43 protein-coding genes, 2 rRNA genes and 1 other RNA gene (1 of these 46 running past the window's edge) are annotated in these 57671 nt (G+C 70.9%); 13 read left to right on the top strand and 33 right to left on the bottom strand.

The annotated features are described in order from the left end of the window. From NYF13_RS00005 to NYF13_RS00025, 5 genes are all read right to left on the bottom strand, one after another. A 23S ribosomal RNA gene (locus NYF13_RS00005) occupies positions 1-786 on the bottom strand; the annotation flags it as partial. Positions 787-1090: 304 nt separating this feature from the next. Continuing rightward, positions 1091-2609: ribosomal RNA gene (locus NYF13_RS00010) — 16S ribosomal RNA — on the bottom strand. A gap of 385 nt (positions 2610-2994) precedes the next feature. Continuing rightward, positions 2995-4587 (bottom strand): amidase, encoded by a 1593-nt coding sequence (locus tag NYF13_RS00015; RefSeq protein WP_315653395.1) that lies wholly within the window; start codon positions 4585-4587, stop codon positions 2995-2997. Continuing rightward, entirely contained in the window at positions 4587-5930 is a 1344-nt protein-coding gene (gene glnA / locus NYF13_RS00020) for a type I glutamate--ammonia ligase (RefSeq protein WP_315653396.1), read from the bottom strand. The genes NYF13_RS00015 and glnA overlap by 1 nt, the downstream gene beginning before the upstream one ends. A 76-nt stretch (positions 5931-6006) precedes the next feature. Then, entirely contained in the window at positions 6007-7299 is a 1293-nt protein-coding gene (locus tag NYF13_RS00025) for an MFS transporter (protein ID WP_315653397.1), read from the bottom strand. Positions 7300-7391: 92 nt separating this feature from the next. Between NYF13_RS00025 and NYF13_RS00030 the strand changes: the two genes are divergently transcribed. Continuing rightward, positions 7392-8087: an LppX_LprAFG lipoprotein gene (locus NYF13_RS00030; protein WP_315653398.1), complete on the top strand. Its 696-nt coding sequence runs from the start codon at positions 7392-7394 to the stop codon at positions 8085-8087. 8 nt (positions 8088-8095) lie between these two features. On the opposite strand, the gene NYF13_RS00035 is transcribed toward NYF13_RS00030, so the two are convergent. Further along, complete coding sequence (locus tag NYF13_RS00035) at positions 8096-9664, bottom strand: alpha/beta hydrolase (protein WP_315657102.1); 1569 nt, start codon at positions 9662-9664, stop codon at positions 8096-8098. A 172-nt stretch (positions 9665-9836) separates the two neighbouring features. Here NYF13_RS00035 and secA2 point away from each other — a divergent pair, with 172 nt between their 5' ends. Beyond that, entirely contained in the window at positions 9837-12176 is a 2340-nt protein-coding gene (gene secA2 / locus NYF13_RS00040) for an accessory Sec system translocase SecA2 (RefSeq protein ID WP_315653399.1), read from the top strand. 111 nt (positions 12177-12287) lie between these two features. Then, positions 12288-14009, top strand: coding sequence for an NAD+ synthase (locus NYF13_RS00045; RefSeq protein WP_315653400.1), 1722 nt, complete (start codon positions 12288-12290; stop codon positions 14007-14009). A gap of 56 nt (positions 14010-14065) precedes the next feature. Here NYF13_RS00045 and NYF13_RS00050 read toward each other — a convergent pair whose 3' ends face one another. Further along, the gene (locus tag NYF13_RS00050; protein WP_315653401.1) at positions 14066-14479 is read right to left on the bottom strand and encodes a MarR family transcriptional regulator; all 414 of its coding nucleotides are present in this window, start codon (positions 14477-14479) and stop codon (positions 14066-14068) included. A gap of 83 nt (positions 14480-14562) precedes the next feature. After that, entirely contained in the window at positions 14563-15210 is a 648-nt protein-coding gene (locus NYF13_RS00055; protein WP_315653402.1) for an MBL fold metallo-hydrolase, read from the bottom strand. A 323-nt stretch (positions 15211-15533) separates the two neighbouring features. Here NYF13_RS00055 and NYF13_RS00060 point away from each other — a divergent pair, with 323 nt between their 5' ends. Then, positions 15534-16085 carry a methylated-DNA--[protein]-cysteine S-methyltransferase gene (locus tag NYF13_RS00060; RefSeq protein ID WP_396287200.1) on the top strand — a complete coding sequence of 184 codons (552 nt, stop codon included), beginning with the start codon at positions 15534-15536 and terminating at the stop codon, positions 16083-16085. A 420-nt stretch (positions 16086-16505) separates the two neighbouring features. Here NYF13_RS00060 and NYF13_RS00065 read toward each other — a convergent pair whose 3' ends face one another. Both NYF13_RS00065 and lysX read right to left on the bottom strand, forming a co-directional pair. Continuing rightward, positions 16506-17069, bottom strand: coding sequence for a hypothetical protein (locus NYF13_RS00065; protein WP_315653403.1), 564 nt, complete (start codon positions 17067-17069; stop codon positions 16506-16508). Between the two features lie 101 nt (positions 17070-17170). Next, positions 17171-20494 carry a bifunctional lysylphosphatidylglycerol synthetase/lysine--tRNA ligase LysX gene (lysX, locus tag NYF13_RS00070; RefSeq protein WP_315653404.1) on the bottom strand — a complete coding sequence of 1108 codons (3324 nt, stop codon included), beginning with the start codon at positions 20492-20494 and terminating at the stop codon, positions 17171-17173. A gap of 247 nt (positions 20495-20741) precedes the next feature. Here lysX and panB point away from each other — a divergent pair, with 247 nt between their 5' ends. After that, entirely contained in the window at positions 20742-21629 is an 888-nt protein-coding gene (gene panB, locus NYF13_RS00075) for a 3-methyl-2-oxobutanoate hydroxymethyltransferase (protein WP_315653405.1), read from the top strand. An 80-nt stretch (positions 21630-21709) separates the two neighbouring features. Here panB and NYF13_RS00080 read toward each other — a convergent pair whose 3' ends face one another. After that, positions 21710-22618, bottom strand: a complete 909-nt coding sequence (locus NYF13_RS00080) for a cytochrome c oxidase assembly protein (RefSeq protein ID WP_396286037.1) — start codon at positions 22616-22618, stop codon at positions 21710-21712. Positions 22619-22679: 61 nt separating this feature from the next. After that, on the bottom strand, positions 22680-23624 hold the full coding sequence (locus NYF13_RS00085; protein ID WP_315653406.1) for an undecaprenyl-diphosphate phosphatase: 945 nt from the start codon (positions 23622-23624) through the stop codon (positions 22680-22682). A 316-nt stretch (positions 23625-23940) separates the two neighbouring features. On the opposite strand from NYF13_RS00085, the gene pip reads away from it, so the two are divergent. After that, on the top strand, positions 23941-24897 hold the full coding sequence (gene pip, locus NYF13_RS00090; RefSeq protein ID WP_315653407.1) for a prolyl aminopeptidase: 957 nt from the start codon (positions 23941-23943) through the stop codon (positions 24895-24897). Positions 24898-24930: 33 nt separating this feature from the next. On the opposite strand, the gene NYF13_RS00095 is transcribed toward pip, so the two are convergent. The 5 genes from NYF13_RS00095 to NYF13_RS00115 form a co-directional block, all read right to left on the bottom strand. Beyond that, positions 24931-25734, bottom strand: coding sequence for an ABC transporter permease (locus NYF13_RS00095; RefSeq protein ID WP_396287202.1), 804 nt, complete (start codon positions 25732-25734; stop codon positions 24931-24933). A 16-nt stretch (positions 25735-25750) separates the two neighbouring features. Beyond that, positions 25751-26632, bottom strand: a complete 882-nt coding sequence (locus NYF13_RS00100; RefSeq protein ID WP_315653409.1) for an ABC transporter permease — start codon at positions 26630-26632, stop codon at positions 25751-25753. A 102-nt stretch (positions 26633-26734) separates the two neighbouring features. After that, positions 26735-27943, bottom strand: a complete 1209-nt coding sequence (locus NYF13_RS00105; protein WP_315653410.1) for an ABC transporter substrate-binding protein — start codon at positions 27941-27943, stop codon at positions 26735-26737. A 25-nt stretch (positions 27944-27968) separates the two neighbouring features. Then, entirely contained in the window at positions 27969-29048 is a 1080-nt protein-coding gene (locus tag NYF13_RS00110) for an ABC transporter ATP-binding protein (RefSeq protein ID WP_315653411.1), read from the bottom strand. Between the two features lie 37 nt (positions 29049-29085). Then, entirely contained in the window at positions 29086-30507 is a 1422-nt protein-coding gene (locus NYF13_RS00115) for a gamma-aminobutyraldehyde dehydrogenase (RefSeq protein WP_315653412.1), read from the bottom strand. A gap of 111 nt (positions 30508-30618) precedes the next feature. Here NYF13_RS00115 and NYF13_RS00120 point away from each other — a divergent pair, with 111 nt between their 5' ends. Then, complete coding sequence (locus NYF13_RS00120; RefSeq protein ID WP_315653413.1) at positions 30619-31362, top strand: FCD domain-containing protein; 744 nt, start codon at positions 30619-30621, stop codon at positions 31360-31362. Between the two features lie 32 nt (positions 31363-31394). After that, positions 31395-32132 carry a cache domain-containing protein gene (locus NYF13_RS00125; RefSeq protein WP_315653414.1) on the top strand — a complete coding sequence of 246 codons (738 nt, stop codon included), beginning with the start codon at positions 31395-31397 and terminating at the stop codon, positions 32130-32132. Here the strand turns inward: NYF13_RS00125 and NYF13_RS00130 are convergent. Further along, positions 32122-33561: a PucR family transcriptional regulator gene (locus NYF13_RS00130; RefSeq protein ID WP_315653415.1), complete on the bottom strand. Its 1440-nt coding sequence runs from the start codon at positions 33559-33561 to the stop codon at positions 32122-32124. The genes NYF13_RS00125 and NYF13_RS00130 overlap by 11 nt on opposite strands. A 138-nt stretch (positions 33562-33699) precedes the next feature. On the opposite strand from NYF13_RS00130, the gene gabT reads away from it, so the two are divergent. Both gabT and NYF13_RS00140 read left to right on the top strand, forming a co-directional pair. Then, positions 33700-35052, top strand: a complete 1353-nt coding sequence (gabT, locus tag NYF13_RS00135; protein ID WP_315653416.1) for a 4-aminobutyrate--2-oxoglutarate transaminase — start codon at positions 33700-33702, stop codon at positions 35050-35052. After that, positions 35049-36476, top strand: a complete 1428-nt coding sequence (locus NYF13_RS00140) for an aldehyde dehydrogenase family protein (RefSeq protein WP_315653417.1) — start codon at positions 35049-35051, stop codon at positions 36474-36476. Before gabT ends, NYF13_RS00140 begins: the two co-directional genes overlap by 4 nt. A gap of 36 nt (positions 36477-36512) precedes the next feature. On the opposite strand, the gene NYF13_RS00145 is transcribed toward NYF13_RS00140, so the two are convergent. Both NYF13_RS00145 and NYF13_RS00150 read right to left on the bottom strand, forming a co-directional pair. Continuing rightward, positions 36513-37271: a helical backbone metal receptor gene (locus tag NYF13_RS00145; RefSeq protein ID WP_315653418.1), complete on the bottom strand. Its 759-nt coding sequence runs from the start codon at positions 37269-37271 to the stop codon at positions 36513-36515. After that, the gene (locus tag NYF13_RS00150) at positions 37268-38674 is read right to left on the bottom strand and encodes an RNB domain-containing ribonuclease (protein WP_315657107.1); all 1407 of its coding nucleotides are present in this window, start codon (positions 38672-38674) and stop codon (positions 37268-37270) included. The genes NYF13_RS00145 and NYF13_RS00150 overlap by 4 nt, the downstream gene beginning before the upstream one ends. 131 nt (positions 38675-38805) lie before the next feature. Here NYF13_RS00150 and NYF13_RS00155 point away from each other — a divergent pair, with 131 nt between their 5' ends. Next, complete coding sequence (locus NYF13_RS00155) at positions 38806-39768, top strand: ATP-binding protein (RefSeq protein WP_315653419.1); 963 nt, start codon at positions 38806-38808, stop codon at positions 39766-39768. Between the two features lie 212 nt (positions 39769-39980). Here NYF13_RS00155 and NYF13_RS00160 read toward each other — a convergent pair whose 3' ends face one another. From NYF13_RS00160 to NYF13_RS00215, 11 genes are all read right to left on the bottom strand, one after another. Beyond that, the gene (locus NYF13_RS00160) at positions 39981-40178 is read right to left on the bottom strand and encodes a hypothetical protein (protein WP_315653420.1); all 198 of its coding nucleotides are present in this window, start codon (positions 40176-40178) and stop codon (positions 39981-39983) included. A gap of 64 nt (positions 40179-40242) precedes the next feature. Continuing rightward, a complete protein-coding gene (locus NYF13_RS00165) occupies positions 40243-40473 on the bottom strand; it encodes a hypothetical protein (RefSeq protein ID WP_315657351.1) in 231 nt (76 codons plus the stop codon). A 3078-nt stretch (positions 40474-43551) separates the two neighbouring features. Further along, a complete protein-coding gene (locus tag NYF13_RS00175) occupies positions 43552-44550 on the bottom strand; it encodes a C40 family peptidase (protein ID WP_315653421.1) in 999 nt (332 codons plus the stop codon). Positions 44551-44555: 5 nt separating this feature from the next. Beyond that, positions 44556-45155 carry a hypothetical protein gene (locus tag NYF13_RS00180; RefSeq protein WP_315653422.1) on the bottom strand — a complete coding sequence of 200 codons (600 nt, stop codon included), beginning with the start codon at positions 45153-45155 and terminating at the stop codon, positions 44556-44558. Between the two features lie 3 nt (positions 45156-45158). Then, positions 45159-47234: a magnesium transporter gene (locus NYF13_RS00185; RefSeq protein ID WP_315653423.1), complete on the bottom strand. Its 2076-nt coding sequence runs from the start codon at positions 47232-47234 to the stop codon at positions 45159-45161. Further along, positions 47231-50209 (bottom strand): ATP-binding protein, encoded by a 2979-nt coding sequence (locus tag NYF13_RS00190; protein ID WP_315653424.1) that lies wholly within the window; start codon positions 50207-50209, stop codon positions 47231-47233. Before NYF13_RS00190 ends, NYF13_RS00185 begins: the two co-directional genes overlap by 4 nt. Before the next feature lie 3 nt (positions 50210-50212). After that, positions 50213-50701, bottom strand: coding sequence for a hypothetical protein (locus NYF13_RS00195; RefSeq protein ID WP_315653425.1), 489 nt, complete (start codon positions 50699-50701; stop codon positions 50213-50215). Between the two features lie 12 nt (positions 50702-50713). Further along, a complete protein-coding gene (locus tag NYF13_RS00200) occupies positions 50714-50980 on the bottom strand; it encodes a hypothetical protein (RefSeq protein ID WP_091625991.1) in 267 nt (88 codons plus the stop codon). A 624-nt stretch (positions 50981-51604) separates the two neighbouring features. Beyond that, on the bottom strand, positions 51605-52465 hold the full coding sequence (locus NYF13_RS00205; protein WP_315653426.1) for an SCO6745 family protein: 861 nt from the start codon (positions 52463-52465) through the stop codon (positions 51605-51607). A gap of 60 nt (positions 52466-52525) precedes the next feature. After that, positions 52526-52929: RNase P RNA component class A (rnpB, locus tag NYF13_RS00210), an RNA gene on the bottom strand. Between the two features lie 740 nt (positions 52930-53669). After that, positions 53670-53816 carry a hypothetical protein gene (locus NYF13_RS00215; protein ID WP_315653427.1) on the bottom strand — a complete coding sequence of 49 codons (147 nt, stop codon included), beginning with the start codon at positions 53814-53816 and terminating at the stop codon, positions 53670-53672. A gap of 164 nt (positions 53817-53980) precedes the next feature. Here NYF13_RS00215 and NYF13_RS00220 point away from each other — a divergent pair, with 164 nt between their 5' ends. Both NYF13_RS00220 and NYF13_RS00225 read left to right on the top strand, forming a co-directional pair. Beyond that, the gene (locus NYF13_RS00220) at positions 53981-54295 is read left to right on the top strand and encodes a helix-turn-helix domain-containing protein (RefSeq protein ID WP_315653428.1); all 315 of its coding nucleotides are present in this window, start codon (positions 53981-53983) and stop codon (positions 54293-54295) included. 225 nt (positions 54296-54520) lie between these two features. Continuing rightward, entirely contained in the window at positions 54521-55702 is a 1182-nt protein-coding gene (locus NYF13_RS00225; RefSeq protein ID WP_315657108.1) for an SLC13 family permease, read from the top strand. Positions 55703-55706: 4 nt separating this feature from the next. On the opposite strand, the gene NYF13_RS00230 is transcribed toward NYF13_RS00225, so the two are convergent. Beyond that, positions 55707-57449 (bottom strand): hypothetical protein, encoded by a 1743-nt coding sequence (locus tag NYF13_RS00230; RefSeq protein WP_315653429.1) that lies wholly within the window; start codon positions 57447-57449, stop codon positions 55707-55709. 181 nt (positions 57450-57630) lie between these two features. Then, positions 57631-57671, bottom strand: the final stretch of a protein-coding gene (locus NYF13_RS00235; protein WP_315653430.1) for a bifunctional RNase H/acid phosphatase. It continues 1084 nt past the right edge of the window; the window shows 41 of its 1125 coding nt (coding positions 1085-1125); the start codon falls outside the window, past its right edge; its stop codon occupies positions 57631-57633.

Below are 57671 nucleotides of genomic sequence, written 5' to 3' on the forward strand. Positions count from 1 at the left end.
TAGATCACTCCGCTTCGGGTCTAGACCACGCGACTATGTTCGCCCTGTTCAGACTCGCTTTCGCTACGGCTACCCACACGGGTTAACCTCGCCACGCAGCACTAACTCGCAGGCTCATTCTTCAAAAGGCACGCCATCACCGTAACGTCTCACAACGTGCTCGGGCTCTGACGGCTTGTAGGCACACGGTTTCAGGTACTCTTTCACTCCCCTCCCGGGGTACTTTTCATCTTTCCCTCACGGTACTAGTCCGCTATCGGTCTTCAGGAAGTATTTAGGCTTACCGGGTGGTCCCGGCAGATTCACAGCAAATTCCACGAGCTCGCTGCTACTCGGGAACACCACACAAACAACCACCACATGTTTTCGCGTACGGGGCTCTCACCCACTCCGGCCCGCCATCCCAAACGGTTCCACTAACATGCATGATCATTCCGAGGACTGTCAGATCCTCGACGCTGGGTCCCACAACACCGCACACACAACGCCTGACAGCTTGACATGTACACGGTTTAGCCTCTTCCGCTTTCGCTCGCCACTACTCACGGAATCACGGTTGTTTTCTCTTCCTACGGGTACTGAGATGTTTCACTTCCCCGCGTTCCCTCCACACCGGCTATATATTCACCGGCGGGTAACACCACATCACTGGTGCTGGGTTTCCCCATTCGGAAATCCTCGGATCACAGCTCGGTTGACAGCTCCCCGAGGCTTATCGCAGCCTCCTACGTCCTTCATCGGCTCCTGAAGCCAAGACATCCACCATGTGCCCTTAACAACTTGACCACAAAGATGCTCGCATCCACTCTACAGTTCTCAAACACCACACCAGAAACAACAGTGTGTTGCCTCAGGACCCAACAGCATGCCAGCAAACAATCCACCACCCAGGACGACACACCCGGCTTTCCACGCGGAAACACGCCCCGCAGTACTCGCCGGCGGTCACCCCACCGCGATGAACCATCACCAGTAGTTCCACAATTCCTTGAGCAACCAGGACAAGTACACACACGGCACTTGAGCCCCGGCCACCCCACACCCCGAACCCGGGTATCCCGGGGAGGCATGGATGTGTTGTGCTCCTTAGAAAGGAGGTGATCCAGCCGCACCTTCCGGTACGGCTACCTTGTTACGACTTCGTCCCAATCGCCAGTCCCACCTTCGACCACTCCCTCCCTTACGGGTTGGGCCATGGGCTTCGGGTGTTACCGACTTTCATGACGTGACGGGCGGTGTGTACAAGGCCCGGGAACGTATTCACCGCAGCGTTGCTGATCTGCGATTACTAGCGACTCCGACTTCACGCAGTCGAGTTGCAGACTGCGATCCGAACTGAGACCGGCTTTAAGGGATTCGCTCCACCTCGCGGTATCGCAGCCCTCTGTACCAGCCATTGTAGCATGTGTGAAGCCCTGGACATAAGGGGCATGATGACTTGACGTCATCCCCACCTTCCTCCGAGTTGACCCCGGCAGTCTCCCACGAGTCCCCGCCATGACGCGCTGGCAACGTAGGATAAGGGTTGCGCTCGTTGCGGGACTTAACCCAACATCTCACGACACGAGCTGACGACAGCCATGCACCACCTGTACACCAACCACAAGGGAAGCCCCATCTCTGGAGATGTCTGGCGCATGTCAAGCCCAGGTAAGGTTCTTCGCGTTGCATCGAATTAATCCACATGCTCCGCCGCTTGTGCGGGCCCCCGTCAATTCCTTTGAGTTTTAGCCTTGCGGCCGTACTCCCCAGGCGGGGCGCTTAATGCGTTAGCTACGGCACGGACAACGTGGATGTCGCCCACACCTAGCGCCCAACGTTTACAGCGTGGACTACCAGGGTATCTAATCCTGTTCGCTCCCCACGCTTTCGCTCCTCAGCGTCAGTATCGGCCCAGAGACCCGCCTTCGCCACCGGTGTTCCTCCTGATATCTGCGCATTTCACCGCTACACCAGGAATTCCAGTCTCCCCTACCGAACTCAAGTCTGCCCGTATCGACTGCACGCTGAAGGTTAAGCCTCCAGATTTCACAGCCGACGCGACAAACCGCCTACGAGCTCTTTACGCCCAATAATTCCGGACAACGCTCGCACCCTACGTATTACCGCGGCTGCTGGCACGTAGTTAGCCGGTGCTTCTTATCCAGGTACCGTCACTTGCGCTTCGTCCCTGGCGAAAGAGGTTTACAACCCGAAGGCCGTCATCCCTCACGCGGCGTCGCTGCATCAGGCTTGCGCCCATTGTGCAATATTCCCCACTGCTGCCTCCCGTAGGAGTCTGGGCCGTGTCTCAGTCCCAGTGTGGCCGGTCACCCTCTCAGGCCGGCTACCCGTCGTCGCCTTGGTAGGCCACTACCCCACCAACAAGCTGATAGGCCGCGGGTTCATCCTGTACCGCCAGAACTTTCAACAACCCCCCATGCGAGGAACTGTCATATCCGGTATTAGACCCCGTTTCCAAGGCTTATCCCAGAGTACAGGGCAGATTACCCACGTGTTACTCACCCGTTCGCCACTCATCCACACCCGAAAGTGCTTCAGCGTTCGACTTGCATGTGTTAAGCACGCCGCCAGCGTTCGTCCTGAGCCAGGATCAAACTCTCCAACAATGAACAGTCCGATCGAGACTACTTCTCAATCAATCACTCAAAAGAAAACCCCGACGAGGGGGTTAACATATAAGCTCTACTGGCTTAGTTCACTAGCACACTGTTGAGTTCTCAAGCAACACACTTCATTGCTTCAAGCGATATTCACAAGCTTTTGGTCGAGCATGCCTTATCCTACGAAGATTCCCGCAGGGGGTCGGCGGCCGCTCGTGGGCCGACGCTGAACGTTACCTGGTCCGTTTCGCGGTGTCAACCCGCTCGGCCCTGGCGCCTGGTCCGCGGGGCTTTCGGCCCCGCCGTCCCGGTGTTCCTGGCGACGAAGAGAAGATTACATGGCCCGGAACCCCCCGAAAACAGGGGGGTCACTTAACGCCATCGTCGCAGGTCAAGACCCAGAGGTGGGCACCGACGGCAGCTTCGGCAGGTAGCGCGGCGGCTCCCGGCCCGGAGCGACGCGTTCGAAGTCGGCCGCGAGCGCCAGCATCCGGCCGTCGGACCACCGCGCGCCCATGAACGAGAGCCCGACCGGCAGCGGTCCGACGAACCCGGCCGGCACCGTCACGTCCGGGTAGCCCGCGACCGCCGCCGGGGTCGAGGACGGGATCACGTCGTCGTCACCGGTGGCGCAGTCGGTCTTCCACGCCGGCGGGTTGGTCGGCGAAACAATGGCGTCGAGCTGGTGCTCCGCCAGGGTCTCGTCGAGGGAGCGGCGCGCGAGGTCCGAAAGTTCCGCCCGGCCCGCGCGGTAGCCCGGATCGTCCGGGCCCGGTGCGGCCAGCGCCCGTTCGAACAGCTCCTGACCGGCGAAGCAGGTCCGCTCCAGGGGGTCGGCGCGGTTGTAGGCGATCAGGTCGGCCAGGTTGCGCGGCCCGGAAGGGCGGGTGGCCAGGTACGCGTCGATGTCGCGGTGGAACTCCGTTAGCAGGGCGGGGAACTCCAGCTCGGCGAGCCGGTCCTGGTACGGCGGGGTCACTTCGATCACCTCGGCCCCGGCCTTGACCAGCGAGTCCCTCGCCCGGGACAGCACCGCGTCGGTGTCCGGGCCGAGCACCGGCAGGCGCCAGAGACCGATTCGCGCGCCACGCAGCGCGCCTGGGCGAAGCAGCTTCGCGTAATCCGTCGGCTGCGTAGCCGGGTACTGCGCCGTCGCGGGATCGGCCGGGTCTCGCCCTTGCAGGACCGAGAGAGTCAACGCGACGTCGACGACGTTGCGGGCGAGAGGACCCGCCGTGTCCTGCTCGGCCGAGATCGGCACCACCCCGGTGCGGCTGACCAGCCCCAGGCTCGGTTTGTGCCCGACGGTCCCGGTCATCCCGGCCGGGCAGACGATCGAACCGTCCGTCTCGCTGCCGATCGCGACCTGCGCGAGCGAGGCCGCGACCCCGGCCGCGGAACCGGCGGAGGAACCGCACGGGTTGTGGTCCAGCACGTACGGGTTGTTGGTCTGTCCGCCCACACCCGACCAGCCGGAAGTCGGTTTTTCGGCGCGGAAGTTCGCCCATTCCGACAGGTTCGCCTTGCCGAGGATCACCGCGCCGCCCGCACGCAGCCGGGTGATCAGCGTGGCGTCGGCCGACGGGCGGCTGCGCAGGGCGCGCGAACCGGCCGTGGTGGGCTGGTCACGGGTGTCGACGTTGTCCTTGACCAGCACCGGGATGCCATCGAGCGGCCCCCGGGCCCGGCCGGCGCGGTGACGCAGGTCGCTCGCCGCCGCCTGCGCGAGTGCGGCCGGGTTGAGCGCCAGCACCGCGTTGACCTTCGGGTCGACGGCGCGGATCCGGTCGAGGTAGGCCCTGGTCAGGTCCACCGCGGTGAGCCGGCCGGTAGCCATCCGCGCCTGCAGGGCGGGGATGTCGGCGGAGTCGAGGTCGAATCCCCCGGGCCCTGGAGCGGCCGAGGAAGGCGGCGCCGTCATCGCGGCGACCCCGAGGGCGGCGACCAGCGCCGAAAGGACTCGGAACACCGGTCGCCGCTCCATCAGAGCACCGGCAGGAGCGTGCGAAGCTCGTACGGGGTGACCGCGCTGCGGTAGCTGTCCCACTCGACCCGCTTGTTCCGCAGGAAGAAGTCGTAGACATGTTCGCCGAGCGCGTCGGGCAGCAACTCCGACTTCTCCATCTCCGCCAGGGCCTCACCCAGGTTCTGCGGCAACTGTGCGTAACCGGCGGCGCGGCGCTCGGAGTCGGAGAGCTGCCAGATGTTGTCCTCGGCGGGCGGCGGCAGCTCGTAGCCCTTCTCGATCCCCTTCAACCCCGCGGCCAGTATCACCGAGTAGGCCAGGTACGGGTTGCAGGCCGAATCCAGGGTCCGGATCTCCACCCGCCGCGAAGACGCCTTGCCGGGCGAATACATCGGCACCCGGACCAGCGCGGACCGGTTCGCGCGGCCCCAGGACACCGTGGTCGGCGCCTCGCTGCCGTGGATCAGGCGCTTGTAGGAGTTCACCCACTGGTTCGTGACCGCGGAGATCTCCTTGGCGTGGTGCAGCAGCCCGGCGACGAACGCCTTGCCGGTCTCCGACAGCTCGTACGGATCCTCGGCGTCGTAGAACGCGTTGCGATCGCCCTCGAACAGGCTGACGTGGGTGTGCATGCCCGAGCCGGGCTGGTCGGTGAACGGCTTCGGCATGAAGGTGGCCCGCACGCCCTGCGTCAGCGCGACCTCCTTCACCACGTAGCGGAAGGTCATCACGTTGTCGGCCATGGTCAGCGCGTCGGCGTAGCGGAGGTCGATCTCCTGCTGGCCGGGCGCACCCTCGTGGTGGCTGAACTCCACCGAGATGCCCATCGCCTCGAGGGTCTCGATGGCGTGGCGGCGGAAGTGCGTGGCCGTCGCGTGGCTGGCCTGATCGAAGTAGCCGCCGTTGTCGGCCGGCTCGGGTTCGCTGCCGTCGTCGGGGAGGTTGGCGAGCAGGAAGAACTCGATCTCCGGGTGCACGTAGCAGGTGAAGCCCGCTTCGCTCGCCTTCGACAACTGGCGCCGGAGCACGTGCCGCGGGTCCGCCCACGACGGTGAACCGTCCGGCATCGCGATGTCGCAGAACATGCGCGCGGAGTACGGGCCGCCTTCCGGGGTCTCCCACGGGAGCACCTGGAAGGTGGCCGGGTCGGGCTTGGCGACCATGTCGGACTCGTAGACCCGGGCGAAGCCCTCGATGGCCGATCCGTCGAACCCGATCCCCTCGCTGAAGGCGCCCTCCAGCTCGGCGGGGGCGACCGCGACGGACTTGAGGAACCCCAGCACATCGGTGAACCAGAGCCGGACGAAACGGATGTCGCGCTCTTCCAAGGTGCGGAGCACGAACTCCTGCTGGCGATCCATGGCCGAACCCTAACGAGGGCGTGTTAACGGGATGTTTCGCGACGCGCCGGAGCGGTCCCCTCCACGTGATCTCCCCTCACCGGGCGAAAGCCGGCGCGGGTTTACCGGATCGGGTGATCGACACCGACGCCACCGCCGCGATCACGGCCAGGCCCGCCGCGACGTACCAGGCCAGCGCGTAATCCCCCAGGCGGTCACGCACCGCGCCGGCCGCCGAAGCGGCGAAGGCCGCACCCAACTGGTGACAGGCGAAGACCCAGCCGAACACGATCGGCCCCGCCTCGCCGAACGACCGGACGCAGAGGGTGACCGTCGGCGGGACCGTGGCCACCCAGTCGAGCCCGTAGAAAAGGATGAACGCCCACATGCTGGGCTGGACGGAGTTCGCGAGCAGCTGCGGCAGGAGCGCCAGCGAGACGCCCCTCAACGCGTAGTAGACGCCGAGCAGCAGCCGCGGGTCGACCCGGTCGGTGAGCCAGCCCGACGCGATGGTCCCCACCACGTCGAACACCCCGACCAGCGCGAGCAGTCCCGCGGCCGTGGTCTGCGGCATGCCGTGGTCGTGGGCCGCGGGGATGAAGTGGGTGCCGACCAGCCCGTTGGTCGTCGCGCCGCAGATGGCGAAGCCGACCGCGAGCAGCCAGAACGACCTCGTGCGCGCGGCCTGGAAGAGCACGGCCAGCGCGCGGCGGGCCGAGCCTCCCTCGGCCACCGGGCGGACCGGTTCGGTGCCGGCCGGGGAGCCGGCCGGGGAGCCGAACGCCGTGGCGCCGACGTCGGCCGGGTGGTCACGGACGACGAGCAGCACCACCGGGACCACGGCGAGCGCCGCGAGCGCGATCACCAGCGACGCCGTACGCCAGCCGTCGCCGACCGCGAGCGCGGCGACGACCGGCAGGAACACCAGCTGCCCGGTCGAGCCCGCGGCGGTCAGCACCCCGGTGACGGCGCCGCGGTGGCGCACGAACCAGCGGGTGGTGACGGTGGCGGCGAAGCTCATCGCCATCGAGCCCGTGCCCGCGCCGACCAGCACGCCCCAGCAGAGGATGAGTTCCCAGCTGGTGTTCATGAAGACCGTGCCGCCGGCGCCGAGCGCGACGACGAACAGCGCGGTCGCGGCGACGCGGCGGATGCCGAAGCGCTCCATCAGCGCGGCCGCGAAGGGGGCGAAGACGCCGTACAGGACGAGGTTGACCGAGACGGCGGCACCGATGGTCGCGCGCGACCAGCCGAACTCCTCGTGCAGCGGGTCGATCAGGACGCTGGGCGCGGCGCGGAACCCGGCGGCGGCCAGCAGCGCGACGAAAGCGGCGGCGGCCACGAACCAGGCTCGGTGGACACGGGCGGAAGAACGGGTCTCGACGGTCACAGCAGGTGAGTCTGGTTCGCCGACTCGCCGTTCGACAGTGGCCTGAAGGACAGCATCCGAAAAGATCGGGCCACCCGAGTACGCTCTCCGCCATGCGCTGCCGACGCTTCCTGCCGGCGCTGTTGCTCCTCGGGCTCACCGGCGGTTGCACAGCGTCACCCCCGCTGCCCGCCGGCGGCGAATTGGTCAGTGCCGCGGAGACGACGTTCGCCCAGGTCCAGAGGGTGCACTTCGCCGTGGAGGTGAACGGTGTACTGCCCGGATTCACGTTGCGGCAGGCCGAAGGCGACGCCACGCTGACCGGCGGTGGCCACGCCTCCGGCCAGGCCCAGGTGCAGAACGGCGCCCAGGACCACAAGTTCGACTTCGAACTCGATGGCGACACCGCGACCACGAAGGACGCCTCCGGCGCGTCGTCGACCAGGCGCTCACCGCTCACCGTCGCCGGTTTCCTCGGCGAGCACGGCGGACTGGCGCAGCTGCTCGGCGCCGTCACCGGGGCGCGCACGGAGATCCAGGAATCGGTGCACGGTGTGGACGCCTACCGCGTCGGCGGGTCCGTGCCCGCGGCCGTGGCCGCCCGGCTGCTGCCGCAGATCCACGACGACGTGCTGGTCAAGATCTGGGTGACGACGAGCGAGCCGCGCCGCTTCGCCCGGCTGTGGCTCCAGGTGCCGCCCGAGACCCAGCGGGACAACCCGGTGATGTTCGAAGTGACGCTGTCGCAGCAGGACCAGGCGGCCGATCCGGCCCAGCGCGCGGCGGACGCGGAGCCGGCGCGCAAGTAGCCGCCGGTTCAGCTCCCGGCGCAGCGCGTGCCGTCGGCCGGTGTCGTGCCGTTCACCAGGTAGGCCACGCCCACCTTGTCCACGCACGCGTTGCCCTGCAGGAACACCGTGTGCTGCGTGCCCTCGAAGGTGAGCAGCGAGCCCTTCAGCGCCTTCGCCAGGTTGACCCCGGCCTGGTACGGCGTGGCCGGGTCGTTCGTGGTCGAGATGGTGAGCGTCTTCGGCAGGCCGTCGACGTTCGGCTCGTGCGGCTGCGAGGTGTTCGGCACCGGCCAGAACGCGCAGGCGTCGCGGGCCGCGCTGGCCTGGCGGCCGTCGTCGAGGAACGGCGCGACCTGGACGTACTTCTGCTGCGCTTCGAGGACCTTCTGCGGGTCGGTGACCCGCGGGTCGTCGACGCAGCGGATGGCGGTGAAGGCGTCCTGCGTGGTGCCGTAGCGGCCGTCGGCGCCGCGCTCGTTGTAGATGTCCGCCAGCTTCTCCAGCGTGGAGCCGCGCTGCTGCTTCAGCTCGTTGAGCCCGGTGTTCAGGTACTCCCAGAGGTTCTGCTGGTAGAGCGCCTGGATCGCGCCGGTGGTGGCGTCCTCGTAGGACAGCTTGCGGCCGTCGCCGACCGGCACCGGGAAATCGATCAGCGGGCGGGTGAGCTGCTGGAACGCCGCCACGGCGCCGGCCGCGTCCTGGCCCAGCGCGCAGTCCTGGCGGGCCGCGCACCACTTCGCGAACTCGTTGAACGCCGTGCCGAAGCCCTGGCCCTGCGCGACCAGGGAGTCCTCGGGATCCTGGTCCGGGTCGACGGCCCCGTCGAGGACCAGCGCGCGGACGTTCTGCGGGAACGCCTCCGCGTACGTCGACCCGATGCGCGTGCCGTACGAGTAGCCCAGGTAGGTCAGCTTCTGGTCGCCGAGGACCGAGCGCAGCACGTCCAGGTCCTTCACGACGTCGCGCGTGCCGACGTGCTCCAGCATGTCGTCGCCGTACTTCGTGCGCTGGACGCACTTCGCGGCGAAGTCCTTCTCCTGCGTTTCCTGCTTCGATACGCCTGCGGGCGAGCCGTCCGTCTCGCTGTCGTCCGCGCGGTCGGCATCGCGCTCCGAGTCGCTCAGGCAGCGGATCTGCGGCTCGCTGGCGCCGATCCCCCGCGGGTCGAAGCCGACCAGGTCGAAGCGGCTCCCGAGATCGTTCTTGGCCACCTGGTCGATCAGCCCGGCGGCGGCGGACATACCGGACGCGCCGGGACCGCCCGGGTTGACCACGAGCGAGCCGATGCGGTCACCGGAACCACTCGCCTTGTGCCGCAGCACGCCCAGGGTGATGGTCTGCCCGTCCGGTTTGCCGTAGTCCAGCGGCACCGTGAGCCGCGCGCACTGGATGCCTTGCGCCCGGAAGGCGGACCGCGAATCGTCCGAGGTCGCGTAGGGTGCGCAGTCGGCCCAGGTCATGCTCTGCCCGTAGAAGCGCTCCAGCCCCGCGGGCACCGGCCCGACCGGTGCGTGCGATTCGGTCGCCGGCGAGGGCAGGGCCTGGCCACTGTTCGACGAGCACGCCCCGAGCGTGACGGCGAGCAGGCCGGACACCGCGAGAGCGGCGATTCGGTGGGCACGAGGGCTGGCGCTGACATGAGGGGGCACGGTTTGATCGTGCCATCCGGCCGCGGAACTCCGACGCACCACCGGCGCGTTGGGGATGCGGGGCCGGCCCGCGGTCCGCGACCGGGCGACACGCGTTACACAGGACGGGAGACCAGGGGTGGCACTGATCAGCCGGGTGGGCAAGCGGCTCCGCCGGATCATCCAGCGGCCGGGCAGCGTCGAGCTGACGCGTTACGAGGCGCTGCTGCCCGCAGTCGAGAAGCTCGGGCCCGAGCTCGAGAAGCTGTCGGACCCCGAGCTCACCGAACGCGCGGGCGCACTGCGCGAGAAGCTCGAAGGCGCCGGCGCGTTCACCGACGAACAGCTGGTCGAGGTGGGTGCGCTCGGCCGTGAGGCCGCCCGCCGGGCGCTGGACGAGCGGGCGTTCGACGTGCAGGTGCTCGGCACCATGGGCCTGCTCAGCGGGCACGTGGTGCAGATGGAGACCGGTGAGGGCAAGACGCTGGCCGGCGCGCTCGCGGCCGCGGGCCACGCCCTGCGCGGCAAGCGTGTGCACGTGGTCACCGTCAACGACTACCTGGCCCGACGCGACGCGGAGTGGATGGGCCCGGTGTACGCGCTGCTGGGCGTGTCCGTCGGCTGGGTCGAGCCCGCGCACTCGCGTGAGCAGCGCAAAGAGGCCTACGGCAAGGACGTGACCTACGGCGCCGTGGCCGAGATCGGCTTCGACGTGCTGCGCGACCGCCTGGTGACCGAGGTCGACGACCTGGTGCAGGGCGCCCCCGAGATCGCGATCGTGGACGAGGCCGACTCCGTGCTGGTCGACGAGGCGCGCGTGCCGCTGGTGATGGCCGGTTCGATCGACCACAACGACGCCGACGAGGAGGTCGCGACCGTCGTCCGGCGGCTGCGGCTGGGCCTGCACTACGAAACCGACTCCGACGGCCGCAACGCCTGGCTGACCAGCGCGGGCGCGTCCGTGGTGGAGAAGTCGCTGGGCGGCATCGACCTCTACGGCGACTCCGGTTCCGACCGGCTGGCCGCGGTGAACGTCGCGCTGCACGCCCACGCGCTGCTCACCCGCGACGTCGACTACCTGGTCCGCGACGGCAAGGTGCAGCTGATCAACGCCGCCCGCGGCCGCGTGGCCGAGCTGCAGCGCTGGCCGGACGGCCTCCAGGCCGCGGTCGAGGCGAAGGAGCAGGTGGCGGCCACCGACCGCGGCGAGATCCTCGACTCGATCACCGTGCAGGCCCTGCTCGCGCGCTACCCCGAGGTCGCGGGCATGACCGGCACCGCCGTGGCCGTGGCCGAGCAGCTGCGCGAGTTCTACCGGCTCGAGGTCGCGGTGATCCCGCCGAACACCCCGAACGTGCGCGAGGACCAGCCGGACCGGATCTTCGGGTCGCCGTCGCAGAAGCTGCGCGCGATCGAGGAGGAGATCCGCACGGTGCACGAGACCGGGCGGCCGATCCTGGTCGGCACCCAGGACGTGGCCGAGTCCGAGGAGCTGGCGGACAAGCTGGCCAAGGCCGATCTGCCGTGCGTGGTGCTGAACGCGCGCAACGACGCCGAAGAGGCCGCGATCATCGCCGAGGCGGGCAAGAAGGGCGCGGTCACCGTGTCCACCCAGATGGCCGGCCGCGGCACCGACATCCGGCTGGGCGGCACCGAGGGCGCGAGCCGGGAGGAGGTCGCCGAGCTGGGCGGCCTGCACGTGATCGGCACCGCGCGGTACCCGTCGAGCCGGCTCGACGGGCAGCTGCGCGGCCGCTCCGGCCGTCAGGGCGACCCGGGCAGCGCGATCTTCTTCGCCAGCCTGAACGACGACCTGGTGCTGTCGAACGCGCCGGACATCCCGGAGGGCATCGGCTCCGACTCCGAGACCGGCGAGATCACCGACCAGGCCGCGCACCGGCAGATCAACCACGCCCAGCGCGTGGCCGAGGGCGTCGACCTGGAGATCCACCGCAACACCTGGCGCTACACGCGGCTGATCGAGCGGCAGCGCGCCGAACTGCTGGAGCACCGGGACCAGGTGCTGCGCACCGGCCTCGCGGCCGAGGGCCTGGAGAAGGCCCACCCGGAGAAGTTCGCCGAGCTGAAGGCGAAGCTGGACGACCAGGACCGGCTGGAGCAGCTGTCGCGCGAGGTGCTGCTGTTCCACGTCGACCAGCTCTGGTCCGACCACCTGGCCTACCTGACCGACGTGCGCGAAAGCATCCACCTGCGGGCGCTGGCCCGGGAGACGCCGCTGGACGAGTTCCACCGCGCGGCCATCCCGGAGTTCCACAAGATCATCCCGGAGGCGGCCACCCGGGCGGCGAAGACGCTGGAGGAGGCCGAGATCACCGACGACGGCCTCGACCTGGCCGACAACGGCGTGCGGCGCGCGAACACCACGTGGACCTACCTGGTGCACGACAACCCGTTCGACTCGGACTTCGAGCAGACGATCAAGCGGGTGCGCAGCATGATGAAGATGAAGAAGGCCTGACCACCTCGTGAGCGGCTGTGCCGGTTCCGGCCGGTTCCGGCCCGGCCGCTCACGAGACTTCTGGCGCACATTCGCTCGTCCGGGGAAGCCGCGGTGGGACAGAATGGCGGCATGCCGCAACTGCGCATCGCACTGGCCCAGGTCAACACCACCGTCGGCGACCTCGACGGGAACACCGCGCTCACCGTCGAGTGGACCCGCCGGGCCGCCGAGGCCGGCGCCCACGTCGTCGTGTTCCCCGAAATGTCCCAGACCGGCTACCCGGTGGAGGACCTCACGCTGCGGCGGACGTTCGCCGACGCGTCCCGCAAGTCCGTCGAAGAGCTCGCACGCCGCCTCGACCAGGCCGGCTGCGGCGAGGTCCTGGCCTACGTCGGCTACCTCGACTTCGACGAGGTGGGCCCGCGTGACGCCGCCGCGGCGCTGTACCGCGGCGAGGTCGTGGCCCGGCAGTTCAAGCACCACCTGCCCAACTACGGGGTCTTCGACGAGCACCGCTACTTCAAGCCCGGCACCGAGCTGGAGGTCGTGCGGCTGCACGGCATCGACATCGGCATGGTGATCTGCGAGGACATCTGGCAGGACGGCGGGCCGATCTCCGCGCTCGGCCGGGCCGGGGTCGACCTGGTGGTGTCGCCGAACGCCTCGCCGTACGAGCGGTCCAAGGACGAGCAGCGGCTGCCGCTGGTCGCGCGCCGGGCCGCCGAAGCGGGCGCGCCGCTGGTCTACACCAACCAGGTGGGCGGCCAGGACGACCTGGTCTTCGACGGCGACTCGCTGGTGGTCGGCGCGGACGGGACGCTGCTGGCGCGCGCCCCGCAGTTCGTGGAACACCTGCTGGTGCTGGACATGGATTTGACCGCCGGCGGGCACGCGACCGACGGCGAGCTCGACGGCCTGCACGTACGGCGCCGGGTGCTGGGCGAGCAGCCGCTACCGGCGTATCCGCCGCTGACCGACCCGGTGATCAGCGAGCCGCTGTCCGATGAGGCCGAGGTCTGGTCGGCGCTCGTGGTGGGGCTGCGCGACTACGTGCACAAGAACGGCTTCTCCTCGGTCACCTTCGGCTTCTCCGGCGGTATCGACTCCGCGGTGGTGGCTTCGCTGGCGGCCGACGCGCTCGGCGGCGACAACGTGTACGGCGTCTCGATGCCGTCGAAGTACTCCTCCGGGCACTCGAAGGACGACGCCGCGGACCTGGCCCAGCGGATCGGGGCGCACTACCGCGTGGAGCCGGTCGAGGACATGGTCTCGGTGTATGTGAACCAGTTGAAGCTGATCGGGCTGGCGGAGGAGAACATCCAGGCGCGCACCCGCGGGATGCTCCTCATGGCACTGTCCAACCTGGACGGTCACCTGGTCCTCGCGACCGGCAACAAGACCGAGCTGGCGGTCGGTTACTCCACCATGTACGGCGACGCGGTCGGGGCGTTCGCACCGATCAAGGACCTGTTCAAGACGCACGTGTGGCGGCTGGCGCGGTGGCGCAACCAGACGGCTCTGGGCCGCGGGGAGACCCCGCCGATCCCGGAGAACTCGATCACCAAGCCGCCGTCCGCGGAACTGCGCCCCGGCCAGGTCGACACCGACTCCCTGCCCGACTACGCGCTGCTCGACGACATCCTGGACGACTACGTCGAGGGCGACCGCGGTTACGCCGACCTGCTGGAGGCCGGCTTCGAGCCGGAGACGATCGACCGTGTGGTGCGGATGGTCGACCAGGCGGAGTACAAGCGGCGGCAGTACCCGCCGGGCACGAAGATCACGTTCAAGGCGTTCGGGCGGGACCGGCGGCTGCCGATCACCAACGCCTGGCGGGAACGCAAGGCCTGAGGATGGTCCCGCTCGCCGGGCGGGGGCGCGGTTTTCGGTGGGGGCACCGGCTCCGGTCACGGATCCCGGCGGAGGTGGTCGGTCAGCCGGGTGAGCAGTTCGACGGAGCGGGCCAGCTCGGCCCGTTCGGCCGGGTCGAGCGCGTCGTCGATCGCCGCGGCCAGGCGGTCGGCGCGGGCTCGGCGCTGCCGGTCGAGCCGTTCGCGTCCGGCGGCGGTGATGTGCAGGACGATCTTGCGGCCGTCGCTCTCGTGCGGGGCGGGGCGCACGAGGCCGGCGTCCACGAGTTCCTTGACCGACCTGGCCGCGCTCTGGTGACGGATCCGGCGCCAGCTCGCGAGTTCCGCCGTGGTGGCGGGTCCTTCGCGATCGAGGTGACCGAGGACGGCCGCCTCGCCGGACGGCAGGGTGTCGGTGGTCCTCGCGGCCCGGACCAGCTGACCGACGGCTGCGCGCAGGTTTTCCGCCAAGCGGTCGCTGCCGATCAGGTGTTGGCCCGTCGCGGGTCGCCGAACCTGGTCCGCAGCCGTTCGGGTGGGGTCCACGGCGGCGGTCAGCTCGCCAGCTCGAGGCTGTCACCGGCCGGGATTTCGGTGATGGGTACGCCGGTGAGGCCGGTTTCGCCCAGCAGGGTGGCGGTCGAGCGGCGGCCCAGTTCGCTGAGCATCAGCTCGTGGATCTGGATGACCCGGTCCGGGCGGACGGCGCGGACGAAATCGGCCGCCTCACCCAGCTTCGTCCACGGGCCGCTGGTCGGCAGGAGCAGCGTCGACACGGGTACGCCCGGGGCGAAGTAGGCGTCGCCGGGGTGGAAGAGGGAGCCGTCGACCAGGTAGCCGACGTTGTCGACGAGGGGGATGTCCGGGTGGATCAGGGCGTGCCGCTCCCCGTGCACGGTGAGCCGGAAACCGCCGGCCTCCAGCACGTCACCGGCGGCGACCGCGCGAACCCGGCCACCGTGGTCGCCGAGCTTGGCCAGCACGGCCGCGGGACCGAACACCTGCAGCTCCGGACGGCGGTCGAGGGCCTCGGCCACCAGAGCGTCGTCGAAGTGGTCGAAGTGCTCGTGGGTGACGAACACGGCCGCCGCGTGGGCGACGGCGTCCTTCGCGCCCGGGGTGAGCGTGCCCGGGTCGAAGGTGATCGAGGTGCCGTTCTTGGCCAGCTCGACGCAGGCGTGGGCGTGCTTGGTGAGGCGCACTGGGAATCCTTTCCGCGAATCAATACAGCTCAACTGTACACCTTTGCTGTACATTTGCCGAGTGGGTGCCGGTTTTTGTCGGTGGGGGCTTTTAAGGTGTCGGCATGACGGTTCGGTTCACCGTGTTCGAGACGCCGATCGGTCCGTGCGGGGTGGCCTGGCGGGGTGAGCTGCTCGTGGGGACCACGCTCCCGGAGGGCAGCGCGGAGCGCACCCGCGCCCGGCTGCTGGCCCAGTTCCCGGAGGCGGTGGAGGTACCGGGGACGGAGTTCGAGCGGGTGCGGGTGGCTGAGGCGGCGAGGTCAGTGAAGGCGACGGTGCGGATGCGGGTGGCGGAGGCGGCGAGGTCAGTGGAGGCAGCGGTGCGGGTGGTGCCCGGTGCGGCGCAGGTGGCCGAGGTGGGGCAGGTAGCGGTGGAAGCGGCCCGGGTGCCTGATGCGGCGCAAGTAGCGGCGGAGGCGGTACGGGTGCCTGATGCGGTGCGGGAAGCGGAGCGGATGCCTGACGCGGTGCGGGCGGCGGTGACGGGGATCGTCGCGTTGCTGGGTGGGGAGCGGCGGGATCTGGCCGAGGTGGGGCTCGACTTCAGGGGGGTGCCGGAGTTCAACCGGCGGGCCTATGAGGTCGCGCGGACGGTTTCGCCGGGCAGGACCGTGACGTACGGGGACATCGCCCATCGGCTGGGGACGCCGGGGGCGGCGCAGGCGGTGGGGCAGGCCATGGGGCACAACCCGTTTCCGATCGTGGTGCCCTGCCACCGGGTACTGGCCGCCGGCGGTCAGGACGGCGGCTTCTCCGCGCACGGCGGGGTGCGGACGAAACGGGCGATGCTCGTGATCGAAGGGGCGATCGCCGACGAGCCGACGCTGTTCTAGACGGGGGAAACCGGCGCCGAGCGAATGAGCCCGGGCGCTGCCGACCGCGGTTCGGGGACCGGCCGTGCACCCGGAAGCCCTGGCACGGCAACAGTGGAAGCGCTGTCACAAGGCACGTTCGACACCGCCAGGGGAAGGGGGTTGGCCGCCATCGAGCTAGATCAGCGACCGCGGTACGGGACTGTCAGCGCGCACCGGGCCACCGAAGAGGCAGCGCCCGCGTTCACGTCCACCGGTCAGACCGGCGAGCTAACAAGATCAGCGGGCGCCAGTACCGGCGGCGTTAAAGACCAGCGAGCGCCAGGATCAGCGCGCGTCCAGAGCTAACGGGCGTCCAGGACCAGCGGGCACCAGCACCAGCGACCGCCCAGGATCGGTGGGCTCTCGGAACAGCGGGCGTCCAGGACCAAAGAGCGCCGCTCAAGATCGCCGATGTACCGGCGTGACCACGACGTATGCGGCGCCGACTCCCAGCAACACCGTTCGTACCGCCAGTTGCACTCGGGTGAGCAGACCCTGCGCGTGTCCCGGGCCCAGCGTGCCCGCCACGAGGACCAGCGCCCACGTCGTCAGGACCAGGGCCAGGCCCGCGATCGCCCACTCCCGCCAGCGCGGGGGCCACCACAGGACCAGGCTCAGCGCGCCCGCCACGAACACCAGGTTGGCCGCCAGCTCGACGGCCGTCAGACCCGGCTCCGCCGCGTCGGCCAGCATCAGGAAGCCGAAGACGGCGACCGCGACCGCGCTCAGGCGGGACGTCCAGTGGACCGGGGCCAGCCGCATCAGCGGGGGTCCGGACAGCACGAACGCCAGACCGGCCAGTCCGCGCGCGATTCGGAACACCGGGTTCGCGCCGAGCAGGTCCTCAGCCGGGCGGTCCACCGGCGAGAGCCCGGTGTCCACCACGAACTCCAGCAACCACGCGGAGTACGCCAGCAGTCCGGCCGTGAACAGGACCACCACAGCGATTCGCGCCGTACGCACCCGCTCACCCTAGGGGAGAAGCTGCGACGTTGCCCGCGAAGACGTCACAGCCGCGATCTTCGCCCCACCGCGAAGATCACCGGCCGTCACCCCGCGGTCACTCAGCCCTGCGGGCGCACGAACGGGAACAGCACGGTCTGCCGGATCGACGCGCCGCTCAACATCATCAGCAACCGGTCCACGCCCAGGCCGAGACCGCCCGTGGGCGGCATCCCGTGCTCCAGCGCCAGCAGGAAGTCCTCGTCCAGCTCCATGGCCTCGACGTCCCCGCTCGCGGCGCGCAACGACTGGGCCTCCAGCCGGCGGCGCTGCTCGATCGGATCGGTCAGCTCCGTGTACGCGGTGCCGATCTCCGAGCCGAACGCGACCAGGTCCCAGCGTTCGGCCAGCCGCGGGTCGACGCGGTGCTGCCGGGTCAGCGGCGACACGTCGGTCGGGTAGTCGGTGTAGAACGTCGGCCGCACGGTCGAACCCTCGACCAGGTGGTCGTACGCCTTCAGCACCAGGTCACCGTGGCCGGCTTCCTCGGCCACCGGCACCCCGGCCACGGCGCACCGGCGGCGCAGCTCGGCCACCGAGGTCGAGGAGGTGACCTCCTCCCCCAACGCCGCGGAAACGGCCTCGTGCACCGGGATCACCGGCCAGTCACCGGAGATGTCGTGCTCGACCAGCCGCCCGTCGGCGTCGGGCCGGCGCACGATCTGCGCCCCGTACGCCGCCTCGGCCGCGTACTGCACCAGCTCGCGGGTCAGGTCCCGCATCGAGTTGTAGTCGGCGTAGGCCTGGTACGCCTCCAGCATCGTGAACTCCGGGTTGTGCGTGGCGTCCACGCCCTCGTTGCGGAAGTTCCGGTTCAGCTCGAACACCCGCTCCACCCCGGCCACGCACAGCCGCTTGAGGTACAGCTCCGGCGCGATCCGCAGGTACATCCGCATGTCGTAGGCGTTGATGTGGGTGACGAACGGCCGCGCGTTCGCTCCACCGTGGACGGTTTGCAGCATCGGCGTCTCGACCTCGAGGTAGTCGCCCTGGTGCAACCGCTCGCGCACGGCCCGGACCACAGTGGACCGCAGCCGCAGCAACTGCGCCGACTCCGGGTTCACCGCCAGGTCCAGGTACCGCTGGCGCACCCGGCTCTCCGGGTCCGTCAGCCCCTTCCGCTTGTCCGGCAGCGGGTGCAGGCACTTCGCGGTGACCGTCCACTCCTCCACCAGCACCGAGAGCTCGCCTCGGCGCGAGGTCACCACCTGCCCGCTGACCCCGACGTGGTCGCCGAGGTCGACCCCGGTCCGCCAGCCGGTCAGCTCCAGCACGTTCGCGTCGAGCATCAGCTGCAGTTCGCCCGAGAAGTCCCTGATCCGCGCGAAGCACAGCCCGCCCAGCGTCCGCAGGGCCAGCACCCGCCCGGCCACGCGGACCCGGTGCCCGGTCTGCGAATCCGGCGCCAGCTCGCCGTACTTGCGCACGACGTCGCCCAGCAGGTCCTCCCGCCGGAAACCGACCGGGTACGGGTCGACGCCCAGCTCCCGCAGCTTGTCCAGCTTCGCGACGCGCACCCGCACCTGCTCCGGGCGCCGGACCGGCTTCGGCACGGTCGTGGCCGAACTCTCGTCGATCCGCCTGGCCTCGGCGACGAACTCCTCCCCCACCTTCTCCAGCCGCAGCGAGCGCGAACCGCCCGTGGGCACGAAACCCTCCAGCGCTCCGGCGACGATGCCGATGCGCGGCAGCCGCCGGGCCGAGGAGTAGCAGAGGAACCGCGGCTCCCAGTCCGGCCCGTACTTCGCGTTGGACCGGTACAGCGACTCGAGCTGGAAGAAGCGCGACGCGACCCCGAGCACCCCGCGCCACGCGCGCAGCACCGGCCCGGCGCCGATCCGCTCCCCCTCGGAGAACACCGCGCGGAACATGGCGAAGTTGAGCGAGATCCGCTGGGCGCCCAGCTGCTGCCCGGCCGCGACGACCTCGGCGACCATGAATTCGTTGAGCCCGTTCTCCGCGCCGCGGTCGCGGCGCATCAGGTCGAGCGAAAGCCCGCGACGGCCCCACGGCACGAACGACAGCATCCCGCGCAGCCGGCCGGCGGCGTCGAAGGCCTCGACCATCACGCTGCGGCCGTCGCTCGGGTCGCCGAGTCGGCCCAGCGCCATCGAAAACCCGCGCTCGGTCTCCGCGCCCCGCCACTGCTGGGCGTAGGCGAGCAGCTCGGTCATCTCCTCGTCCGGGATCTCGCTGTGGCGCCGCACCCGCGAGGTGTACCCGGCACGTTCGATCCGCTTCACCGCCTGGCGCACGGACTTGCGCTCGGGCCCGGTCAGCGAGAACTCGCGGATGTCGAGCACGGCCTCGTCGCCGAATTCCAGCGCCTTCAGGCCCGCGGCCGCGTACACCTTGGCGCCGCGCTCGCTCGCGCCGAGCGCACCGGGCGTCCAGCCGTAGGACCGGGTCTCGTCGAGCCACGCGCGCACGGCGTCGGGCCACGCGTCGGGGTCGCCGATCGGGTCCGCGCTGGCCACGCTCGTGCCGCCGAGCACGCGGTAGGTCACCGCGGCGCGGCCGTTCGGGGCGAAGACCACGCTCTTGTCGCGGCGGGTGGCGAAGTAGCCGAGGGAGTCGTCCTCGCCGAACTCCGCGAGCAGCCGGCGCAGGCGCAGCTCCTCGTCGTCGGTGCGGAGGCGGCGGCTGCGCACGCCGCGGAAGAGCATGTAGAGCGCGGCCGTGGCGACGAAGGTGGCGCCCAGGTCGAGGAACACGTCCAGCCACGCCGGTCCTTCACCGACACCGATGCGCTTGAGCTGGATGTTCTCCCCGGTCGCGTGGTTGACCACCCAGGCGAACCGCTCCCAGGCGTCGCCGAGGTGGCCGGGGAACGCCTCGCTCAGCGCCCAGCCGAGCCCGATCACCAGGATCAGGCCACCGAGCAGCGTCGACAGCCCGTCGCGCCAGGCCCCCCGGGCGAGCCGCGCCGGGAACGCCGGGCGCAGCGCGAGCAGGAACAGGATCAGCAGGATCGAGAGCAGGTCGGCGAGCGTGAGCACCCACACCCGCATCGGGATGTGCCGGAGCTGGTGCGGGCCGACCGTGAGCAGGTCGGGCTGCCAGATCAGGACCGCCTGCAGGCCCAGGGTGACCAGCAGGCCGCCGACCTGGAACAGCAGCAGGGTGTAGAGCGCGGCCCTCTTGCGCCGTCGCAGCGCTCCGCCGAGCACCACCAGCAGCAGGACGATCACCAGGCTCGCGCTGGTCGGCACGCTGAGCGCGGAGAACGCCATGTCGATGCCGTTGAGCAGCCGTCCGCGGGCCCCGCCGGCGATGAGCAGGACGACGGAGAAGACGGCCGCCAGTTGCACGACGGTGGCGACCACGCCACCCGCCTTGGCCTTCCAGGCGGGGATGCGCGGGTGCGCGCTCGCAGGGGTACCCATCGTTGCCTTTCTCCGCGATGGCCGTGTTGTCACGACGACCTCAAGGACGTCAGTGCACACGCATTGGTTGTCTCCGGGCATCACCCGCAGGAATGAGCCGGGATCATCCTCCCGGTGCAGGCCACCGCCGTGTGAAGCTGGTCGCACGGGCTTGGGGGCACCGGCGGGGCGTGTCACGCTTTGACCCGAATCTGCTCCACGACCCGGGGACCTCTTCGAGGCCTCGAGGGAAGGACGGTCGACGACGATGTCTACCCCCAGCACGCCCGGCGGATCCGCCGAAGAGGTGGCCGCACCGTACGGCTCCGGGCCTGCCGCCCCCGCGCAGCCGGCGCCCGCCAAGAAGGTGCGCATCCACCACCTGCGCGAGCTCAAGGAGCGCGGCGAGCCGTGGCCCATGCTCACCGCCTACGACATGTACACCGCGGAGCTGTTCGACGAGGCCGGCATCCCGGTGCTGCTCGTCGGCGACTCCGCCGCCAACAACGTGTTCGGCTACGACACCTCGCTGCCGGTGACCGTCGACGAGCTGCTGCCGCTGGTGCGCGGCGTCACCCGCTCGGTCAAGCGCGCGCTGGTGGTCGCCGACCTGCCGTTCGGCTCCTACCAGCTCTCGCCCGAGCAGGCGCTGGCCACCTCGGTGCGATTCATGAAGGAGGGCCGCGCCCACGCGGTGAAGCTCGAAGGCGGCCGCCGGTTCGCGGCGCACGTCGAAGCGCTCACCTCGGCCGGAGTGCCCGTGATGGGCCACATCGGCTTCACCCCGCAGAGCGAGCACAACCTCGGCGGCTACCGGGTGCAGGGGCGCGGCGAAGCGGCGGACGTGCTGCTCGCCGACGCGCTGGCGCTGCAGGAGGCCGGGGCCTTCGCGGTGGTCATGGAGATGGTGCCGGCGGAGGCCGCGAAGCGGGTGACGCACGAGCTGAAGATACCGACCGTCGGGATCGGTGCCGGACCGGACTGCGACGCGCAGGTGCTGGTCTGGCAGGACATGGCCGGCCTGCGCCGAGGTAAGGCGCCGCGGTTCGTGAAGCGATACGCCGATCTCGCCGGGGTGCTGCAGGGCGCCGCGACGGCGTTCGCCGAAGACGTCCGGCGGGGTGAGTTCCCGGCTCCGGGGCACGCGTTCCACTGACTCGCCGCCCGATCCGCCTAAGCCACCTCGACCGCGTCCCGCACGTTCGAGGCGGCTTCGGCCGGGGGCAGGGGCGCGGGTCATCGACGGCGGAAGCGGGCGGCCAGCTCGGGGTCGTTCTCCCACCAGAGCCCGCCGGACGGCGCCTCGCCGGAATTCTCTTCGTCGTCCAAGCGCTGGTCGAGCTGCTTCGCGCGCTTCTCGTCGTCTCGGGACCAGCGGATGAACAGCGCGCCGACGAACGGCAGGCCGGCGACGTCGCCACCGATCCACAGCACGCCGGCGCCGATGATCTGGTCGGTGCGCGGATCCGGGCCCCAGCCCGGGTGCGCGTTCGCGTAGTGCGCGGGCGCGAGCAGCGGGCCGAGCCACAGCACCAGGCCGAGCGCACCGTCGAACACCACCTCGGTGAACGAGATCCACACCGACACCAGGTGGGAGCCGCCGCGCGGGGTCGGGTCGAGCTGCACGCGGCTGTAGAAGTACAGGAACCCGGCCAGCACCAGCAGAAGGCGGACGAGACCGCCGACGACCGGCGAGTCCAGCGAAAGCTCGTACAGCGGCGTCAAATAGATCAGCAGGAATGGCGCGATCAGCACCACGGTGACTGAAAGCGGGAACGTCACGAACCGGGCGAAGCCGCTTCGCCCGTACCGGCGCAGTGATGCGGCGAGGCCCGGAGAAGCGCTACGCATGAGAAGCGTGATGGGCGCGCCGAGCGCGAGCAGCAACGGCGTCACCATCAGCAGCACCGTGTTCTGCGTCGCCCGGACCCAGAACAGCGTGGTGTCGTAGACGCCGAGGAAAGAGCAGGTGACCAGCACGATCGTCACCAGACCGGCCAGGAATGCGCCGGTCCGACCGGGTGACCAGGACGGCTGCCGGCGCGCGGCGGAGACGTAGGCGACGGCGAGCAGGAGCACGACCACAACGGCCGGGAGGTCGGTGGTCCAGGCCGTGAAGATGGTCGCCCCCCTCAGCGGAGGCACATTCGCCGCGAGTTCGATGCCGCCAGTCTGCCTCCCGCGGAATCCGGGCCGGACACCACCCTCACCACGACAAGAAAAGCAGGCTCCCGATTCCGGCGATGAAGCAATAGATCGCGAACGGCGTCAAGGTTCGCGTTTCGAAGTATTTCGTCAGGAAACGGACAGCGATATACGACGCGACCCCGGCGACGAGGCTGCCCACCAGCGCCGGCCCGAGTGAAGGGCCGTTCTCCGGGGTGAACAGCGAAGGCAGCTTCAGCACGCCCGCGGCGAGGATCACCGGAGTCGCGAGCAGCCAGGCGAACCGCGCCGCGACCTCGTGCCCCAGACCTCGGCGCAGTCCCGCGACCATGGTGATGCCGGACCGGCTGATGCCCGGCAGCAGCGCGAGGATCTGGGCCGAGCCGATCAGCACGGCCTCGCCGACGCCGAGTTTCGCCAGCCGGGCGTCGGTGGCCTCCTCGACGGTGACCGCGCGCATCACGAGGGTGTCCTCGGCCGAGAAGTCCACCGTCTCTTCGGTACGCCGGGCCGCGGGTTCAGCCGCCGGTTTCGGCCGCGAGAAGCGCTCGGCGGCGAACAGCACCCCGCCGTTGAGGGCGAGGAAGATCGCCGCCGGCACCGGCTTGCCGAGGAAGTCGCGCAGCAGGCCCTCCAGCAGCAGGCCGGCCAGGCCGACCGGGATGGTGGCGAGCACGAGCAGCCAGGCCAGGCGCTGGTCCGGCGTGCGCACCTCGCGGTGGCGGATCGAGGTCCAGAGCCCGCCGATGATCCGCACCCAGTCGCGGCGGAAGAACAGCACCAGGGCGAGCGCGGTGGCCACGTGCATGGCGACCAGCACGGCCAGGTAGGGCGAGTCCCGGCCGATGCTCAGATCCCGCTGCCAGGAGCCGCCGATCACCGCGGGCACCAGGATGCTGTGCCCGAGACTGGACACCGGAAACAATTCCGACACCCCCTGCAGGGCGCCGACGACGATCGCCTCGACGTAGGTAACCGCGGACATTCACAAGCCTTTCTCGGCGGCAATCCGGGGATTACCGAAAAGCCAACCATGGCCGGGTTAACAACGGGCAAAGAGCGCAGCCGGCCGCACTCGGCTCCCGCTTGTTCACATCCATGAACATTAGTCATGTTCTTGACTGACGTTCGAGCAGTGGCTTACCGTTGACCGCGTCCCCGCAGGAACCGGTGCGGGTAGGTGCGCGGAAGGGGATTCGCCGGCACGGGCCGCTGACCCGCGACCACGGACTGGGGGCCCGCTCAGCCCGGCGGCGGGGGCGGGCCCCCACCGCACCCCGTGCTCCGGCAGAGTGTCGGCCATGGAAGACGACCTCTACCCGCCGCTCCCGGTGCGCGCCGACGGCCTGCTCGACGTCGGCGACGGGCACCGGATCTACTGCCAGGACGCGGGAAACCCGGACGGGAAGCCGGTCGTCGTCCTGCACGGCGGGCCGGGCAGCGGGATCGCGGCGATGTCGCGCCGGCACTTCGACCCCGAGGTCTACCGGGTCATCCAGTTCGACCAGCGCGGCGCCGGGCGCAGCACGCCGAACATCGGCGCCCCGGAGGCCGATCCGGCCACGAACACGTTGTGGCACCTGGTTTCGGACATGGAGCGGCTGCGCGAGCGGCTGCGCATCGAGCGCTGGCAGCTCTTCGGTGGCTCCTGGGGTTCCACGCTCGCGCTGGCCTACGCGCAGACGCATCCGGCGCGGGTCTCGGAAATCGTGCTGCGCGGCGTCTTCACGGTCCGGCGCAGCGAGCTCGACTGGATCTACCGCGGCGGCGCGGCGAACCTGTTCCCGGCCGAGTGGGAGGGATTCCTGGCGCCGCTGCCGGAAGCGCTGCGCGCCGATCCGCTGGCCGGCTACCACGAGCTGCTCGCTTCCGAAGACCGCGGGATCCGCGAGCGCGCGGCGATCGCCTGGAGCGTCTGGGAAGGCGCGACGGTCGCCCTGCTGCCGCAGGAGGCGTTCCGGAACCAGTACGCCAGCCCGGATTTCGCGCTGACCTTCGCCCGCCTGGCCGTGCACTACTTCCGCCACGGCGCCTGGCTCGACGAAGGCCAGCTGATCCGCGACGCCGGCCGCCTGGCCGGCATCCCGGGCGTGCTGGTGCAGGGGCGCTACGACTCGGTCTGCCCGCCCATCACCGCCTACCAGCTGCACCGCGCGTGGCCGGGCTCCACCCTGCGGCTGACCGAAGGCGCGGGCCACGCCGTGAACGACCCCGGCATCCTGGCCGCCCTGCGCGCGGCGGCCGACGGATTCCGTTGACCGCAGGGAGGCGGCCACCCCTCACCGGCCCGCTCAGATCCGCCCGCCGCTGGAGCTGTCCCCGCCGGACAGGCGCTGGGCGAAGTACACCGGCACGGTCGAAACCACGATCAGCACCGCCGCCACCACGTTCACCACCGGGGCCTGGTTCGGCCGGAACAGGTTGTCGTAGATCCAGATCGGCAGCGTCTCCAGGCCGGTGCCGAGGGTGAACGTGGTCACGATGATCTCGTCGAACGACAGGGCGAACGCCAGCAGGCCGCCGGCCAGCAGGGCCGAGCGCAGCATCGGAAAGGTGACCAGGCGGAACGTGGTGAGGCCGTCGGCGCCGAGGTCCATCGACGCCTCTTCGAGGTTGCCGCCCGTCCGGCGCAGGCGCGCGACGACGTTGTTGAACACCACCACGATGCAGAACGTCGAGTGCGCGATGATCGCCGTGAGCAGGCCGAGGTCGATGCCCAGGATGGTGCGGAAGGCGTTGTTCAGCGCGATGCCGGTGACGATGCCGGGCAGCGCGATGGGCAGCACGACCAGCAGCGAAATCGAGTCACGGCCGAAGAACCGGTAGCGCTGCAGGGCGAACGCGGCCATCGTGCCGAGCACCAGCGCGATCGCGGTGGCCGCGAGTCCGGCCTCGACGCTGGTCCACAGCGCGCGCAGGGTCCCCTCGTTCGTCACCGCGCGGCCCCACCACTCCAGGGTGAAGCTCTGGGGCGGCCAGCCGAACGTGGTGTCCGAGTTCACCGAGTTCAGCAGCACCACCAGCAGCGGGAAGTAGATCACCGCGAACCCGGCCCCGAGCGCCGTCCACAGCAGCGCCCTGGCGGTCTTCGACATCCGCACGGGGAGCCTCCTAGAGATTGTCGAGCGCGCCGGTGCGGCGCACGACGGCCAAGTACACGAGCATGATCACCACGGGCACGGTCGCCACGGTCGCGGCGAACGGCAGGTTGTTGGCCGCGCCGATGTTGTCGTAGACCACGTTGCCGAGCATCTGCGAGGTGCCGCCGACGATCTTCACCGCGATGTAGTCGCCCAGCGAGAGGGAGAAGGTGAAGATCGAACCCGCGACGATCGCCGGGAAGGTCAGCGGCAGGATCACCGAGCGGAACGTGCGGAAGGACTTCGCGCCGAGGTCGCCGGCGGCGTCCACCAGCGAGTCCGGCAGCCGCTCGAACCCGGCGTAGATCGGCAGGATCATGTACGGCAGCCACAGGTAGGACAGCGTGATCACAGTGGCCGCGACGCCGTAGCCGGGCCCGGAGAGGCCGAGCGGGCCGAGCAGCCAGTTCAGCGCGCCGTTGCCCGACAGCAGGGTCCGCCAGGCGTAGGCCTTCACCAGGTAGCTGGCCCACAGCGGGGTCATCACCGCGATCACCAGCAGCCGCTGCGCGCGCGGGGAAGCGAGCTTGGCCATGGCGAAGGCCATCGGGAACGCGATCACCGCGTCCACCACCGTCACCAGCGCCGCGATCCCCACCGTGCGCAGCGTGATCGTGCGGTAGACCGAATCGCTGAACAGAGTGACGAAGTTGTCGAACGACCAGCTCGTGACCACCTGTCCGGTGAACACGTCGGTCGACCAGAAGGCCGTGACGAACAGCGCGGCCAGCGCGCCGAGGTAGGCCAGGCCGAGCCACAGCAGCGGGGCGGAGAGCAGCAGGGCCAGGCGCAGCCGGGGTTTGCGGAAGAAGTAGGCCGAAGCTCGGCGGCTCGGCGGGCTCACGGCGGTCATGTCGGGCACCTTCGGGGCACGCTAGCGGGGAAGGGGGTCCGGGGACGGCGGGCGAGGGGGAGGGTGCCCGCCGCCCCCGGGGTACGGGGGGACCGGCGGGGCTCAGCCCTTGATCTCGGTCCAGGCCCGGGTCCAGTCGCCGTAGTCCTTGCACTTGACGTCCGTGCGGCCGTCGAGGCACTGCGGAATCGGCGTGGTCCAGTACTGGATCTTGGCGGCGTACGCGGCGTCGTTCGCGTGGTAGGTGTCGCACAGGGACTGGTCGGAGAACTCGGCGCAGGCCTTGCTGTTCGCCGGCGCCTCACCGAAGTACTCGGCGACCTGGGCGTTCACCTTCGGGCTGATCACGTAGTCCATCCACTTGTAGGCGCAGGTCTTGTGCTGCGACTTCGCGGCCACCATCCAGGTGTCCGACCAGCCCGTGGCCCCCTCGCTCGGCACCGTCGACTGCAGCGGCGCCCCCTGGCTCTTGGCCAGGTTGACCGTGACCTGCCAGGCGGTGCCGATCACCCCGTCGCCGCTCTTGAGCGACTGGGTCTCCTTGAGGTAGTCCGCCCAGTACTCCTCGACCTGCGGGCGCTGCTTCTTGAGCAGGTCCACCGCGGCGGCGAACTGCTTGTCGTCCAGCGCGTAGGGGTTCTTGATACCCAGGTCCGGCTGGTGCGCCATCAGGTAGACCGCCGCGTCGGCGATGTAGATCGGGGAGTCGTAGGCGATGATCTTGCCCTTGTACGGCGAGTTCGGGTCGAACATGGCCGACCACGAGGTCGGCGCCGGGTTCACCTTGTCGCCGCGCCAGGTCAGCACGTTCGCGCCCCAGCCGTGCGGGATGCCGTAGGCGACGTTGTTGACGCTGTTCCACGACTTGTTCTTCAGGAACGGGTAGACGTCGCCGTAGTTCGGCACCAGCGCGGTGTTCACCGGCTCCACGTCACCCGAAGCGACCAGCCGCAGCGAGGCGTCGCCGGAAGCCGACACCACGTCGTACTGCCCGGTCTTCATCAGCGTCACGGCCTCGTCGGAGGTGCCGAACGGCTTGACGTTGACCTTGCAGCCGGTCTCCTGCTCGAACGGCGTGACCCAGTTGACCTTCGGGTCGTTCGAGCCGTTTTCCGCGTAACCCGGCCACGCCAGCACGTTCAGCTGGCCCTCCGGCTGGCCCAGCTCGGTGAGCGCGGCCAGCTTCGGCGGGGTGAAGCCCTGCGCGCCCGGCGCCGAACCCGAAGAGGAGCTGGTCCCGGCCGTGCCGCAGGCCGCGAGCAGGAGGCTCACGCCGCACCAGGCCACGAGCAGCGTCTTCCTGTGCTTCATGTCGAGAGAAACCTTCCCGTGAGGACTAACCGGCTTCGGGGACCCGGAAACTGTGTTCGCGGCGCCAGCTCAGGCGCACCCGGCCATCGGTGAACTCGGCCGGGACACTGGTGTTCTGGCGGACCACGGACAACTGGCCCCCCGCGTCGAGCGCGACAGCGTAGCGCACAGTGGATCCGGCGTACACGACATCCGTGACCATTCCGGTCGCGCTCGTTTCACCGGATTCCGCTGGTACAGCGAGGTTTCCGTCGATGGTGATCTTCTCCGGCCGGATGCTGTAAACACCCGGATGGCCGATCACCGCCTCCGCCCCGCGACCGCTGAGCAGGTTGGAAGTGCCGACGAAACCGGCCACGAACGCGCTCGCCGGCCTCTCGTACACCTCCACGGGGGTGCCGACCTGTTCGATCCGCCCCGCGTTGAACACCGCGATCCGGTCGCTCATGGTCAGGGCCTCGTCCTGGTCGTGCGTCACGAAGACGAACGTGATGCCGACCTCGCGCTGGATCTGTTTCAGCTCCACCTGCATCGCTTGCCGCAGTTTGAGATCCAACGCGCCCAGGGGCTCATCCAGCAATAACACTTTCGGGCGATTTACCAGAGCGCGGGCGAGAGCGACCCGCTGCCGCTGACCGCCGGACAGCTGCGCGGGCTTCCGTGGGCCGTACTCCTCCAGCCGTACCGTGCGGAGCGCTTCTTCCGCGCGACGGCGGCGCTCGCCCCGGCCGACGCCCTTCACCCGCAGGCCGTATTCGACGTTCTGCCGCACGGACATGTGCGGGAACAGCGCGTAGTCCTGGAAGACCGTGTTCACGTCGCGGTCGAACGGCGCGAGCCGGCTGACGTCGCGACCGGCCAGCTCGATGGCGCCCGCGGTGGGCAGTTCGAAGCCGGCGATCAGCCGGAGCACGGTCGTCTTGCCGGAGCCGGACGGGCCGAGCATCGAGAAGAACTCACCGGGCGGGATGTCGAGGTCGACGCCGTCGACCGCGCGCACCTGGTCGAAGTGCTTCTGCAGCCCGGTGAGCCGGATCGCCGGAACCTGGCCGGGGCGGCGCGGCGCGTCGGTGCGCGGGGACGTCGAGGGGGCTTGGTGGGGCATGGCGGGCCTTTCGGCGTGGTTCCGGTTTTCTTCTCGGTTACAGCGCGCTCATCACGTGTTTGACCCGGGTGTAGTCCTCGAGGCCGTAGAGCGAGAGGTCCTTGCCGTAGCCGGACTTCTTGAACCCGCCGTGCGGCATCTCGGCGACCAGCGGGATGTGGGTGTTGATCCACACGCAGCCGAAGTCGAGCCGGGCGGAGACCCGCATGGCCCGCTGGTGGTCCTTGGTCCACACCGAGGAGGCCAGCCCGTAGGGCACGCCGTTCGCGGCCTTCACCGCGTCGGCCTCGTCGCCGAACCGCTGCACGGTGATGACCGGGCCGAACACCTCGTTCTGGGTGATCTCGTCGTCCTGGGTCACGCCGGAGACCACGGTGGCCTCGTAGAAGTAGCCCTCGCCGCCGGACCGTCGACCTCCACAGTGGACGGTCGCGTGCTCGGGCAGGCGGTCCACGAAGCCGGTCACCCGTTCCAGTTGCGCGGCGTTGTTCAGCGGTCCGTACGCCACCGTTTCGTCGTCCGGGAGTCCGGTCCTGGTCGCCTCGGCCTGGCGGGTGAGCGCGGCGACGAAGGTGTCGTGCACGTCGTCGGAGACCAGCACGCGGGTGGCCGCGGTGCAGTCCTGGCCGCCGTTGAAGTACCCGGCCATCGCGATCGTCTCGGCCGCGAGGTCGAGATCGGCGTCCTCGAAGACGATCACCGGGGCCTTGCCGCCGAGTTCGAGGTGCACGCGCTTGACGTCGCGCGCCGCGGCGGCGGCCACCTCGACGCCCGCGCGGACAGAGCCGGTGATCGACACCATCGCCGGGATGTCGTGCTCCACCAGCGCGCGGCCGGTGTCGCGGTCGCCGCAGACCACGTTGAGCACGCCCGGCGGCAGGAACTCGCCGCAGATCTCGGCGAGCAGCAGCGTCGACGCGGGGGTGGTGTCCGAAGGCTTGAGCACGATCGTGTTGCCGGCGGCCAGCGCGGGCGCGATCTTCCAGACGGCCATCAGCAGCGGGTAGTTCCACGGCGTCACCTGGGCGCAGACGCCGATCGGCTCGCGGCGGACGAAGGAGGTGTGGCCCTCCAGGTACTCCCCGGCCGCGCGGCCCTCCAGCACCCGGGCCGCGCCGGCGAAGAACCGCAGCTGGTCGACGATCATCGGCAGCTCCTCCGCCATGGTCAGCGCCACCGGCTTCCCGGTGTTCGCGGACTCGACGCGGACGATCTCCTCGCCCCGTGCCTCGACGGCGTCGGCGATCTTCAGCAGCGCGAGCTGGCGCTGGGCCGGCGTGGTCTCCCGCCAGCTCTCGAACGCCTCCGCCGCGATCTTCAGCGCGCGGTCGACGTCCTCGGCCCCGGCCACCGGAGCGGTGCAGTACGGGCGCCCGGTCACCGGATCGGTGAGCTCGGCGGTCCGGCCGGACCGCGAGTCGACGGACTTCCCGCCGACGTAGTGCTTCAATTCCAGCACGCGTACGCCTCCTGACTCTCCGTGGCAGGCTGAAACATATAACTCCATATTTCACATCACAAGACTCTGGGGCAGGATTGACTCGATCGCACGAGCGAGACAGGTGGACTGATGCGCAAGGAGATCCCGAACAACGCGCGCCTGGCCCTGTTCGCGCCGCTCGACCAGCTCGGCCGGGCCGAGGCGGTGGCGGCGCGGCTGCTGGACGCCATCACCCTCGGTCTGCTCGACGACGCCGAGCAGCTGCCGAGCGAGGTCGAGCTGGCCGCGCGGTTCGGCGTCTCCACGGTCACGGTGCGCGAAGCGCTCGCGGTCCTGCGCCACCAGGGCCTGGTCGAGACGCGCCGCGGCCGGGGCGGCGGCAGCTTCGTGCGCACGCCCGCGTGGCCGGCGCCGAACTCGTGGGCCGAGCGCCTGCGCCTGGTCTCGCTGGCCGACCTGCGCGACTTCGGCGACCACTACCTCGCCGTCGCCGGCGCCGCGGCCAAGCTCGCCGCCGAACGCAGCTCCCCCGAGGACCTCGAACGGCTGCGGCTGGCCGGTGAGGACCTGCTCGACGCCACCGGCCCCGCCGCGACCCGCGCCGAGCGGCACTTCCACCTGGAGGTGGCGGCAGCCGCGCAGTCCCCGCGGCTGACCAACCAGGAAGTCCACTTGCAGGGGGAGCGCGGGGGCCTGCTCTGGGTGCCCCTCGGCGGCGAAGAGGGTTCCCGGCGGGCCTACGCTGAGCACCGCGCGATCATCACGGCGATCGCCGCGGCGGACGGCGGACTGGCCCGCCGGCTCACCGAGGAGCACATCCTGGGCGAGCTCGACCGGCTCGCCGATCTGCACCTGAGCCTCGAAACGCCGTGAGCTCCGATGACCCCGCATCCGAGGTGAGCATGGTGAACGACACCCGAACGCTGACCGGCGATGAAGTCGTGGCCCAGGTTTCCGCGCTGGTGGAAGGGATCTTCGAGCGGCTGAAGCCGGTGCTGGCCGCCGCCGAGTCCCTGCTCGCCGAGCCGGACGGCTCGACCTCGGCGGCCCTGCACCGCATCCGTCCCCCGGTGCTCGAGGCGCTGGGGGGACTGGTCGTCGGCGCCGGCTTCGTCAGCGCGCCCCACGTGTTGTCCGACCAGGAGTTCGGCTTCGAGTGGTGGACCGGCTCCGCCGTCGCGGGCGAACCGCCGGAGCAGTTGTTCATCAGCCTCGACCCGGGCAGCGAAAACTTCCTCGACTACACGCGCCAGTCCTGGTTCACGGTGCCGCGCGACAGCGGCCGGAGGCACATCAACGGCCCGTACGTGGATTACCTGTGCACGGACGAGTACACGCTCACCTTCACCATGCCGGTCGATCGAGACGGCTTCGCGGGCGTCGTCGGCGCAGACGTGTACGTGCGCGAGTTCGAGGGCGCGGTGCGAAAGCGGCTTCGGTCGTTGGGGCGCGAAGCAGCCCTGCTGAACGCGCAGGGCCGGGTGATCGTGTCCAACAGCGTCCGGCAGGCGACGGGTTCACTGGTGCGGGCGGTCGACGTGCCGGCTTGGTGGGCCTCGGGCGCCGAGCCGTACACCACCGGAGGCGGGCTGACCCTGCGTCGTTGCGGGGATTCGCCGATCGCGTTGCTGGTCACGGCCTGACCTGCAACGCCAGCCAGAGTTCGGCCCGCACCCCAGGAGAGTCGAGGTCCCGGCCGAGCACCGCACCGGCCTTGGTCATCCGGTTGCGCAACGTGTGCCGGTGCACGCCCAGCTTGGCCGCGGCCAGGTCCCAGTGGCCGTGATGGTCGAGCCAGCACCGCAGCGAGGTCTCCAGCTCGCCACGGCCAGTGGCGTCGAAGGTGCGCAACGGGGCCAGTAGCTGGGCCGAAAACGCTTGCGCCGCTTCGGGTTCCAGCAGGCTGAGCAACCCTCGCCCGGCGTGATCGGCGTAGCGGACGAGGGGCACGTCAGTGGCGCGGGCAGCGGCGGCCGCCTCGCCGGCCTGACGCAGGGCGGTGGCGAAATCCGCCGCCTCGGCCACGCCCGCGTGGATTCCGCCGACGCCGCGAGCGGCGGTGCCCACCCGGTCCGCATCATCGGTCACGGCGATCAGCAGGTGCTCGCGATGGGCGAAGAACACCGGTCCGGCCCACGGTTCGAGCCGGTCGTAGAGCGTGGCGCGCTGAGCCTTCGGGCCGGACAGGGCGAGCACCGTCCACGGGCGCGGCGGGACCTCCTGCACGGTGCTCAGCACGTCCAGGGCCAGGTCCTCCTGCCCGGCGGCCAGCAGTTCGAGCAGACCGGTGCGCAACCGCGACAGGGCGGCGTGCTGCGCGCGATCCTGTTCCAGGGCAAGGGAAAGCAGAGAGACGGCGGTGTTGACGATGTGCCGCCCCGGCGCGTCGAGCGGCTCCCTTCGCCCGACGGCCAGCGTGCCACGCGTGTGCAGCGTCTGGAGCACGACCTCGTCTTCGCCGAGTGGCACCACGCGGGTGCCCGCGCGAAGTCCGGCCACGTCGAGGATTTCGCCGTACGCACGCGCGGCCGTGGGGGCGGCTTCGCTCACCCGGCCCGCGGAGTCGAACAGCACCACCCAGGCGTCGACGAGCCGCGCCAGCCTTCGCACCACTCCCCCGGCTCCGGCCCGGCCGACGGCCGTGCGCGTCAGCTCCTGCTGTGCCTTCCCGACGCGGACAGTGGCGGCGTACTCGTCGGCGGCCACCGCGCGCGAAACCGCCCGGGTGATCGCGATGAACGGCGTCTCGCGCGGCACTTCGAGCACCGGCAGACCGACCGAGGCCGCTGTGGCCACCAAGGCTTCGGGCACGCGCGCGTGGCTCAGCCCCACCCCGAAGCCGAGGCCCGCGACGCCGGCCTCGACCAGACGTCGGATGTAGGCGGGTGAAGTCGCTTCGTCCAGCGCGAGGCCGGTGGTCAGCAGCAGCTCACCGCCCTCCAGGAACGCCTGCGGGTCGGTCAGCTCCGTGGGGTGCACCCAGCCGATCGGCCGGTCCACCGCTTCCGCCCCGGCGACCACTCGCAGGCCCAGCGACCGTTGGTTCGCCAGCGCGCTCAAGTTCAGTGCCATAATGGCCAACTTTACCGGCTCGGTTGGACACTATGGCCACCTGACTTCGCTCGCGTCCGGCGGCACGCTGGTGAGCGACCCAGCCCGTCGTGGGTGTTCGACCCGAATCACCCACGAGCCCGTTTTCAGGAGCGGCCCGTGACCACGACCTCAGCCGAGCCCCAGGCCCCGGCCCCCCAGCAGCGCCGGCTGCGCACCGAGATCCCCGGCCCCGCCTCGCGCGCGCTGCAGGAGCGCCGGGCGAAGGTCGTCGCGGCCGGTGTCGCGTCCACGCTGCCCGTGTACATCACCTCCGCGAGCGGCGGGCTGCTCACCGACGCCGACGGCAACGTGCTGATCGACTTCGGCTCCGGCATCGCCGTGACCAACGTCGGCCACTCCGCGCCCGCGGTCGTCGGCCACGTCCGCGAGCAGGCCGAGCGGTTCACCCACACCTGCTTCATGGTCACGCCGTACGAGGGTTACGTCGCGGTCTGCGAGGCACTGGCCGAGCTGACCCCGGGTGACCACGCGAAGAAGTCGGTGCTGTTCAACTCCGGGGCCGAGGCCGTGGAGAACGCGGTGAAGATCGCCCGCGCCGCGACCGGCCGCCAGGCCGTGGTCGGGTTCGACCACGCCTACCACGGCCGGACCAACCTGACCATGGCGCTGACCGCGAAGTCGGTGCCCTACAAGCACGGCTTCGGCCCGTTCGCGCCTGAGGTGTACCGGGTGCCCGGCTCGTACCCGTTCCGCGACGGGCTCGACGGCGCCGAGGCCGCGCGGGTCGCGATCGACCGGATCGAGAAGCAGATCGGCGGCGACCAGGTGGCCGCCGTGGTGATCGAGCCGATCCAGGGCGAAGGCGGGTTCATCGAGCCCGCGCGCGGTTTCCTGCCCGCCCTTTCCGCCTGGTGCACGGCGAACGGCGTGGTCTTCGTCGCCGACGAGGTGCAGACCGGCTTCGGCCGCACCGGCGAGTGGTTCGCCTGCACCGACGAGAACGTGGTCCCCGACCTGATCGCCACGGCCAAGGGCATCGCCGGCGGCCTGCCGCTCGCCGCCGTGACCGGGCGCGCGGAACTGCTCGACGCCGTCGGCCCGGGCGGGCTCGGCGGTACCTACGGCGGCAACCCGATCGCCTGCGCCGCGGCCCTCGGCTCGATCGCGACCATGCGCGAAGCCGACCTGGCCGCCTCCGCCCGCCGGATCCAGGACCGGGTGCTGCCCCGGCTGCGCGCGCTGGCCGAAGAGACCGGCGTGCTCGGCGACGTGCGCGGGCGCGGCGCGATGCTGGCGGCCGAGTTCGTCGAACCGGGCACCACCGAGCCGGACGCGGACCTGACCAAGCGCGTCGCCGCGGCCTGCCACTCCCTCGGGGTGGTGGTGCTGACCTGCGGCACCTACGGCAACGTCGTCCGGCTGCTGCCGCCCCTCTCCCTGTCCGACGAGCTGCTCGACGAGGGCCTTTCCGTCCTGGAGCACGCGATCCGCACGGAGATCGCCCGATGAGCGTCCCCTACTGGGTGGCCGGCCGTCCGGTGACCAGCGGCACCACCGCCGTCGTCCGCCACCCGCACGACGGCGGTGAGGCCGGTTCGCACCACGTGCCGTCCACTTCGGACGTCGAAGCGGCCGTGCGGGCGGCGGCCGACGTCGCCGACGAGTTCGCCACCCTGCCCGCGCACGTCCGCGCGGGCGCGCTCGACCACGTGTCCCGAGCCCTGGGCGAGCGGTCTGAGGAGATCGCGCAGCTGATCACCGCCGAGTCGGGCAAGCCGCTGAAGTGGGCGCGCGGCGAGGTCGGCCGCGCGGTCTCGACCTTCCGCTGGGCGGCCGAAGAGGCCCGCCGGTTCTCCGGCGAGCTGCAACGCCTCGACACCGACCCGGGCGGCACGGGCCGGCTCGCGCTGGTCCGGCGGGTGCCCCGCGGGCCGGTGCTGGGCATCACGCCGTTCAACTTCCCGCTGAACCTGGTGGCGCACAAGGTCGCGCCGGCGATCGCGGTCGGCGCGCCGATCGTGCTCAAGCCCGCCCCGGCGACCCCGCTGACCGCGTTGCTGCTCGGCGAGATCCTGGCCGAGACGGCGCTGCCCGCGGGGAGCTGGTCGATCCTGCCCCTCGGCAACGAGGAGACGGCCGAGCTGGTCGAAGACCCGCGGCTGCCGGTGGTGTCGTTCACCGGCTCGGTGCCGGTCGGCTGGCGCATCCGCGAGAGCGTGCCGCGCAAGCACGTGGCGCTGGAGCTGGGGGGCAACGGGGCGGTGCTGGTCTGTCCGGATTGGACGGACCTGGACTTCGCGGCCCGGCGGATCGCCACCTTCGGCATGTACCAAGCCGGGCAGTCGTGCATCTCGGTGCAGCGGGTGTACGTCCACACCGACGTCTACGACGCGGTGCGCGACAAGGTGCTCGAGCAGGTCGCGGCGCTGCGGACGGGCGACCCGCGCGAGGACGGCGTGGACGTCGGCCCGCTGATCGACGAGGCCGCCGCCGTGCGCGTCGAATCGTGGGTCTCGGACGCGGTGGCCGCGGGCGCCACCCTGCTGACCGGCGGTGGCCGTTCCGGCGCCGCGGTGGAGCCGACCGTGCTGGCGGACGTGCCCGAGGACGCGTCGGTGATGGCCGAAGAGGTGTTCGGCCCGGTGGTCTCGCTGATCCGGGTGTCCTCCGTGGACGAGGGCGTGGAGCGGATCAACGCCTCGCGCTTCGGCCTGCAGGCCGGGGTGTTCACCCGTGACCTGCCGACCGCCTTCGACGTGTCCGCCCGGCTGAAGGTCGGCGGCGTGCTGGTCGGCGACGTGCCGAGCTTCCGCGCCGACCAGATGCCCTACGGCGGGGTGAAGGATTCGGGCGTCGGCCGTGAAGGCCCGGCCGCCGCGATGGCCGACCTGACCGAGGAGCGGGTCACCGTGCTCACCGGACTGACGCTGTAGGCGCCGGGGATGCGCGCGGGCCCGGCCCGCGCGCATTCACCAGGCTTCGGTCAGCGCCGCGTGCGCCTCGACCAGCGACGGGCCGTACCAGGTGAGGTACCGGCCCGAAACCAGCCGCGGCCGGGCGGCCGGGAAGAACCCCGGACCGTCCTCGGCGGTGAACTCGTACGGTTCGTCCGGCAGCACGACCAGGTCGGTGGCGCGGGCCTGGAGCTCTTCGAGCGGGGGCCGGGGGTAGCGCTCGTCCGCGTCCGCGTAGGCGTTCTCCACCCCGACCCGGCGCAGCAGGTCGCCGGCGAAGGTGTCGCGGCCCAGCACGATCCACGGTTTCCGCCACACCGGCACCACGGCCCGGTGCCGCACCGGCGGGACCTCCCGCCACAGCCGTTCGGCTTCCACCAGCCACTCCGGCTCGGCGATGCCGTAGGCCTGGGTGAAGATCCGCCGCAACGAGCCGAGCGCGGCCGGCACCGAGGCCGCAGCCTCCATCACCCACACCGGGATCCCGTTGGCGCGCAGTCGTTCCACGTCCTCGGGCCGGTTCTCCTCGGAGTTCGCCAGCACCAGGTCCGGCGCCAGCTCCAGCACCCGGTCGAGCTTCGGGTACTTCGAGCCGCCGACGCGCGGCACCGCCAGCGCGGGCGGGTGCGTGCAGTAGTCGGTGGCCCCGGCCAACCGGCCCGGCGCGCTGACCGCCACGGCCTCGGTCAGCGAAGGCACCAGCGAGACCACGCGCGACGGCGAGCCGTTCAGCAGCACCGGCTCACCCAGGTCGTCGACCAGCTCACCGCTCATACGCGTTCGAACAACACCTTCCGCTGTTCGGCGTCGACGGCGGTCAGCCGCACGCCGATCCGCTCGCCCTCCGGGAAACCCGCGCCCGAGCACTTCGCCAGCACCGGCGGGTCCTCGACCAGGATCTCCGCCTTCGTCTCCTCCGCGCGCAGCACCACGGCCGTGAACTCGCCGCCGACGCGCTCGGCCAGCACCCAGGCCTCCACCTGGTCGATGCAGGCCCGCTCGACGCGAGCGGCGAGGACGTCCGAAGTGGACATCTGGCCCGGCACCGTCGTGAGCGCTTCCCGCACCCACGCGGGAACTTCACGCCCCGCCGTCACGGCCAGGCAGACCTCGGTGGCGAAACGGTCGACGAGCCTTCGAATCGGGGCGGTGACGTGCGCGTACGCGCCGCCGATGCCCGCGTGCGTGACGAGATCCGGCAGCTCGCCGTCGAAAGACGTGTACCCCGCGCCGCGCAGCAACCGCGTCGTGTCGGTGTACAGGGCCATCGACGACGGCAATCCGGGATCCAGCGCGGACAGGAATTCCGACACGGTCCGGTCCTCGGGCCAGTCCACGCCCAGCGCGTGCGCCGAGCGGCGCAGCCACCCCACCGCCTCCGGCTCCGGCGTCGGCAGCGTGCGCAGGACGCCGACCCGCGCGTCCAGCATGATCTGCGCGGCGGCCATGCCGGTGAGCAGCGAGATCTCGGCGTTCCAGGCGTCGACGTCGTTGCGCGGACGGCGGGCGAGCGCCCAGCCACCGCCGGCGTTGCCGCTGATCTCCTGCTCGGGCAGTTGCAGTTCGACCGCGCCACGGCGCACGGCCAGCTCGCGCCGGACCCGGCCCAGCTCCGGCAGCGCGGCCACAGACGGGTGCGGCCGCCCGGCGTCGAGCGCGGACTGCACCGCCTCGTAGTCGAACTGCTCGGTGGAGCGGACCAGCGCGCGGCGGACGCGGGTGGCCGTCGGCTCGCCGCCCTCGTCCACCTCGATCGTCCACAGCACGGCCGGGCGGACCTCGCCGGGCAGCAGGCTGGCGGCCCCCTCGGAGAGCACCGGCGGGTGGAGCGGGACGTTGCCGTCGGGCAGGTACAGGGTCTGGCCGCGGCGGCGGGCCTCGTGGTCGAGCGCGCCGCCGGGCGGGATGAACGCGGCCAGGTCCGCGATGGCGTAGTGCACGCGGAAACCGCCGCGGGTGCGCTCGACCAGCACCGCCTGGTCGAGGTCCTTGGCCCCGGGCGGGTCGATGGTGACCAGCGGCAGGCCGGTCGCGTCCTCACGGCCACCGGCCGATGCGAGCGGGTCGAGCACCGACTGCTCGGCCTCGGCCAGCACCTCGGGACCGAAGGACCGCGGCAGCGCGAACTCGGACCGGAGCGGGCCGAAGTCCCCTCCCGTCCCGGGCGTCCTGATCACGAGTGGCGGCACCACACCACAGTATCCCGCCGAAGCGCCGCCGATCGCCCGTTCGGGCGCGCGCCGGTCGGGTGTACGTTGAACCCCGGACTTTCTTGAAAACCGAATTCATTTCCGAAAGGGTTTCGCACGTGAAGATCGCGTTCGTCGGCAAGGGCGGCAGCGGGAAGACCACGCTGTCCTCGCTGTTCATCTCCTACCTGGCCGACGCCGCCAAACCGGTGCTGGCGATCGACGCCGACATCAACCAGCACCTCGCCGTGGCGCTGGGCGCCACCGAGGAAGAGGCCCTCGCGTGGCCGACGCTGGGCGACCACATGGCGTTGATCAAGGAGCACCTGCGCGGCACGAACCCGCGGATCCCGGACGTCGCTTCGATGATCAAGACGACCCCGCCGGGCCGCGGGTCGCGCCTGGTGAAGCCGTTCGAGGACGATCCGGTGTCGGACGCGTGCTTCCGCTCCCTCGGCGGCGTGCGCCTGGCCGTGACCGGCCAGTTCGACGAAGACGATCTCGGCGTGGCCTGCTACCACTCGAAGGTCGGCGCGGCGGAACTGCTGCTGAACCACATGGTCGACGACCGCGACGAGTACGTGGTGATGGACATGACCGCGGGCGCGGACGCGTTCGCCTCGGGCCTGTTCACCCGCTTCGACGTGACTTTCCTGGTCTGCGAGCCGACGCTGCGCAGCGTGGGGGTGTACCGGCAGTACGCGGACCACGCCCGCGACTTCGGCGTGCGCCTGGTGGTGGTCGGCAACAAGGTCGCGGACGCCGACGACGTGGCGTTCCTGAGCGATCAGCTGGGCGACGCGCTGATCGGCTGGCTGGGCGCATCGGGCCACGTCCGCGCCGCCGAGCGGGGCGCGCCGCGGCCGATCGGGGAGCTGGAGCCGCACAACCTCGACACCCTGGCCACCATGCTGTCCACGGTGGACGCGGAGGAGCGCGACTGGGCGCGCTACCAGCGCCAGGGGGTGGAGTTCCACCTGCGCAACGCCCGGGCCTGGGGGAACGGGCGGACGGGGACGGACCTCGAGGGGCAGGTGGACCCGGAGTTCGTGCTGGGGACCTCGGTGCCCGTTTCGAGCTGAGACCGGAGGGCGCGGGGCCGGTACTCGCTTGGGGCTCGGCGCGAACCGGCCCGGGTCCGGCCGGTCGCCGACCGGCCGGACTCCGGCTCGGCCGGGCCGCCGCCTGTGGGAATCCCGGCTCGGCCGGGCCGCCGCCGCCAGCGGGCTGTGGGCTGTGGGCTGTGGGCTCACGGTCCGTCGGCAGCGGCCGGTGGTTCAGTCACGCTGGTGGTTCAGTCGGCGTCCCAGGCGCGATCGGCGGCGTCGGCCTGCTGGGTGCGTTCCCGGGCGATGTCGAGGGCGCGGCGAGCCGTGGCCTCGTCCGGGTACGGGCCGAGCAGGTCGACGCCCCGGCCGCGCTCCAGGTGTTCCACCTCGTTGGTGCGGGTGTTGTAGTACCACCCCTGGTCCGGGTTCGGGTCGTCAGCCATGCCGCTCAGCGTGGCAGCTCACGACGCGCCTGTCACTCCGGCGGCGCCGTCCGAGGCCCCGGGTTCACTTCCGGTACCGGTAGGGAATCTCGGTCGGCTCACCGGTCGGCCCGAACTCGCCGCTGTTCTCCTCGCGGTTCTCGAACTCGTCGAACCACCCCCGCGACTGCGGCAACGGCATCCCCCGAGGCGGCGTGTCTTCGTCGTCCGGCGAGGGAGCGGAGAAGGCGATCGGCACCTCCCGCACCGGAGCCGGCTCCGCCCCACCGACACCCCCCTCGAGCTTCCGGCTCATGGACGACGGCTGCGGCAGCCCACCCCGCGGCCCCCACGGCCCGGCACCCCCCGGCGGACCGGAGGGTACCGGCCGCCCGGCCGGCTGAGGCAGCGTCGACGACCCAGCGGGCCCCTGCTGCTGGGCCGGTGGCTGCGGCCCAACGGATCCGTGCTGCTGAGCCGGCGGCGGCCCAACGGATCCCTGTTGCTGGGCTGATGGCGGCGGACCAGCGAATCCTTGCTGCTGGGTGGGTGGCTGCTGTTCCACGGATCCCTGTTGCTGGGGCTGCATCGACGACCCAGCGGATCCGTGCTCCTGAGTCAGTGGCGGCGGCCCAGCCGATCCCTGCTGCTGGGCCGGTGGCGGCGATCCAGCGGATCCTTGCTGCTGAGCCGGTGGCGGCGATCCGGCAGGTCCCTGCTGCTGAGCCGGTGGCTGCTGTTCCGCCGGCGTGGGCGGTACCGGCGGTACCACCGGCTCTCGCCCCGGGAACACCGGCGGCGCGGCCCGGAAGCTCCGCACCGGCGGCGGAGCCCCGACCGGCCCAGTCTCCTGTCCGGGGAACACCGGCAACCGCCGCCCATCCGGCCCCAACCCCGCCGACCGCCCGCCACCCGGCTGCGGCAACGCCGGCCGTGGCCCTTGCGGCTGCGGCAGGAAGGGCGGCGGTTGCAGCGGCCCGGACTGCGGCTGGGCTTGCGCCTGCGATTGAGCTTGGGGCTGCGATGGGGCCTGCGGCTGGGGCTGCGGTTGCGGTTGGGCTTGCGCCTGCGATGGGGCTTGGGCCTGCGGCTGGGGTTGCGGTTTAAGCTGGGGTTGCGGCCGAGAGAGCTGCGGTTGCGGCAACGGCTGCTGTCCCGGCGAATCCACCGGCTGGCCCGTCGACGGCTGCTCCCCCGAAGGCCGGGACTCCTCAGCCGGCATCAGCTCAGGTAGGGCTTCCTCCTCCGCAACGGACTCTGCGACGTCCGATTGACTCGGGACACGGTCCGGCTCGGCAACGGGCAACTCCAGCGCAGCGGGCGGTTCCACGGGCTCGGGCTGGGCCGAAGGCTCCGGGTAAGCATCCGGCTTCGATTCGGCCGCCGTGGTTTCTGCCGGGGTGAATGCCGGGCCGGGCTGACTAGGCGTCTCGTCGGGCTCGGCCGGAGGGTGGTCGGCCGGATTCGGCGCACTGCCCGGCTCCGGCTCGGCGACGTTTCGTGCCGGGGCCTCGGCGACGAGTTCCCCCGGCGGGCCGGGCACCGCCTCCCCAGAAGGTTCACCCTGCGGGACCGGCGCCACCTCCGTAGACGGCTCACCCGATGGGCTCTGGGCCGCCTCCGCGAGGGGCTCACCCGACGGGCTCGACACCACCTTCGTAGACGACTCACCTGGCGGGTTCTGGGCCGCCTCTGTGGACGGCTCACTCTGTGGGCTCGGCACCGGTTCGGTAGCGGGTTCACGCTGCGGGACCGGCGCCGCTTCCGTAGCGGATTCACCCTGCTGGTTCGGCGTCGGCTCGGCCGGGGATTCCTCCGGCGGAGACGGAGGCTCGGCTAGTGAAGGGCTTTCCGGCGAAGGCACGGCGGGAGGTCCGGACTGGGGCTCGGCCAACTGCGGCTCCGGGAGGACGCCCGGCTCCGGTGAATACACTGGAGCCTGATCGGCCATCGCGCGGTGGGGCGGGGGCGGCGGCTCGGCGGGCGCAGGGTCGGCGTGTTGGTCCTGGGCCGCGCCGGGTGTGGTCGACCACTTCGGGATCGGGCCAGGTGACCAGCCCCGGGCCGGGCTGCTCGGCGGTGCCGGCTCGTGACCGGGGCCGGAGGGCTGAAGCGGCGGCTCCTCGGGAGCGGTGGCCGGACGGGGGGCCACGACTTCCGGGCGCGGCTCCGGAGGCTCGGGTGCGGCCGGGACGGTGCCCGGGTGCGTTGCGCTCGCGGCCGAAGCCTCGGTGACCGGCCCGGGCGAGGTGGCAGCGGACGGCCTCCCGCCGTTGACCGGAGGAGCAGCGGCGGGCGGGACCTGACCGCCGCCGAGGCCGGACGAGGTAGCGGCACCAGAACCGGACGTGGCAGCAGCGTCGCCCGAGCCCGCGGCCCCAGCCCCAGCCCCAGCCCCACTGAAACCAGAACCGGGCACACCACCAGCACGACCCGAACCCGCAGCCCCATCACCACCAAGACCAGAACCCGGCCCACCACCAGCGTGGCCCGAACCCCCAGCCCCATCACTACTGAAACCAGAGCCGGGCCCACCCGCGGCGTGACCCGAACCCGGCGCCCCATCTCCACCAGAACCCGGCCCGCCACCAGCACGGCCCGAACCCCCAGCCCCGTCACCACCAGGACCGGAACCCGGAACCCCGGCAACCGGCATCCCACCTTCGAAACCCGGCCCGGGTGAACCCGGCACCGTCCGCCAGACCGGAGCCGGGCCGATGTTCATCGCCGCGGGAGCGGCCAGCGGGGCGGTCGGCGGAGCGGGGGCGGCGGGGCGGGGCAGGGGCTTCGGGATCGGGTCCAGGCAGGAGACCAGGACCGTGGTGTTCAGCGGGTCCGGCACCTTGCGGCCGCTGCGCTCCCGGTAGATCATCTCGCCCTCGGTGTCGATCTCGACCAGGTAGCCGGCCTCGGCCAGTTGCTCCTCGTCGAGGTCCACGAGCTTTTCGTAGCGCGAGGGCACCACGCGGTAGACCGGCCAGGCCAGACGGGCGTGCTCGGCGTGGAACTGCGCCAGCAGGGCCGCCATCTGCTGCTGCCACGGCAGCGACATGCCCTCCGCCAGCGAGCGCGGCAGCACCACGTAACCCGCGTCGACGCCGGGCCAACCGTGGTTCAGCTGGTCCGACAGGGGCGTGCTGGACGCCGGGTGCGCGGACTGACGCTGCGGCTGCGGGGCGCCGAACAGCGTTCGCGGGTCCTGGGGCTCGCCCGGGCCGGGCTTGCCTCGCTTGCCGAATTTCCGTGCCACGTGTGTCATCCTCTGCCAGCGCGCGGCCGCGTACTCGTGGACAGGCCGCGACTTCGGGTGATCCGGGCCCGCCGCCGGGTGCTCGGGCGGGCCGCGGAGTTCACCCCGGTCGGTGTCAAGAGCCGGTATCGCCCGAACCCCATGCTAGACGCCGGGACGCACCGCCTGGGGGACCACTTCGGCCTCGTCGAAGGAGAACGGGCGGACGTGCACCGGGACGCCGGTCTGCTGGGCCTCGACGATCTTGCCGTCGCCCAGGTACATCGCCACGTGGTGGATCGTCGAGGGGTTGGCCGGGTCGGTGGCCAGGAAGACGAGGTCACCGGGCTGCGCGTCCCGCACCGGCATCATCGCGCCCGCCTTGTACTGGTCCTGCGAAACGCGCGGCAGGATCACCCCGGCCGACTCGTAGGCCCGCAGCATCAGGCCGGAGCAGTCGAAGGAGCCGGGCCCGGTCGCGCCCCAAACGTACGGCTTGCCCTGCTCCCCCAGCGCGAACTTGATCGCCTGCGCGGCGGCCTGGCTCGGCGGCAGCGCCGCGCCCAGGCCCTGCCCGCAGCCGGAGGCGTCGGCGACCTGGCCCAGGTTCTGCAAGAGGACCGCCGCCATCGGCTCCCACTTGTGGTAACGGTCGGGGAAGCCGGAGCGCTCGACGGCCTGCGCCGCGTCGCCGGGCCGCAGGCTGGCCCAGTCCGGCACCGAAAGCAGCACGTCGAAGAACTTGTTGATCGCGTAGTTCGGGTTGGTCACCTCGGCCGCGGTGCCCCAGTTCATCGACGGGCGCATCTGGAAGATGCCGAGCGAGTCGCGGTCGCCGTGGTCGTAGTTGTGCAGGGTCGACTCGGTCATGCCCGCCTGGATCGCCACCTGCCACGCCCGCGGCGCGAGACTTCGCTGCTTGCCGATGGAGATGATCAGCGCGACGACGCCGCGCTGGTCCTGGTCCAGGTCCGCCGCGGCCGCCCCGCCCTGCTCGGGCTGGCCCGGCTGGGTCGGCCCGATGGCGGCGTCGCAGGAGGTGTTCACCAGTCCGCCGGCCGCGGCCTGCTGCTGGTCGACCACGACCTTCGTCACGGCGCTGGTGGTCAGCACCGTGGCGAACACCGCGGCGATCAGCACCCCGACCAGGATCCCGAGCTTCACCGGGCTCAGCTCGCCTGGTCGTAGTCCGCCACTCGCCATCCCGCGCCGGTGTCGACCACGGTGATGCTGAGCTTCGGACCATCGGTGGGAACGACGACCTGCACGGAGCTGGTGTAGGAGGAGGAGACGGCCGGTTCACCGGTCACGCGCGTGGCCGGGATGTTGGCGGGGTCCACAGTGGACATGACCGGCAGGTACTCTTCGGTGGTCAGCGCGCGCATCCCGTTGAGCCAGTCGGCGTTCGAGATGCCGGCCGGGTGGTTCGCCCAGGCCGTGGCCCACTGCTTCGCCACGTTGACGGCCTCGGGGTTGGGCGGCGCGGACGTCGGCGTGGCCAGCGGGCTGGACAGCCGCGTGGGCAGCGTCGAGGAGCTGGGCACCGGAGCCGCCAAGCCGCCCGGCGGCTTGGCGCTGCTCGACGACGCGCGGGGACCGGTCTGGGCCAAGGCCGGCCGGTCCACCGCCTTCGGCAGCACGATGCCGAGCACGGTGACCAGGACGGCCAGGAACACCAGCGTTCCCGCCAGGTGGCGCGGTGAGCGCAGCGGCCAGCCCCACAGGCGGCGGTAGACCGCGGCCCGGCCGCGGTTGGTGCGGATCGGCATCCGTCACCTCCCCATGACCTGGTCGGTGTCGCGCACCTCGATGCCCCGGGAGGGGCGGTAGAGCACGAACACCGGCTTGCCCGCCACGACTTCGGGGTCCACCCGGCGCGGCTGGGCGCGGATCCCCGGTGGCGTGTACACGCTGGCCTGCTCCGGCACGGCCTCCGGCGTGGCGTACCCGCGGTCGGCGTTGTTCATCCGCGACGGCACGACCACCGGCTCGGGTTCGTCGCTCCAGCGCAGGTCGGCGACGGGCGAGGTGTCGACGCGGCGGCTCTCCTGCATCGGCAGCCGGAATCCGCCCACGTAGTCGCCGGGTTCGCCGGAGGCCGGGTTGTACCGGCCGTACACGGGTGAGCCCGGACGTCCGGAGGGCAGCGCGGCCGTCGCCCCACCCGAGCCGACGGCGCCGGGCCACGGCGCCCCGGACCAGGCGGCGGCCGGCCGCACCGCGCCCGAACCGTTGTCGAGCCGCTGAGCACTGGCGAACACGGTCGCCTCGGGGCGGTAGCGCCCACCGCCGACGGTGGCGCCGATCGGTCCGCGGACGTCGCCGTCCACCACGTCGTCGGTCTCCCGCACGTTCTGCCAGAACGAATCCTGCGGCGTCGGCTCGTTCGACCCCTTGCGGAACCTGGAGAAGATCCCGCCCGAGGGCGAGGGCACCGCGGCGCCGACCATGCTCACGGACATCTCGACCATCTGCCACAACCGCCGCACCGGGCGCCCGACCATGAACAGCAGCACGGTGATCAGCCCGGCCAGCACCATCTGGGTCAGCATGTTCAGCGAGTTGCCCGCGTCGAAGATCGCCTGCAGCAGCAGCGCGTGCACCCCGGCCAGCACCGAGAGCACGACCAGGTTGAACGCCACCCCGCCGGCCACCTTCAGCACGCGCCGCAGGATGTCCGGCTGCAGCAGCGCCACCAGCCCGATCAGCGGCGCGGTGAGCGCGAACAGCCGGATCAGCACCTGCGCCAGCAGCACCGAGGCCTTGGCCAGGAGCTGGAACAGCGAGTAGACGATGCCCTGGCCCAGCGCCAGGAACCCGGCCCCGGTCCGGCCACCGGACTCACCGGTGAAGTACCCGGTGGCGGGGCCGAGCTTGGTGGAGATGTCCTTGAAGGCGGCCTTCTTGGCGTCGACCACGTTCTGCTTGCCGTCGTCGCCGTCACGCAACTGCGCCCAGGCGAACGCCTGCGCGTCGAGCAGGGGGCGGCCGAACTGGTCGGCCTGGGGCGCGTTCGGGGCGCCGAACTCACCGCGCAGCCAGTTCTTGTAGACGATCTCGTTGTGCAGTTCGGTCGGCAGGATGTGCCGGACCACGCGGTTGTCCGACTCGTCGACGAAACCGGCCTGGATGTTCGTGGTGGTCTGGACGATCGCCTTGTCGATGGGGTCGAAGTACCGGAGCATGGCCAGCGACGACGCCGCGAGCCAGACCGCGGCGAGGGCGTACAGCGCCCGTTTGCTGACCGCGGCCAGGTCGCCGCGCCAGATGTTGCGGAACAACATGATCGACATGATCAGCGCGACCAGGCCGAACAGCTTCGCGTAGATGTTGTTGTAGACCTTCTCCGCGCCGGACTTGACCGCGTTGTAGATCGGGTTGAGCAGACCGCCTTCGAGCACCGTGTAGTGCAGCGAGTTGGTGGCGCCGACCAGGTTCTTGCCCACGTTGAACAGCTGGTTGCCGGCCCAGGTGTCGATCGTGGAACTCGGCGACGCGAGGCTGGACAGCGGGGAGCAGTCGGTCTGGAACGTGTTCCAGACCAGGCCGGCGTAGCTGTAGTCGATGTACGCGCTACCGGCTTCCCCATGGCCTTCGGCCGGGTCGATCGCGCCGACCATGCCCGCGCCGGGACGCTCGGGATTGGGCGCTTCGCCGCAGGCCGCGGCGTTGGCCGACGGCGCCAGCACCACCGTCTGCATCCCGAGGACGACCATGACCGCGATCATGGTGGCCCGCCGGCTGGGCCGGGGCCCGCCCGGTCCGAAGCCCTGCCGGACCCGTCGTCGCAGGGCGGACCAGGCGGCGGCGAGCGCCAGCACGGACGCCAGGGTCCAGACCGTGCTCACGCGGCATCCCGGCCGGTGCCGCCCTTGCCGCCGCCGGCGCGGGCCGGTTGGCCCTGGCCTCGTCCGGTTCCGTTCTGGTGCACCGCGCCCTCCACCTCGCCGGTCTCGGACGCGAGCGGGTCCGGCGAGCCGAGGAGCTGCTCGTCGGTCAGGCCGACCTCGAGCTCGGCCTGCAGCTCGAAGTCGTGTTGCAGCTCGTCGTCCTCGGGTGGGGTGGGGACGTACGGGGCGGGCTCGTCGTCGGACAGGCGCGGCACGACCAGGCCGGTGCCCGGTTTGGTGTACGCGTCCTTCGAGCCCGGGGTGGTGTCCATGACCGAGCGCAACTGCTGCAGGTGGGGGCCGGAGAAGTCGACGCGGATGCGCTCCACCCCGCCGGCGCCGTCGCCGAAGATGAACTGGCGGGGTTCGACGTCGCGCTCCAGTCCGCGTTGCGAGCCCGGGCGGCGGCCCAGCGCCGCGACGACCTGCTCGTAGCCCACGCCGACCGGCACCTTCAGCAGGCGCAACGCGTCCGCCTGCGCGTCGTCGTCGTCCAGGCGGCCGACGAAGACCGAGTCCAGCAGCGCGACGAAGCCCTGGATCTTCAGGAAGTCCGCCGGGATCTGCGAAGACAGCAGCACCCGGACGTTCCACTTGCGCGAGTCCCGCGCGAAGCGGTTCATCAGCACGCGCCCGGTCGGCACCTCGGACAGGAAGAACGCCTCGTCGATCCAGACGCCCTTGCGCAGTTCCTTCGGCTTCTCGTACACCGAGCGCTGGGTCAGCCAGGCCGCCAGGTTCAGCATCTCGACGCCGAGGGACTCCGCGTCCGTCCAGTACTCGCGCGGCACGCCGTCCTTGGGCAGGGTCAGGCCCGCCATGGTCAGCACGGTCATCCGGTCGTCGCGGGTCTCGGCGTACGGGTCGGCGTCGTCCTCCGGGATCAGCAGCGCCATGCGCTCGCGCATCTCGTCGAGGAAGTCCGCGACGACCACGGCGTGCTCGTGGTGCTCGCTGGAGTCCCGCCGCAGCGCGTCGATCACCTGGCCCGGGTCGGCGTCGAACCGGCCGCCGACCGCGCGCACGGCCCGCAGCAGCACGATCCGCGTCTGCGCCATGCGCGACACCTCGTACGGCAGCACACCGGTCAGCACGTCCAGCACCAGGCGACGCCGCGTCGCGCCCGCCAGCGCCTTCTCGCGCCGCCAGGACCGCTCGGGGTCGTCTTCGTCCATGAAGTGCTCGAGCAGCGGGTCGGCCACCACCCGGTACGGGTTGAGGATGCCGGGCTGGGCGTTGAGCAGGTTGATCGGCCGCGCGTACGGGCGCAGCTCGGGTAGGTCGCACAGCCGCGAGAGCGGGCCGGACGGGTCGAGGATGGTCCAGTGCGCCCCGGCGCGCAGCGTCTTGTAGACGATGCCGCCGCCGAGGAAGGACTTGCCGCCGCCCAGCCCGGCCACCATCGCGGTGAGTCCCGAGCCGTCGCGGATCTCCTGCGCCATCCACGGGTCCCAGGCCACCGGGCGCCGGGTCGCGGTCACCGTCTCGCCGAGCAGGATGCCGCGCCGGTCGCCGACCTCGGCCGTGGCCGTGGGCACCGCGGAGGCGCCCCACACCACGGAACCGCGGCGCATGTAGGCCGCCGAGGCCAGCGGCTCGCCCGGGATGAACTCCCGCGCCATCGCGTACTGCGCCTCGGGGTGCTCGATGGCGACCTTGGGCTTGTACAGGTCGAGCAGCTGCTGGGCCAGCCGCAGCGCGTCACGCTCGGTCGGGCCGGACACGGCCAGGCGCCACCACGAGCGCACGCGCGTGGCCAGCGCGGTGAAGCCCGACGTCATCTCGTCGTCGATCTCCAGCACCCGCCCGGCCTGGCGCGAAAGGGACTGCGGCGGCTCCAGCTCGTGCTCATCGGTGTAGTGCTTGACCTGCGAGCGCACCTTGTTCATCTGGCGCTGCAGCTCACCGGAGACCTCTTCGGGCCGCCGGACGTAGATCCGCGCGGACACCTCGACCGCGGCGGGCAGCCGGTCGGCGTGCTGGATCCACGGGTCGTCCACCTCGGGGATCTGGAGTCCGTGCATCTGGCCGACGGTCAGCACGGCGAGGTGCCGCGAGACGCCCGCGTTGGAGCCCGTGCGGCCGCGGACGGTGACCGTCGGGGCGTACGGGTCGGCGTAGAAGTCGGCGGCGTCGGTGAAGCTGGCCAGGTCCTCGGGCTCCCAGGCGGCGCCCGGCACGGCGGGCATGTTCCGCGGTGCGGGCAGGCCCAGGGAACAGGACCGGTGCATCAGCCAGGACATCTCCTCGGCGTGCACCGGCCGGCCCTCCAGACCGGCGCTGCCGATCACCTGGTCCAGGTGCTCGACCTCGGAGTCCAGCGCGGCCAGCTCGGCGTCCACCGCCTCGGGCAGGATCTTGCGCAGCACCGGGGCGGCGCGCTCGACCGCGCGGTCCACCATGCGCCGGGTCTGCACCTGGACGCCGAGGTAGACCTCCTTCTCGGCCATCGACCGGCCCATCAGCTGCTGCTGCTCGCCGATCAGGTAGTCGTCGAAGGACAGCGCGCCCGGCACGTCGCCCGGGCGCCCGACCGCGTTGTGCACGTGGGCCTCGGCCCACATCCGGATCGGGTACGGCCGGTTGGTCACGCGCAGGTGCAGCCAGCGGCCCTGCAGCTCGGCGTACTGCCCGGCGATGGCCGCGATCAGGTCGCGGCGCTGCGAGTCGGAGCGGAACGACCAGCGCTGCGGCGCCAGCCGGTACCAGGCGTACACCTCGTAACCCGTGCGCAGCAGGTGCCCGTCGATGCTGCGGGCGGCGATCGACGGGGTGTAGGCCGGTATGGCCTGCTCACCCGTCAGCCGTTTGCCGCCCTTGCCGCTCGACGCGGTGTTCCTGGCGCTCGCGGACCGGACCTGCTGGGGCGTCTGCCAAGCGCCCACCGGCACGTCCTGATCCCGCTTCCCTCGGCTCCCGCCGCGACCGAACAACGACTACCTCCCGGCCCGAGCCGCGGGGCGGCTCCGGCGCGCTCGTGGTGTTCCCTGTGCCCCGGCCTGTGTCCCGGCGACCTGGCCGTAGCCGTGGTGCCGGTACTGCCGCCTTCTCTTGTGCTTCGGTACCGGGCGCTCGGCCCGCACGCGGACCCGGCTGGCGCTGACCGCGCCGCCCGTGCCCGCGCCCCGCTCCCGCGGCGTGTTGAGCTCCCGGCCCGCCATCGCGACCACGGTGCCCAGCGGGCGCTCGTGGCTGATCTTGGCCGTGATCAGCCGGGTGACCACGATCGTGATCACGAAGGCCCACGCCGTGGAGAAGAACCCGAAGCTCCAGCCCGCCCACCGCTCCACGGTGAGCACGAGCAGGAAGACCGGGATGCCGATGAGCCACGCCACGTAGCGGGCTCTCCAGGGAAAAGTCGCCTTCGGCGGGCCGAGCCAGACGGCGTCGACCCGGTAGACCTCGTCATCGGTCCTGATGCGCACGCCTGCCCCGTCTCAGCCGGTGAACAGGCCGGCGATCCACTGGCCCACGTTGACGCCGGCGCCGCTGACCGCGAGCCCGATGATCGCGAGCGCGATGACCACCCCGGCGAGGCGGCGCATCACTCCGGCGTTGTCGCCCTTGCCGCCGCCCAGCCAGAGCAGCAGGAGTGCGACGGCCAGCAGCACCAGGGGGATGACGTTGTCGATCAACCAGCTACGGACGTTGCCGGTGCCGAGCTCGCCGGCAGCCAGCGTCTCGAGGGTGGTCATGGTCATCATCGCGATACTCCCGGTGCGCGGAGGGGGCCGCGCGGTTCTGGCTTCGGCGAAGCCTCGAACAACATCATGGCGTCACAAGGGGTAGTGGTCAAAGCGCACTCGGTGAATGTCGACTTGTGGTCAGGGGGCGGGCTCCCAGCGGTCTGGTCAGGATTCCTCGCCCTCCATCATGGTGGCAAGGGTGCCTGGGATTAACCCCGGACACCCGGATTGCGCAGTCGGCCGACGAGCTCCGACCGCCGGAAGCACTTTGCTCACTCTCGGTGCTCGCCGGACCGCCGGGATGAGTCCACGACCAGTGTGGCATGCCCCATTCAGCCGCCTCTAGCGAGTCCGGTGAGTGAGCACCACGCTGCGGCCGTGATCCGGAAGCGAGCCCGACGCAGTGAGGCCCTTGTCACGATACGCGTAAACCGGAGGACGTCTTTCACTACATAGCGTGACAGCGAACCTCGATGATCGACCGGCCGAAAGGCGGGTCCGGACCGCCTCAGCACCGGGAAGACCGGGTTCCCGGCTGGACCCGGTGCTCACTGCGAGTGCGCGTTCGGCCGCCCGAACCAACGTGACCTGCGCCGTTCGGCCGCCCCGGTGCCCACGGCGGCCGTCCGGGAACTTCTCGGATCAGGATCGTGCGGCGGGCGGACGCGGGAACACGCCCGCTTTCGCCACGGTGCGGCTGAGCGGCCGGCACAGCTCGCGCAGCCGGGCCGACTTCTCCTCGCCCAGGCGCGCCCACGGCCCCTCGGAGGCGGCGTTCGTCGCGGCTTCGACCCGCTCCCGCAGTTCGGTGCCGCGGTCGGTCAGCCCGCCGTCGGCGTCGAGGAGACCCTGGCCGGCCAGCTCGGCGACGGCCCCGTCCCACTGCTCGTCACTCCAGCCCCGGGTCTTCTTCGCGTCCTCCGGGGTGAAACCGGCACCGGTGGCGACGTGGGTGACCAGTGCGCCGAGCCCGCTCAGCCCGTTCAGCATCAGTGCGGCCACGTGCGCGTCTCCACGGTGCTCGCGCAGCAGCGTGATGCCGTGCCAGAGCGCCACGTGCGGCTGCTCGGGCCAGGCCAGGCCCGCGTGCCCGGCGTAGAGGGCCCGGCCTTCCACTTCGCAGCCACCCGCGGCCTCGCGGACCAGCTCGACGGCCTCGGCCAGATCTTCGGACGCGAGGACCTCTTCACCCAGCAGCCGCCGGTACGTCGCGTCGACGGCCTCGAAGCGGGCCGCGACCACGGCCTCCGGCGTCGCCAGGGTCCAGGCGCGCGGAAGGTGCCGGGTGATGATCTCGGGGTTGAAGTTGTAGAACGTCGCGGCCACCACGTCCGGCCCGACGGCCCCCATCGGCGCGGACCGCCCGGCGAAGTAGCACATCCGGCCGGGCCGCAGGCCCACCGCCGAGAGGTACTGATCGGTCTCCGGCACGAAGTACACCAAGGCGTGCAGCGTGTCGAAGGTGCCTTTGAACTGTTTCGCGATGTCCGTGGCCTCACCCATGCGAGGCACCCTACCCCCTGGTAACCCCGGTCGGCCGGGACCGGTTTCGCGGGGAAGGGGCGGACGAGCTGGCATGTAAGCCGGATCCTGTTCCCGGCCGCGCCTCTCGGCGGGCCGGGCGACGGTCATCCATCTCGGCCTGCCGTTGCCGGCAGGCTCCAGCGGCCTACCCGCAGGCATCGGACGGGCCGTCCTCGAACGCCTGCGCAGGAGCGTGAGCTCCCTCTTGGCCTTGCTCCGGGTGGGGTTTACCGAGCCATCCCGGTCACCCGGGATGCTGGTGGTCTCTTACACCACCGTTTCACCCTTACCCCCGTCGAATCCCGCACTGACGGGGGCGGTCTGTTTTCTGTGGCACTTTCCCGCGGGTCGCCCCGGGTTGCCGTTAGCAACCACCCTGCCCTGCGGAGTCCGGACTTTCCTCGGACCGGGTGACCCCGGGCCGCGACCGTCCTGCCAGCTCGTCCGCCGGGAGATCGTACCCACCGGGCCACGCCCGCGGTGGAGCGGGCGCCCGCTCGCCCCCGCACCTGCACCCGGGGTCACGAGTACTGACGCAAGCCGGTGACGCCGCCGAGAACCAGCCCAGTGTCCGCTTCGGACTGAGCGGTTTCGTCTTCTCTCCCGCTCCGCGGTGAAGCAGACAGGTAAGTCCACTTCGGACAATCAGGGGATGTGGCGGACTCGGGCTCCCCGGACCTGGCGCAATGCGACGACGGGTCCGTGCGGACCTGACCGGCACCCTCGAGCACATCGCTGACCGGGGCATCGAGTACAAGAGCCGGGGCACGGGGCCGGTGGGGATGCGAGGTCACCCACGTCCAGCGTAATCGCATCATCTCATGGAGTGAGTGCCCTAACCCATCGCGGCACCGCTGGTGTCGAACTCCTTCTCAGCCCCACCCGTTCCGCTGACGGGTCCATCCCGAGCCACGACCATGGCGTATTCACACTTCTGAACAGCCACACCGTTCGGAGGTTGAATGTTCGAGTATCGATCGTCCCGGGAAGTCGTAGCCGAACCCTCCTTGTTGAAGTATCCGAGCACCTTCGACGTCATCGATGCGGGGTTCGCCTCGCCGTCAGCCCGTAGTGAAGTGCTAGTGGAGAAGGACGAATTCGGACCAGGAATGCCAGCTGACGCGATCACGGCCGATCTCGCGTGCACCATCGTCCGGGGTGCCAACGGATCCGATTCAGTTGGTCAAGCCGTCTGGTCCCGGCTCGTGTTGAGCAGCCGGAACAGTCCCTTACCAGGCAGCTCCATTCGAACTGGCGCAACGACCGCACGGACGTCCAGGCACATGTGCTCCTCGGATTCATCCTCGCCGCGCATGACATCGAAGCGCATCAACGGAGGCTGGGTTGCGCAGCCGAGACCGACTTGACGGTGGTGCCTCTTCATTCCCGGCCTGACGACACCACGGTCGAAGGGGAACGTCTCGGCGCCTTGGCCGACCGGATGGGCCTGCGCTTCCTGGTCGACTCGCGTAACGACAGGCGGGGTGAGGTCGCATGAACCCGCGAGACGATGCCCAGGGCGCTTCTTTCGCATTCGTCTACCGTTCCCGGCGGTCGATGACGTTCCCCGAACTCTTCGCTCTGCCGGCAGCGGTCACCTTGGCCACCGCCGCGAAAGCGTTCAACACGCATGTCAACACCGCGTACCAGCACATCAGGCGCGGCACGTTCCCTTGCACCGTGATCCGCCCTGGTGGGCGTTACCTGGTTCCGACCAAGGCGTTACTGGAAGCCTTGCAGATCGACGAAGTACCGATTTACCTCGAAGATGTCGATCGTGGCGCGGAAAACTCCGCTCGGTTCGACTAGACCGTACGGGCGGTGGCCGCTCAGCCAGGGCGGCCACCGCCCACCGACCGGAGTCGGCCGGTGCGGCGGCGGTGGCCGCGATCCCGCTCGTGGTGCCGGTGGCCGAGCGCTCGGCCGAGCCGCTGTGCCGGCTCCCGCACCCCTCCGATTAGCGTTACCCGGGTGACCGGACCCGCGGCGGCAGTGACCAGCCTGATCCTGCTCGCCGCCACGCTGGGGTTCGCCATGGTGCGGCCGCGCGGTTGGCCCGAGGCGGTGGCCGCGGTGCCGTTGGCCGGGGTGGCGTTGCTGCTGGGGCTGGCGACGCCGGCCGAGGCCGGGCGGCGGGTGGTCGAGATCCTGCCGACGATGGGCTTCCTCGCCGCGATCCTGCTGCTGAGCCACCTAGCCGCGGTGGACGGGGTGTTCCGCTGGCTCGGGAGCCGGCTGGCGGAGGTGTGCCGGGGGCGGCCGCGGCGGCTGCTCGTGCTGACCTTCGCCGCGGCAGCCGGGGTGACCGCGATACTCAGCCTCGACGCGACCGTCGTGCTGCTCACGCCCGTGGTCCTCGCGACCGCCGAGGGGCTGCGGCTCGAGTCGAAACCACACGTCTACGCGTGCGCGCACCTGGCCAACTCGGCGTCCACCCTGCTGCCCGTCTCGAACCTCACGAACCTGCTCGCCTTCGCCGCCTCCGGGCTCACCTTCGCCGGGTTCACGGCCCTGATGGCGCTGCCCTGGCTCGTGACGCTGGCCGTCGAACTGGCCGTGTTCGCCCGGTTCTTCCGACGGGACCTGGCCGCCGCGCCGAGCACCAGCGAGCCCGAGCACCGTGAAGCCCCGGTGTTCGCGCTGGTGGTGCTGGCCGGCACGCTGGTCGGCTTCGGGGCCGGTCCGCTGGTGTCCGTCGAGCCGGTCTGGGTGGCCGCGCTGGCCGCGCTCGTGCTCGGGGTGAAAGCGCTGGCCGAGCGCAAGATCAAGCCCTGGCAGCTGATCACCGAGGCTTCGCCGATGCTGATCCTGTTCGTGCTCGGGCTGGCCGTGGTGGTCGAGGCGGTTTCCGAGCACCTGCTGGGCGGCGTGCTGCACGCCCTGCTGCCGGACCGCACCGGACTGCCCGAGCTGCTGGTCACCGCGGCCATCGCGGCCGTGCTGGCCAACCTGGTCAACAACCTGCCGGCCACGCTGATCCTGCTCGCCGTGCTGGGCCCGCACCCGAACCCCGGCCTCCTGCTCGCCGTGCTGCTGGGCGTGAACATCGGACCGAACGCGACCTACCTCGGCTCGCTCGCCACGCTGCTGTGGCGCCGGGTGCTGGACCGAGCCGGGCACCGGCCGTCGGCGTGGGAGTTCCTCAAGCTCGGCGCGCTGACCACGCCGCTGTCCCTCGCCGCGGCCACCGTGGCGCTCTGGCTGGTGCTGCCCTGAGCGGTCAGGGACGCGGCGGGACGGTCTGGCCCGGCTGCATCGTCGGTCCGCAGTCGTTGAGCCCGTTGCCGAACCGGTAGGCCTCGACGTCCATCATCGTGGTCGCCGCGTAGTGCCGGACCGCCTGGAGCTTGGCCGGGTCCGTGACGGCGTCCTTGCGCACGAAGTCGCCGTTGCGCGGGCCCGTGCTCGGGTAGACGAAGATCGGGTAGTAGTCGCGGTCCACGCGCGGGTCGACGGTGATCCCGTTGCCCGCCGCCCACGGGCCCCACGAGTGGATGAAGGTCGGCTTGACCTGGTTGAACACGTAGTCGCGCAGGCCGGCGATGTCGTCGTTCTTGGTCAGGTCGGCGATGTCGGCGTCCACCAGCCCGGCCATGTCCACCAGGTGCAGCCGGCTGGTCATCGACGAGCCGCCCAGGTCCGGCAGCAGCAGCGAGGCCCGCTGGAGGCCCAGCAGGTCGGCGTAGGTGTTGAACCCGCGGCCGAAGCGGTCGGCGACCAGGCAGGCCGGGATGGTGGGGCTCTTGACGAACTCGTCCGAAGCGTGCGTGAACCCGACCAGCGACGGGATCGCCGCGGCCACCACGACCACCGAGGCCACCGCGCGCCAGCGCACCTTGACCGTGCGCAGCAGCTCCCCGAACGCGAGCGTGCCGCCCAGCACGCCCAGCACCCACACCGGCGTCGCGAAGCGGTTCTGCGCCATCCAGTCCGGGATCATCACGCCGAAGGCGATCACCCCCAGCGCGAACGGCGTCATCAGCGCGATCAGCGCCCGGCGCCACGGAGCCCGGACCATCGCCCAGATCACCACCGCGGCGAGCACGACGGTGCCCGCGACGCCGGCGTAGGCGATCAGGTTGCCGGGCCGGATGATCGAGTAGATGTCGGGCAGGCCCTGCTTCTTGGCCACCGACGGGTTCGCCAGCAGCCGGTGGAATTCGCTGTAGCGCCAGGCCACGTACGCCCCGAACGGGACGGCGAAGGCCACAATGGACAGCAGCGCGAAGCGGAAGCTGCGCCAGAAGCCCTCGCGGCGCACGCCGAAGAGCAGGACGATCGGGTACGAGGCCATGTAGATCAGGCCTTCCGGGCGCGTCAGCGCGGCGAACGCGACGATCACCCCGGCCGCCACGGCGATCTTCGGCGTGAGCGCGCGCTCTTGGCGCACCGCGCTGAACAGCAGCACCGCCAGGCCGAGCACGGCGAAGGCGAACAGCGAGTTCTCCAGGCCGGAGACCACCCAGATGACGAACGACGGGATGGTGGCCAGCGTGAGGCCGAAGGCGAGGGTGGCCACCCAGGCGCGGCGCGGGAAGAGCTGGCGCGCGGCCACGTGGCCGAGGATCAGGATGCCGGCGGTGAACAGCAGGCCGAGCAGCTTCGGGAACAGCACGTAGTCCGGGAGGCCGAACAGCAGGCCGTGGTCGAACAGCCCGGCCAGCTTGCCGAGCGCGAGCAGCACCATCCAGGTCGGGTCGGAGAAGCCCTCGACCGGCGGGGCGCCGGGCTGCAGCACCGGGCCGAGGCCGTCGGCGAAGCTGCGGGAATAGGAGAAGGTGATGGCCGCGTCGTCCACGATCCAGTGGCCGTAACGGGTGGCGTGCCAGGCGACCGCGGCCACCCCGGCGAGCACCGCCAGCGTGGCGGCGATCCAGCCGTGGCGCAGGCCGCGGGCGGTCTCGGGCGCGTCCGGCTCGGGCAGGTCGCGTTCGGATGCTTCGCTGAGTGCGCTAGCCGTCATGTCCTCGTCACTGTTCCTACTCGCAGATCTGGCCGAGAGGCGCACGAGCCTGCGCCCCCCTGTCAGGATCCCCAAGGATCCGCGCCGCGGCGCCGCGGTCGACTCAGCACTCTAGCCAATACCTCACCGGACGGTTCCCACGCGTCACCGCTGGGCGTGATCCGCGGCACAACCCGCCCGGTCAGCTCAGGTGCGAGGTGTCGTTGACCAGCCGGACGGAGG

The organism is Amycolatopsis sp. PS_44_ISF1 (assembly GCF_032335455.1).
Classification (GTDB): domain Bacteria; phylum Actinomycetota; class Actinomycetes; order Mycobacteriales; family Pseudonocardiaceae; genus Amycolatopsis.

Bases quoted from the DNA above. Each gene is read 5' to 3' on its own strand.
- NYF13_RS00160 (WP_315653420.1), bottom strand. From the start codon at position 40,178: ATGGCTGACGACCCGAACCCGGACCAGGGGTGGTACTACAACACCCGC.
- NYF13_RS00220 (WP_315653428.1), top strand. From the start codon at position 53,981: ATGAACCCGCGAGACGATGCCCAGGGCGCTTCTTTCGCATTCGTCTAC.
- NYF13_RS00225 (WP_315657108.1), top strand. From the start codon at position 54,521: ATGGTGCGGCCGCGCGGTTGGCCCGAGGCGGTGGCCGCGGTGCCGTTG.
- NYF13_RS00120 (WP_315653413.1), top strand. From the start codon at position 30,619: ATGCGCAAGGAGATCCCGAACAACGCGCGCCTGGCCCTGTTCGCGCCG.
- NYF13_RS00215 (WP_315653427.1), bottom strand. From the start codon at position 53,816: ATGCGCTTCGATGTCATGCGCGGCGAGGATGAATCCGAGGAGCACATG.
- NYF13_RS00110 (WP_315653411.1), bottom strand. From the start codon at position 29,048: ATGCCCCACCAAGCCCCCTCGACGTCCCCGCGCACCGACGCGCCGCGC.
- NYF13_RS00165 (WP_315657351.1), bottom strand. From the start codon at position 40,473: ATGAGCCGGAAGCTCGAGGGGGGTGTCGGTGGGGCGGAGCCGGCTCCG.
- pip (WP_315653407.1), top strand. From the start codon at position 23,941: ATGGAAGACGACCTCTACCCGCCGCTCCCGGTGCGCGCCGACGGCCTG.
- NYF13_RS00130 (WP_315653415.1), bottom strand. From the start codon at position 33,561: ATGGCACTGAACTTGAGCGCGCTGGCGAACCAACGGTCGCTGGGCCTG.
- NYF13_RS00105 (WP_315653410.1), bottom strand. From the start codon at position 27,943: ATGAAGCACAGGAAGACGCTGCTCGTGGCCTGGTGCGGCGTGAGCCTC.
- NYF13_RS00060 (WP_396287200.1), top strand. From the start codon at position 15,534: ATGCGGGTGGCGGAGGCGGCGAGGTCAGTGGAGGCAGCGGTGCGGGTG.
- NYF13_RS00045 (WP_315653400.1), top strand. From the start codon at position 12,288: ATGCCGCAACTGCGCATCGCACTGGCCCAGGTCAACACCACCGTCGGC.
- NYF13_RS00200 (WP_091625991.1), bottom strand. From the start codon at position 50,980: ATGATGACCATGACCACCCTCGAGACGCTGGCTGCCGGCGAGCTCGGC.
- panB (WP_315653405.1), top strand. From the start codon at position 20,742: ATGTCTACCCCCAGCACGCCCGGCGGATCCGCCGAAGAGGTGGCCGCA.
- NYF13_RS00180 (WP_315653422.1), bottom strand. From the start codon at position 45,155: ATGCCGATCCGCACCAACCGCGGCCGGGCCGCGGTCTACCGCCGCCTG.
- NYF13_RS00015 (WP_315653395.1), bottom strand. From the start codon at position 4,587: ATGGAGCGGCGACCGGTGTTCCGAGTCCTTTCGGCGCTGGTCGCCGCC.
- NYF13_RS00100 (WP_315653409.1), bottom strand. From the start codon at position 26,632: ATGACCGCCGTGAGCCCGCCGAGCCGCCGAGCTTCGGCCTACTTCTTC.
- NYF13_RS00085 (WP_315653406.1), bottom strand. From the start codon at position 23,624: ATGTCCGCGGTTACCTACGTCGAGGCGATCGTCGTCGGCGCCCTGCAG.
- NYF13_RS00230 (WP_315653429.1), bottom strand. From the start codon at position 57,449: ATGACGGCTAGCGCACTCAGCGAAGCATCCGAACGCGACCTGCCCGAG.
- glnA (WP_315653396.1), bottom strand. From the start codon at position 5,930: ATGGATCGCCAGCAGGAGTTCGTGCTCCGCACCTTGGAAGAGCGCGAC.
- NYF13_RS00205 (WP_315653426.1), bottom strand. From the start codon at position 52,465: ATGGGTGAGGCCACGGACATCGCGAAACAGTTCAAAGGCACCTTCGAC.
- lysX (WP_315653404.1), bottom strand. From the start codon at position 20,494: ATGGGTACCCCTGCGAGCGCGCACCCGCGCATCCCCGCCTGGAAGGCC.
- NYF13_RS00095 (WP_396287202.1), bottom strand. From the start codon at position 25,734: ATGTCGAAGACCGCCAGGGCGCTGCTGTGGACGGCGCTCGGGGCCGGG.
- NYF13_RS00145 (WP_315653418.1), bottom strand. From the start codon at position 37,271: ATGAGCGGTGAGCTGGTCGACGACCTGGGTGAGCCGGTGCTGCTGAAC.
- NYF13_RS00140 (WP_315653417.1), top strand. From the start codon at position 35,049: ATGAGCGTCCCCTACTGGGTGGCCGGCCGTCCGGTGACCAGCGGCACC.
- NYF13_RS00030 (WP_315653398.1), top strand. From the start codon at position 7,392: ATGCGCTGCCGACGCTTCCTGCCGGCGCTGTTGCTCCTCGGGCTCACC.